The organism is Isoptericola luteus, assembly GCF_020297055.1.
GTDB lineage: Bacteria > Actinomycetota > Actinomycetes > Actinomycetales > Cellulomonadaceae > Isoptericola > Isoptericola luteus.
The window spans coordinates 1-56280 of record NZ_JAIXCQ010000013.1 but is presented as its reverse complement, the minus strand read 5'-3'; the positions used below and the strand labels follow the sequence as shown (position 1 = coordinate 56280).

At 73.4% G+C, this 56280-nt stretch carries 52 protein-coding genes (1 of these 52 only partly in view); 17 read left to right on the top strand and 35 right to left on the bottom strand.

The features are described from left to right. Positions 1-1138, top strand: partial view of a YeiH family protein gene (locus tag LEP48_RS15905; RefSeq protein ID WP_225566560.1) — the 3' portion only. It extends 14 nt beyond the left edge of the window; 1138 of the gene's 1152 nt are visible here — the last part of the coding sequence; its start codon lies beyond the left edge, outside the window; the stop codon is at positions 1136-1138. 78 nt (positions 1139-1216) lie between these two features. Here LEP48_RS15905 and LEP48_RS15900 read toward each other — a convergent pair whose 3' ends face one another. Both LEP48_RS15900 and gltX read right to left on the bottom strand, forming a co-directional pair. Then, positions 1217-1966, bottom strand: coding sequence for an HAD family hydrolase (locus LEP48_RS15900; protein ID WP_225566559.1), 750 nt, complete (start codon positions 1964-1966; stop codon positions 1217-1219). Next, complete coding sequence (gene gltX, locus LEP48_RS15895) at positions 1963-3384, bottom strand: glutamate--tRNA ligase (protein WP_225566558.1); 1422 nt, start codon at positions 3382-3384, stop codon at positions 1963-1965. Before gltX ends, LEP48_RS15900 begins: the two co-directional genes overlap by 4 nt. A gap of 105 nt (positions 3385-3489) precedes the next feature. Here gltX and LEP48_RS15890 point away from each other — a divergent pair, with 105 nt between their 5' ends. Then, on the top strand, positions 3490-4191 hold the full coding sequence (locus LEP48_RS15890; protein ID WP_225566557.1) for a flavin reductase family protein: 702 nt from the start codon (positions 3490-3492) through the stop codon (positions 4189-4191). A gap of 85 nt (positions 4192-4276) precedes the next feature. On the opposite strand, the gene LEP48_RS15885 is transcribed toward LEP48_RS15890, so the two are convergent. The 3 genes from LEP48_RS15885 to LEP48_RS15875 are packed head-to-tail and all read right to left on the bottom strand — an operon-like array spanning position 4277 to position 6524. Continuing rightward, positions 4277-4825 carry an NUDIX domain-containing protein gene (locus tag LEP48_RS15885; RefSeq protein WP_225566556.1) on the bottom strand — a complete coding sequence of 183 codons (549 nt, stop codon included), beginning with the start codon at positions 4823-4825 and terminating at the stop codon, positions 4277-4279. A gap of 1 nt (position 4826) precedes the next feature. Further along, positions 4827-5609, bottom strand: coding sequence for a fumarylacetoacetate hydrolase family protein (locus tag LEP48_RS15880; protein WP_225566555.1), 783 nt, complete (start codon positions 5607-5609; stop codon positions 4827-4829). Positions 5610-5618: 9 nt separating this feature from the next. Further along, on the bottom strand, positions 5619-6524 hold the full coding sequence (locus tag LEP48_RS15875; protein WP_225566554.1) for a class I SAM-dependent methyltransferase: 906 nt from the start codon (positions 6522-6524) through the stop codon (positions 5619-5621). A 105-nt stretch (positions 6525-6629) separates the two neighbouring features. Between LEP48_RS15875 and LEP48_RS15870 the strand changes: the two genes are divergently transcribed. After that, the gene (locus tag LEP48_RS15870) at positions 6630-7856 is read left to right on the top strand and encodes a heparan-alpha-glucosaminide N-acetyltransferase domain-containing protein (protein ID WP_225566553.1); all 1227 of its coding nucleotides are present in this window, start codon (positions 6630-6632) and stop codon (positions 7854-7856) included. Here the strand turns inward: LEP48_RS15870 and LEP48_RS15865 are convergent. Beyond that, positions 7853-8707: a PhzF family phenazine biosynthesis protein gene (locus tag LEP48_RS15865; protein ID WP_225566552.1), complete on the bottom strand. Its 855-nt coding sequence runs from the start codon at positions 8705-8707 to the stop codon at positions 7853-7855. The genes LEP48_RS15870 and LEP48_RS15865 overlap by 4 nt on opposite strands. 64 nt (positions 8708-8771) lie before the next feature. Between LEP48_RS15865 and LEP48_RS15860 the strand changes: the two genes are divergently transcribed. Beyond that, a complete protein-coding gene (locus LEP48_RS15860) occupies positions 8772-9710 on the top strand; it encodes a 3-methyladenine DNA glycosylase (RefSeq protein WP_422723848.1) in 939 nt (312 codons plus the stop codon). A 22-nt stretch (positions 9711-9732) separates the two neighbouring features. On the opposite strand, the gene LEP48_RS15855 is transcribed toward LEP48_RS15860, so the two are convergent. After that, the gene (locus LEP48_RS15855) at positions 9733-10290 is read right to left on the bottom strand and encodes a CGNR zinc finger domain-containing protein (RefSeq protein WP_225566551.1); all 558 of its coding nucleotides are present in this window, start codon (positions 10288-10290) and stop codon (positions 9733-9735) included. A 38-nt stretch (positions 10291-10328) separates the two neighbouring features. Between LEP48_RS15855 and LEP48_RS15850 the strand changes: the two genes are divergently transcribed. The 6 genes from LEP48_RS15850 to LEP48_RS15825 all read left to right on the top strand — a co-directional run bounded on the left by LEP48_RS15850 (position 10329) and on the right by LEP48_RS15825 (position 17441). Beyond that, positions 10329-11309 carry an EamA family transporter gene (locus tag LEP48_RS15850; protein WP_225566550.1) on the top strand — a complete coding sequence of 327 codons (981 nt, stop codon included), beginning with the start codon at positions 10329-10331 and terminating at the stop codon, positions 11307-11309. Positions 11310-11416: 107 nt separating this feature from the next. Further along, complete coding sequence (locus LEP48_RS15845; protein WP_225566549.1) at positions 11417-12160, top strand: aminoglycoside 3'-phosphotransferase; 744 nt, start codon at positions 11417-11419, stop codon at positions 12158-12160. Positions 12161-12479: 319 nt separating this feature from the next. Beyond that, complete coding sequence (locus LEP48_RS15840) at positions 12480-13208, top strand: lytic polysaccharide monooxygenase (RefSeq protein ID WP_225566548.1); 729 nt, start codon at positions 12480-12482, stop codon at positions 13206-13208. A 114-nt stretch (positions 13209-13322) separates the two neighbouring features. Beyond that, entirely contained in the window at positions 13323-14045 is a 723-nt protein-coding gene (locus LEP48_RS15835) for a lytic polysaccharide monooxygenase (RefSeq protein ID WP_225566547.1), read from the top strand. A 62-nt stretch (positions 14046-14107) separates the two neighbouring features. After that, the gene (locus tag LEP48_RS15830) at positions 14108-16843 is read left to right on the top strand and encodes a DEAD/DEAH box helicase (RefSeq protein WP_225566546.1); all 2736 of its coding nucleotides are present in this window, start codon (positions 14108-14110) and stop codon (positions 16841-16843) included. Between the two features lie 124 nt (positions 16844-16967). Further along, a complete protein-coding gene (locus LEP48_RS15825; protein ID WP_225566545.1) occupies positions 16968-17441 on the top strand; it encodes a hypothetical protein in 474 nt (157 codons plus the stop codon). Positions 17442-17463: 22 nt separating this feature from the next. On the opposite strand, the gene LEP48_RS15820 is transcribed toward LEP48_RS15825, so the two are convergent. Then, complete coding sequence (locus LEP48_RS15820) at positions 17464-18219, bottom strand: sulfite exporter TauE/SafE family protein (RefSeq protein ID WP_225566544.1); 756 nt, start codon at positions 18217-18219, stop codon at positions 17464-17466. Between the two features lie 55 nt (positions 18220-18274). On the opposite strand from LEP48_RS15820, the gene ybaK reads away from it, so the two are divergent. Then, a complete protein-coding gene (ybaK, locus tag LEP48_RS15815) occupies positions 18275-18775 on the top strand; it encodes a Cys-tRNA(Pro) deacylase (RefSeq protein ID WP_225566543.1) in 501 nt (166 codons plus the stop codon). Between the two features lie 46 nt (positions 18776-18821). On the opposite strand, the gene LEP48_RS15810 is transcribed toward ybaK, so the two are convergent. Continuing rightward, positions 18822-19241 carry a YccF domain-containing protein gene (locus LEP48_RS15810; RefSeq protein WP_225566542.1) on the bottom strand — a complete coding sequence of 140 codons (420 nt, stop codon included), beginning with the start codon at positions 19239-19241 and terminating at the stop codon, positions 18822-18824. A gap of 92 nt (positions 19242-19333) precedes the next feature. On the opposite strand from LEP48_RS15810, the gene LEP48_RS15805 reads away from it, so the two are divergent. After that, the gene (locus LEP48_RS15805; RefSeq protein WP_225566541.1) at positions 19334-20095 is read left to right on the top strand and encodes a YggS family pyridoxal phosphate-dependent enzyme; all 762 of its coding nucleotides are present in this window, start codon (positions 19334-19336) and stop codon (positions 20093-20095) included. 67 nt (positions 20096-20162) lie between these two features. Here LEP48_RS15805 and LEP48_RS15800 read toward each other — a convergent pair whose 3' ends face one another. The 6 genes from LEP48_RS15800 to LEP48_RS15775 all read right to left on the bottom strand — a co-directional run bounded on the left by LEP48_RS15800 (position 20163) and on the right by LEP48_RS15775 (position 27395). Then, positions 20163-21176: an N-acetylmuramic acid 6-phosphate etherase gene (locus LEP48_RS15800; RefSeq protein ID WP_225566540.1), complete on the bottom strand. Its 1014-nt coding sequence runs from the start codon at positions 21174-21176 to the stop codon at positions 20163-20165. Next, entirely contained in the window at positions 21173-22858 is a 1686-nt protein-coding gene (locus tag LEP48_RS15795; RefSeq protein ID WP_225566539.1) for a glycoside hydrolase family 3 N-terminal domain-containing protein, read from the bottom strand. Before LEP48_RS15795 ends, LEP48_RS15800 begins: the two co-directional genes overlap by 4 nt. 14 nt (positions 22859-22872) lie before the next feature. Further along, complete coding sequence (locus LEP48_RS15790; RefSeq protein ID WP_422723847.1) at positions 22873-23727, bottom strand: carbohydrate ABC transporter permease; 855 nt, start codon at positions 23725-23727, stop codon at positions 22873-22875. Further along, the gene (locus tag LEP48_RS15785; protein ID WP_422723846.1) at positions 23724-24695 is read right to left on the bottom strand and encodes a carbohydrate ABC transporter permease; all 972 of its coding nucleotides are present in this window, start codon (positions 24693-24695) and stop codon (positions 23724-23726) included. The genes LEP48_RS15790 and LEP48_RS15785 overlap by 4 nt, the downstream gene beginning before the upstream one ends. Positions 24696-24698: 3 nt before the next feature. Beyond that, positions 24699-25967, bottom strand: coding sequence for a sugar ABC transporter substrate-binding protein (locus tag LEP48_RS15780; RefSeq protein ID WP_225566538.1), 1269 nt, complete (start codon positions 25965-25967; stop codon positions 24699-24701). A 351-nt stretch (positions 25968-26318) separates the two neighbouring features. Then, complete coding sequence (locus tag LEP48_RS15775; protein ID WP_225566537.1) at positions 26319-27395, bottom strand: lipoate-protein ligase small subunit; 1077 nt, start codon at positions 27393-27395, stop codon at positions 26319-26321. A gap of 152 nt (positions 27396-27547) precedes the next feature. Between LEP48_RS15775 and LEP48_RS15770 the strand changes: the two genes are divergently transcribed. Next, positions 27548-28423: a MurR/RpiR family transcriptional regulator gene (locus tag LEP48_RS15770; RefSeq protein ID WP_225566536.1), complete on the top strand. Its 876-nt coding sequence runs from the start codon at positions 27548-27550 to the stop codon at positions 28421-28423. Between the two features lie 46 nt (positions 28424-28469). On the opposite strand, the gene cimA is transcribed toward LEP48_RS15770, so the two are convergent. Further along, the gene (cimA, locus tag LEP48_RS15765) at positions 28470-30116 is read right to left on the bottom strand and encodes a citramalate synthase (protein WP_225566535.1); all 1647 of its coding nucleotides are present in this window, start codon (positions 30114-30116) and stop codon (positions 28470-28472) included. A 319-nt stretch (positions 30117-30435) separates the two neighbouring features. On the opposite strand from cimA, the gene LEP48_RS15760 reads away from it, so the two are divergent. Continuing rightward, positions 30436-31017 carry a hypothetical protein gene (locus tag LEP48_RS15760; RefSeq protein ID WP_225566534.1) on the top strand — a complete coding sequence of 194 codons (582 nt, stop codon included), beginning with the start codon at positions 30436-30438 and terminating at the stop codon, positions 31015-31017. Here LEP48_RS15760 and LEP48_RS15755 read toward each other — a convergent pair. The 4 genes from LEP48_RS15755 to LEP48_RS15740 form a co-directional block, all read right to left on the bottom strand. Further along, positions 30998-32140 (bottom strand): winged helix DNA-binding domain-containing protein, encoded by a 1143-nt coding sequence (locus tag LEP48_RS15755; protein WP_225566533.1) that lies wholly within the window; start codon positions 32138-32140, stop codon positions 30998-31000. The two genes, LEP48_RS15760 and LEP48_RS15755, sit on opposite strands and share 20 nt — an antisense overlap. 275 nt (positions 32141-32415) lie before the next feature. Beyond that, the gene (locus LEP48_RS15750) at positions 32416-33558 is read right to left on the bottom strand and encodes a branched-chain amino acid aminotransferase (RefSeq protein ID WP_225566532.1); all 1143 of its coding nucleotides are present in this window, start codon (positions 33556-33558) and stop codon (positions 32416-32418) included. Positions 33559-33718: 160 nt separating this feature from the next. Next, positions 33719-34771: a 3-isopropylmalate dehydrogenase gene (locus LEP48_RS15745; protein ID WP_225566531.1), complete on the bottom strand. Its 1053-nt coding sequence runs from the start codon at positions 34769-34771 to the stop codon at positions 33719-33721. A 111-nt stretch (positions 34772-34882) separates the two neighbouring features. Further along, the gene (locus LEP48_RS15740) at positions 34883-35437 is read right to left on the bottom strand and encodes an ASCH domain-containing protein (protein WP_225566530.1); all 555 of its coding nucleotides are present in this window, start codon (positions 35435-35437) and stop codon (positions 34883-34885) included. On the opposite strand from LEP48_RS15740, the gene LEP48_RS15735 reads away from it, so the two are divergent. Continuing rightward, positions 35436-35654 carry a hypothetical protein gene (locus LEP48_RS15735; RefSeq protein WP_225566529.1) on the top strand — a complete coding sequence of 73 codons (219 nt, stop codon included), beginning with the start codon at positions 35436-35438 and terminating at the stop codon, positions 35652-35654. The two genes, LEP48_RS15740 and LEP48_RS15735, sit on opposite strands and share 2 nt — an antisense overlap. 88 nt (positions 35655-35742) lie before the next feature. Here the strand turns inward: LEP48_RS15735 and ilvC are convergent, their stop codons facing one another. The 8 genes from ilvC to ilvD (LEP48_RS15695) all read right to left on the bottom strand — a co-directional run bounded on the left by ilvC (position 35743) and on the right by ilvD (LEP48_RS15695) (position 45471). Next, the gene (ilvC, locus tag LEP48_RS15730) at positions 35743-36771 is read right to left on the bottom strand and encodes a ketol-acid reductoisomerase (RefSeq protein ID WP_225566528.1); all 1029 of its coding nucleotides are present in this window, start codon (positions 36769-36771) and stop codon (positions 35743-35745) included. Between the two features lie 72 nt (positions 36772-36843). Then, positions 36844-37365, bottom strand: coding sequence for an acetolactate synthase small subunit (gene ilvN, locus LEP48_RS15725; protein WP_225566527.1), 522 nt, complete (start codon positions 37363-37365; stop codon positions 36844-36846). Between the two features lie 124 nt (positions 37366-37489). Beyond that, a complete protein-coding gene (locus tag LEP48_RS15720; protein WP_225566526.1) occupies positions 37490-39313 on the bottom strand; it encodes an acetolactate synthase large subunit in 1824 nt (607 codons plus the stop codon). A 294-nt stretch (positions 39314-39607) separates the two neighbouring features. Beyond that, entirely contained in the window at positions 39608-40699 is a 1092-nt protein-coding gene (locus LEP48_RS15715; RefSeq protein WP_225566525.1) for an ABC transporter permease subunit, read from the bottom strand. Further along, the gene (locus LEP48_RS15710; RefSeq protein ID WP_225566524.1) at positions 40696-41748 is read right to left on the bottom strand and encodes an ABC transporter ATP-binding protein; all 1053 of its coding nucleotides are present in this window, start codon (positions 41746-41748) and stop codon (positions 40696-40698) included. Before LEP48_RS15710 ends, LEP48_RS15715 begins: the two co-directional genes overlap by 4 nt. A 149-nt stretch (positions 41749-41897) precedes the next feature. Beyond that, the gene (locus LEP48_RS15705; protein WP_225566523.1) at positions 41898-43244 is read right to left on the bottom strand and encodes a VOC family protein; all 1347 of its coding nucleotides are present in this window, start codon (positions 43242-43244) and stop codon (positions 41898-41900) included. A 147-nt stretch (positions 43245-43391) separates the two neighbouring features. Then, the gene (locus LEP48_RS15700; protein WP_225566522.1) at positions 43392-43703 is read right to left on the bottom strand and encodes a 4a-hydroxytetrahydrobiopterin dehydratase; all 312 of its coding nucleotides are present in this window, start codon (positions 43701-43703) and stop codon (positions 43392-43394) included. 64 nt (positions 43704-43767) lie between these two features. Continuing rightward, positions 43768-45471 carry a dihydroxy-acid dehydratase gene (ilvD, locus tag LEP48_RS15695; RefSeq protein ID WP_225566521.1) on the bottom strand — a complete coding sequence of 568 codons (1704 nt, stop codon included), beginning with the start codon at positions 45469-45471 and terminating at the stop codon, positions 43768-43770. 71 nt (positions 45472-45542) lie between these two features. On the opposite strand from ilvD (LEP48_RS15695), the gene LEP48_RS15690 reads away from it, so the two are divergent. Next, entirely contained in the window at positions 45543-46106 is a 564-nt protein-coding gene (locus LEP48_RS15690; protein ID WP_225566520.1) for a hypothetical protein, read from the top strand. Between the two features lie 43 nt (positions 46107-46149). Here the strand turns inward: LEP48_RS15690 and ilvD (LEP48_RS15685) are convergent, their stop codons facing one another. After that, entirely contained in the window at positions 46150-48012 is a 1863-nt protein-coding gene (gene ilvD, locus LEP48_RS15685; protein ID WP_225566519.1) for a dihydroxy-acid dehydratase, read from the bottom strand. A 244-nt stretch (positions 48013-48256) separates the two neighbouring features. Between ilvD (LEP48_RS15685) and LEP48_RS15680 the strand changes: the two genes are divergently transcribed. Further along, positions 48257-48832: a DoxX family protein gene (locus LEP48_RS15680; protein ID WP_225566518.1), complete on the top strand. Its 576-nt coding sequence runs from the start codon at positions 48257-48259 to the stop codon at positions 48830-48832. 74 nt (positions 48833-48906) lie between these two features. Here the strand turns inward: LEP48_RS15680 and LEP48_RS15675 are convergent, their stop codons facing one another. Genes LEP48_RS15675 through LEP48_RS15650 form a run of 6 tightly spaced genes read right to left on the bottom strand, consistent with a single transcriptional unit; the run spans position 48907 to position 55924 of the window. Then, positions 48907-50427: a peptide MFS transporter gene (locus tag LEP48_RS15675; protein ID WP_225566517.1), complete on the bottom strand. Its 1521-nt coding sequence runs from the start codon at positions 50425-50427 to the stop codon at positions 48907-48909. Positions 50428-50482: 55 nt separating this feature from the next. Beyond that, complete coding sequence (locus LEP48_RS15670) at positions 50483-51067, bottom strand: GNAT family N-acetyltransferase (protein ID WP_225566516.1); 585 nt, start codon at positions 51065-51067, stop codon at positions 50483-50485. Further along, entirely contained in the window at positions 51064-52593 is a 1530-nt protein-coding gene (gene gatB, locus LEP48_RS15665; protein WP_225566515.1) for an Asp-tRNA(Asn)/Glu-tRNA(Gln) amidotransferase subunit GatB, read from the bottom strand. Before gatB ends, LEP48_RS15670 begins: the two co-directional genes overlap by 4 nt. 23 nt (positions 52594-52616) lie before the next feature. Beyond that, positions 52617-54122, bottom strand: coding sequence for an Asp-tRNA(Asn)/Glu-tRNA(Gln) amidotransferase subunit GatA (gene gatA, locus LEP48_RS15660; protein WP_225566514.1), 1506 nt, complete (start codon positions 54120-54122; stop codon positions 52617-52619). Position 54123: 1 nt separating this feature from the next. Beyond that, entirely contained in the window at positions 54124-54420 is a 297-nt protein-coding gene (gatC, locus tag LEP48_RS15655) for an Asp-tRNA(Asn)/Glu-tRNA(Gln) amidotransferase subunit GatC (RefSeq protein ID WP_225566513.1), read from the bottom strand. Between the two features lie 52 nt (positions 54421-54472). Further along, on the bottom strand, positions 54473-55924 hold the full coding sequence (locus LEP48_RS15650) for an NAD-dependent malic enzyme (protein ID WP_225566512.1): 1452 nt from the start codon (positions 55922-55924) through the stop codon (positions 54473-54475). Positions 55925-56280 lie beyond the last annotated feature (356 nt).

Below are 56280 nucleotides of genomic sequence, written 5' to 3'. Positions count from 1 at the left end.
CGCCCCGCGGCCGACGGCGGCCGCGACCCGGGCACCGGCCCGCGCCCTGCCGGGCGTCGTGCTCGCCGGCACCGCGGCCGCCGCCCTCCTGCTCGGCGGCGCGTGGCTCTCGGCGGCGGGCGTCACCGTCGTCTCCCCGCTGGTCCTCGCGCTGCTGGCGGGAGCCGTGGCGGGGTCAGCGCTCGGCAGCTCGCGCCGGGCGGGAGCGCGGCGGTTCACCGACCGCACCGCGCCCGGCGTCGCCTGGGTGGCGCGCCACGTGCTGCGCGCCGGGGTGGTGCTGCTCGGGCTCCAGCTCTCCCTCCCGGACGTGCTGGACCTCGGCTGGCGGGGCATCGGCGTCGTCCTGGTGACCGTCGCGACGACGTTCGCCGCGACGCTCGCGCTCGGGCGAGTGCTGCGGGTGCCGCGCGCGACGTCGCTGCTCGTGGCCACCGGCTTCTCCGTCTGCGGCGCGGCCGCCGTGTCCGCGATGACGGGCGTGCTCGAGCGGACCCCCGTGACGCGGAACGGCGGCGCCCCGCCGCGCAGCGGCCTGCGGGACGACGTCGCGGCCGCGCTCGCGCTCGTCACCCTCTACGGGACGGCGGCCGTGTTCGTGCTGCCCTGGCTGGCCGAGCGGCTCGGCCTCGACGACCACCAGGCCGGCCTGTGGTTGGGCGCGAGCGTCCAGGAGGTCGCGCAGGTGGTCGCGGCAGCGGGGACGGTGTCCACCGCGGCCCTCGCCACCGCGACCGTGGCCAAGCTCGCGCGCGTGGTGCTGCTCGCCCCGCTGGTGGCGGGCACGAGCGCGGTGCTGGCGCGGCGGGCGGCGGCGGCGGCATCAGACGCCCGTGCCCAGGCGGGAGCCAGGGCTGGCGGCGGGCACCGCCGACGCACCCTGCCCGTGCCCGGGTTCGTCCTGGGCTTCCTCGCCGCCGTCATGGTGCGCAGCCTCGGCGTCGTGCCCGACCCGGCGCTCGACGTGGCGGCCCACGTCACGACCGCCCTGTTCGTCGCGGCGATGTTCGCGCTGGGCCTCGGCGTCGACGTGCCGCGGCTCGCCCGCACCGGACGGCGCCCGCTGCTGCTCGGGGCGGCGTCCGCCGTCGTCGTGACGGCGACGTCGCTGGTCGCCGTCCTCGTGCTCACCCCCTGAGCGCGCACCGCACGAGTTGTCAGGTCCACGTGCACCGGAACGTGCACGTGGACCTGACAGCTCGGAGGGTCTGACCGCTCAGAGGGCGAGGGCCGCCGGCAGGTCCGCCAGCCCGGGCACGACGGCGATCCCCGCGGAGCGCATGGCCGCGACGTCCACGTCGTGCTCGCTGCCGCGCCGCGCGCCCGGGCGGTCGAGCCACACCCCGACGAGGCCGGCGTCGTGCGCGGCGCGGGCGTCGACGGTCGGCTCGTCGCCCACGTACGCGGTGCGGGCCGGGTCGGTGCCCAGCTTCTCGGCTCCGGTGCGGAACACGTCCGGGTGCGGCTTGCCGTACCCGAGCGTGTCGACGCCCACGAGAACCGGCAGCCCCTCGAAGAGTCCCGCGGCACGCAGCTTGCGCTCCTGGAGCTCGGTCGCGGCGTTCGTCACGACCCCCACCGCGACACCGGCCGCACGCAGGGCGACCAGGGCCGGCAGCGCGTCGTCGAACGCCGACCACGAGCGCTCGAACGTGCCCCAGAAGAGCGTGTCCCAGGCCCCGAACGACGCCTCCGTGACCTCGCCGCCTCCGAACGTGCGGTGCAGCAGGTCCGCGCGCAGCCGCCGCTGCGTCAGGTGGTCCGTCTCCCCGCGCGTGTACCGCTGGTAGTGCCCGCCCGGGTCGGAGCGCCAGTGGTCGAGCAGCTCCGGGTACCGGTCGGCCGGCACGTGCGGCAGGTACTCCACCGCGACGGCGGTGAGCGCCTTGGCGAACGCGCCCTTGGTGTCGACGAGCGTGTCGTCGACGTCGAGCAGGACCCCGTCGACGGTTCCCCGGCCGCTCACAGCTTCGCGATCGCCGCGTCGACCCGGGCGAGGGTGCGCTCGCGGCCCAGCACCTCGAGGGACTCGAAGAGGGGCAGGCCGACGGTGCGGCCGGTGACGGCGACGCGGACCGGGGCCTGCGCCTTGCCGAGCTTGAGGCCGTGCTTCTCCCCCACCGCGGCGACGGTGTCCTTGAGCGGCTCGGCCGCCCACGGCTCGAGCGTCGCGAGCGCCGCCCGGACGTCCGTGAGCAGTTCCGCGGCCCCCTCCTTCATCGCCTTCGCCCAGGACCGCTCGTCGGTGGCGGGCTCGTCGAGGAACAGGAAGTCCACGTTGTCCGTGATGTCGCTGAGCAGCGCGACCCGGGACTGGGCCAGCGGCGCGACGGCGGCGAACGCGGCGGCATCGAACTGCTCCTCAGTCCAGGGCGCACGCGGGGCGTGCAGCCACGGGTCGACGGCCGCGCTGAACGCGGCGACGCTCATCTTGCGGATGTACTCGCCGTTGAACGACGCCAGCTTCTTGACGTCGAAGAACGCCGACGCGCTGTTGACGTCCTCCACGCGGAACCGCTCGACGAGCTCCTCGAAGGGCAGGATCTCCTCGTCGTTCCCCGGCGCCCAGCCGAGCAGCATGAGGTAGTTGACCATCGCGTCGGGCAGGTAGCCCTCGGCGAGGTAGTCCTCGAGCGCCACCTTGTCGCGGCGCTTGGACAGCTTCTGGCGCTTCTCGTTGACGATCACGGGCAGGTGCGCCCAGACCGGCGGCGTGGCCCCGAGCGCCTCCCACAGCAGCTGCTGCTTGGGCGTGTTCGACAGGTGCTCCTCGCCGCGGATGACGTGCGTGATGCCTTCGTCGAGGTCGTCGACGACGTTCGCGAGCAGGAAGACGGGCGAGCCGTCGCCACGCGCGACGATGAAGTCCTCGAGCGCCGAGTTCGGGAACGACGGGTTCCCGCGGATCAGGTCGACGACGTGCGTCTCGCCCTCGTCCGGGGTGCGGAAGCGCAGCGCGCGCCCGGCCTCGTACGTCAGGCCGCGGTCGCGACAGAAGCCGTCGTAGCCCGACTGGGGGTTGCCTGTGCGGGCGGCGACGTCGTCGCGGGTGCAGTCGCAGTAGTAGGCGCGGCCGGCGTCGAGCAGCGTCGCGGTCGCCTCGCGGTGCTTGGCGACGTTCTGCGACTGGAAGTACGGGCCCTCGAACGTGGGGTCCTCGGCGTGCATGCCGAGGGCCGCGAGCGCCGACAGGATGCCGTCGGTCCACTCCGGCTTGTTGCGCGCGGCGTCGGTGTCCTCGATGCGCAGCACGAACGTGCCGCCCTGGTTCTTGGCCACCGCCCAGTTGAACAGCGCCGAGCGGGCGCCGCCCACGTGGAACATGCCCGTCGGGGACGGGGCGAAGCGGACACGGACGTCGGAAGAGCCTGCAGCGGGGATCACGGCACCAGCGTAGTTGGCCCGCACCACCCGCCGTCGTCGGGGTGGACGACGCCGCGTCCGATTCCCGCCGGACGCCGCCCGCGCCCCCGTCCTAGCGTCGAGCGCATGACCAGCACCTCGAACGGCACCGAGCACGCGACCGAGCACGCGACGCAGCACCCGGCGGGGCACGTCGCCGTCGACCCCGCGATCCTCTACTTCGGCACACCCGTCGTGCTGCTCAGCTCCACCAACGACGACGGCTCGACGAACCTCATGCCGATGTCGTCCGTGTTCTGGCTCGGGCACCACGCCGTGCTCGGCATCGGCGCGCGCAGCCACACGGCGCACAACCTGCGCCGGCGACCGGAGCTCGTGCTCAACCTGGCGTCGCCGGCCGTCGTGACCCACGTCGACCGGCTTGCCCTGACCACCGGCCGGTCCGACGTCTCACCGTGGAAGGCCCGCGCGGGCTACGTCTTCACGCCCGACAAGTTCGCCGCCGCCAGCGTGACACCGCTGGAGTCGGCGACCGTCCGTCCGCAGCGCGTCGCCGAGTGCCAGGTGCACCTGGAGGCGGTGGTCCGCCAGGTGCGTCCGCTCGGCGCCCGCCCGGGGGACGACGTCGACGCCGCCCGCCAGCTCAACGTCGAGGCGGAGGTGACGCGCGTGTGGGTCGACCCCGCGATCCGGCTCGCGGGCCACCGGGACCGCATCGACCCGGACCGGTGGCGCCCACTGGTCATGAGCTTCCAGAAGTTCTACGGCCTGGGCGACCAGGTGCATCCCTCGCGCCTGGCGACGATCGACGAGGACCACTACCGCTGACCGCACGCCGAGAGTCGAGGGCCGCTCGGCGCGGGCCGTTCGACGCCGGGAACCGGCCCGGCGTCGGAAGACGAGTCCCCCGGCGTCAGCCCCGCACGCGCGCCACGGCGAGCGCGACCGGCTCCGTCAGGTCGGGGTTCGGCAGGGCGCCCGTCGGCCACCACCGCACGTCGAGGGACTCCTCGCTCACCGCGTGCTGCGCGCCCGGCGCGGCGACCGCGACGAACCGCACGTCCAGGTGGTGCGCCTCGCCGTCGGCGCCGCAGAACGGCACCGCGTGCTCGTCGAGGTGCACCGGGACCGGGTCGAGCGCCAGTTCGCGGGTGGCCAGCCCCGACTCCTCGGCGGCCTCGCGCAGCGCGGCGGCGGCCAGCGACGGGTCGCCGGGCTCGACGTGCCCGCCGAGCTGGAACCACTGCCGCGCCTTGGCGTGCAGGGTCAGCAGCACCTGCTCGCCGTCGGCGGACAGCACGACGGTCGACGCCGTGAGGTGGTCCGGCCGGCACGTGCGCAGCACGCCGTCGGGGTGGTCCGCCAGGTGGGCGACGAAACGGTCCCGCAGCGCGCGCTGGTACGGCGTCGCCGGTGAGGTCGCCCGCAGGACGGCGAGCGCGTCGTCGTGCAGCGGGGGCACCTCAGTCGCGGCGGAAGACGGGGTTGGCCAGCGTGCCGAGGCCCTCGACCTCGACCTCGACGCGGTCGCCGTGCTCGATGCGGCCGACGCCGGCGGGCGTGCCGGTGAGGATGACGTCGCCCGGCAGCAGGGTCATCGCCCGGCTGATGTAGGACACGAGGAACGGCACGTCGAAGACCATGTCGGCGGTGCGGCCGTCCTGCTTGAGCACGCCGTTGACGTAGCTACGGACGCCGACGTCCTCCGGGTCGAGGTCCGTGTCGATCCACGGGCCCAGCGGGCACGAGGTGTCGAAACCCTTGGCGCGCGCCCACTGCCCGTCCGTGCGCTGCGCGTCGCGCGCGGTGACGTCGTTGGCGACGGTGTAGCCCAGCACGTACGACCTCACGTGCTCCGGCTCGACGTCCTTGCACACCTTGGAGATGACGACGGCGAGCTCGGCCTCATAGCTCACCTCGCGGGTGAACTCCGGCAGGACGATCGGGTCATCCGGGCCGACGACGGCGGTGTTCGGCTTGAAGAACAGCAGCGGGTTGGCGGGGACCTCGCCGCCCATCTCCTTGGCGTGGTCGGCGTAGTTCTTGCCGACCGCCACGATCTTGGAGCGTGGGATCACCGGGGCGAGCAGCCGCACGCCGTCGCCGAGCTCGACCCGCTCGCCCGTCGGCATGGCCGGCATGGAGAGCGGGTCGCCGCCCAGCACGGCGAGGAAGGTGCGGTCGCCCTCCTGCTGGACCAGGGCGAAACGGGGGTCGTCTCCGGTGGTGAATCTCGCGATGCGCACGGGTTCAGGTTACGCGCGGGCGAGGACTTCGCCGTGCAGGATGGCGAACCAGCCGTCGGGCGCCTGCGCCCACGCCAGCCAGTCCTGGGCGAGCTGCTCGAGGGCGACGTCGTCGGCCAGGCCCGACTCCTGGGCCTGCACCGCGAAGTTCGACTCGACGCAGCGCTCCGCCCACACCTGGCCCCACCACTGCCGGTCGGTCGGGGTGGCGTAGCACCACGACGACGCCGACGGGACGATCCCGTCCAGGCCCGCCTCCATCGCCCACGACATGAGGCGCCGGCCGGCGTCCGGCTCGAACCCGTACGCGTGCGTCACCTCGTGGTACAGCGTGTTCCACTCCTGCAGGCCGGGTGACTCGGGGTACCAGGCCATGGCCGCGTAGTCCGCGTCGCGCAGGGCGACGAGACCGCCGGGCCGGGCGACGCGGCGCATCTCGCGCAGCGCCGCGACCGGGTCGCTCAGGTGCTGCAGGAGCTGGTGGGCGTACACGACGTCGAACGAGTCGTCGGCGAACGGGAGCTCGTAGACGTCGGCCTGCTCGAAGCGGACGTTGGTGTTGCCGAGCGCCTCCGCGTGCTGGCGCGCGGCGTCGAGCACCTTGGCCGACGCGTCTACGCCCACCACCTCGCCGCCGGCGAGGATGCGCGCCAGGTCCGCGGTCACGGTGCCGGGGCCGCAGCCGACGTCGAGCAGGGACATGTCGTCGCGCAGGTGCGGCAGCAGGAAGCCCGCGGAGTTCTGCGCGGTGCGGCTGCGGTGGGCGCGCAGCACGGACTCGTGGTGGCCGTGCGTGTACGACTCGGACTCCTTGCTGGGCACGGTGTGGTGCGTGCTCGGTGCCTCGATCGCATCGTTGAGGTCGGCGCCGGCCGGTTCGGCCGCGCCCTCGGAGTCCGTGCGCTGGTCGCTCATGGTGCCTACCGTAGTGACCCGCCCGCGCCGCCACCGGCCAGTTCTCACGGTGCGGGACGCCGAGCCTCACCCGTGGGGCGCCGTGCCGGTGGCATCATCGGCGCCATGGGTGCCGCCACCGCTGCCAGCGAGCCTGCGGGCCGCGCCACCGCACCGGCCGCGGACGGCGGGTGGGTACGGCGCCACGTCGACCGGCTGACCGGCGGGCCCGGCCGCGTGCCGGGCGTCGACGTGGCGCGCGGCATCGCGGTGCTCGGCATGTTCACGGCGCACGTCGGGGTCACCTCGGGCGACCCCGGCACGCTGGAGGGGTGGTTGTCCCTCGCGCACGGCCGGTCGTCGATCCTCTTCGCGCTGGTGGCAGGGGTGTCGATCGCCATCGTCAGCGGCGGGGAGCGCCCGCTCGACGGCGCGGCCCTCGTCCGCGCGCGGACGCGACTGCTCGTGCGGGCCGTGCTGCTGATGGCGCTGGTCGCGCTGCTCGACCTGCTCGGGACCCGGGTGGCCCTGATCCTCGGCTTCTACGCCGCCTACTTCGTGCTGGCACTGCCGTTCCTGCGCTGGCGGCCGCCACGGCTGGCCGCCCTCGCCGTCGTGGTCGCGGCCGTCGGCCCGGTGCTCGCGCACTGGGGTCCGGAGGTGCTCGCCCGCGCGGGCCTGCGGCTGCCCCACGACGGGTCGGGCGCGGCCACCGACTTCCTGCTCACCGGCCACTACCCGGCCGTGGTCTGGATGGCGTACGTGCTGGCGGGGATGGCGATCGGCCGGTGCGGCCTGGGCTCGCGCGGGCTGCGCAAGGGCCTGGTGCTCGGCGGGCTGACGGCGACCGCCGTCGGTGGGGTCCTGTCCGAGTGGCTCGTCGCTCGCGCCGGCGGGGTGACGGCGATCGAGGACCGGGTCACGATGACCTCCAGCGCCCTCGTCCCGGAGCCGTACGCCTGGTCGGACGCCTGGCCGACGTCGTCGTACCTGCTGCTCTCCGGCCCGCACCACGACACGACGTTCGAGGCGGTCGCGTCGGGCGGGTTCGCCGTCGCCGTGCTGGGCCTGTGCCTGTACGCGGGCGCGGTGGGCCGGTGGGTGCTCGCGCCGCTGGCCGCCGCCGGGTCCATGGCGCTGACCGTCTACTCCCTGCAGATCGTGGCGATCTGGCGCTGGGATTTGGTGGGGTCCGCGACGAACGGGCCGCTGGCCCTGATGGTGGTGGTCACGCTCGTCGCCGCGACCGCGTGGCGGTTCCTCGTGGGCCGCGGGCCGCTGGAACGGCTGCTGGCGTGGACGGCCGACGGCGCCGCACGACGTGTCACGCCGTCCCGGGGCTCACGCACCTAGAGAGCGACGGTGCCCTGGATCGTCGTCACCGCGGCGCCGCCCACCCACACCTCGCCGTCGGCGTCACGACGCACGTGGACGCGGCCACGCCGGCCCAGCGCGGTGCCCTGCGAGGCGACGTACGACGTGGGTAGGACGGACCCGGCGAGCCACTGGCCGAGCCCGGCGTTGAGGCTGCCGGTCACCGGGTCCTCGACGACGGCGCCACGCTCGCCGAAGAACGCGCGCACCTCGACGGCGGCGTCCTCGCCCGGCGCCGTGGGCCCGACGACGCCGAGCTTGAGGTCCCCGAGCGCGTCCGGGTCGGGGCGGACGGCGAGCACGGCGGCGGCGTCCCGCAGGCGCGCCCCGACCCAGCCCGGACCGTTGTCGATCCACGCCGCGTCGACGACGTCGGCTGCCGTCAGCCGCAGCGCCCGGGCGACGCGCGCCAGATCCTCGGGCCCGACCGAGCCGGACCGGATCAGCGGCGGCGCCGCGAAGGCGAGCCGGCCGCCGTCCTCGCGGCGCACGCTCACGAGGCCGACGCCGCACTCCTGCAGCACGTCGCCCTCCCCGTCGGCGCTCTGCGGCACGCCGCCCGCCTCGAGCCACGCGTGCGCGGACCCCAGCGTGGGGTGCCCCGCGAACGGCAGCTCGCCGCTCGGCGTCCAGATGCGCACGCGGTAGTCCGCCGCGGGGTCCGTGGGTGCCAGCAGGAACGTCGTCTCCGAGAGGTTCGTCCAGCGCGCGAACGCCGCCATCTGGTCGTCGGTGAGGTCGTCGGCGTCGTGCACCACCGCCAGCGGGTTGCCCGTGAGGGGCCCGGAGGCGAAGACGTCGACCTGGCGGAAGGGGCGGAGGTGCGGCACGTCTCACACGCTAGTGCTGCCCGGGCCGCGCGGCCGCCGGGCGCCCCGCTCGTACGCTGGTGGGGTGCGCGCCACGACCCTCGACGACCTTCAGACGCCCTCCGGGGCGCCGGCCGTCGTGCTGCCCCGCGACGCGTGGGAACCCCGCGCCGACGCGCACGCGGAGCGCGCAGACGCCCTCACCGCCGTCTGGCGCGCGGCCCGCGACCGTGGCGACAAGCACGCCGTCGAGGACTTCCTGTTCACCTACTACCCGACGCGGGTGAGCCACCTGCGGCGCTGGCACCCCGGTCCCGGCGTCGTCCTGGTGGGCGCCGCCGAGCACGCCGGACGGCGCTGGTACCGCGACGTGGCCCTGCCGGACGGCGGCACGGGCGCCGCGCTCGACACCGCGGCGTTCCTGGCCGACCGCGGCGACACCGTCCGCTTCGTGCGGGGGCTCGTGGCCGCCACGGCCGGGCGCCCCGGCACGTTCGGGTGCTTCGGACTGCACGAGTGGGCGATGGTCTACCGCGACCGCGCGGCCGGGCGCGACCAGCGCCACCCGCTCCCCCTGCGGCTGGGGCACGAGGGGACGGACGCCGTCGTCGAGTCGCACCGGGTGGGCTGCTCGCACTTCGACGCGTTCCGGTTCTTCACGCCCGAGGCCCGTGAGCGCAACCAGCTCCGGCCCACCCGCGAGCGCCAGCCCGCGATGGAGCAGCCGGGCTGCCTGCACGCCGGCATGGACCTGTACAAGTGGGCCTTGAAGCTGGGGCCCGCGGTGCCGGGCGACCTGCTGCTCGACGCGTTCGAGCTCGCCCGCGACATCAGGTACACCGACATGGCGGCCGCGCCGTACGACGTCTCGTCCTACGGCGTGGCGGCCGTGGCCATCGAGACGCCGGAGGGCAAGGCGGAGTACGTGCGCCGCCAGCGGGGCTTCGCGGAGCGGGGCCAGGTGCTGCGCGCCTGGCTGGTCGACGTCTGCGACGCCCTGCTGGGTGCTGTCCCCGCCGCCTGAGGCGGGCACCGCCCGCAGGGTCTCAGCCCGCAGGGTCTCGGCCCGCCCGCCCGGCGCGGCGCGCCCGCAGCGCGGCCTGGGCGTTGCGGTTGGTGCACGCGGTCGAGCAGTAGCGCCGCGAGCGGTTGCGGGAGAGGTCGAGGACGATCCCGTCGCAGTCCGCGTCGGCGCACCCGGACAGGCGGGAGAGCTCGTCGGCGCGCACGACGTCGATCATCGCCATCGCCGTCTCGACGAGGATCCGGGTGGCCAGCGGTGCGTCGTCGCCGACGGCGTGCACGTGCCAGTCCTCGTCCCCGTGGCGCACGAGCCGTGGGGTGGCCTCCGCCTCGGCGAGCATCGCGTTGACGAGCGGCGCCGCGTCGTCGCGGTCCGCGAGCAGCAGCTCGCGCAGGCGGGGGGCGAGCGCCCGGACCTGCGCGAGCTCCGCCGTGGTGCCGTCGTGACGGCCGGTGTAGCGGTGCCGGGCGTAGAACGCGTCCAGGTCCGCGACCGTGTCGAGCGTCTCGGGGGGCTCGACGGCGTTGACCACGTCGACGGCGGCGCGGAGCGACTGCTCGGTGTCATGAGCGAAAAGCATGTTGACACGTTACCTCGACCGCCCTAGCGTCATGACCCATGAGCATGATGGCCCATGACGCGCCGCGGCGGTCCGACGTCGGGGCCGGCCTCGCGCTGGCAGTCGCGTCGGCGGTGACCTTCAGCCTGTCCGGACCGTTGGCGGCCGGGCTCTTCGCGACCGGGTGGAGCCCGGGCGCGGTGGTCCTGGTGCGCGTCGCGCTCGGTGCGCTCGTGGTGGCGCCGTTCGGCGTCGTCGCCCTGCGCGGCGACTGGTCCCCGGTGCGCCGCAACGTGCGCCTCCTGCTCGCGTACGGCGCGCTGGCCGTCGCCGCGACCCAGTTCTGCTACTTCGCGGCCGTGCAGCACATGCAGGTCGGCCCGGCGCTGCTCATCGAGTACTCGTCCCCCGCCGCGGTGGTCACGTGGCTCTGGCTTCGGCACGGCCAGCGGCCCGGGCGGGCCACCGTGGGCGGGATCACGCTCGCCGCCGTGGGCCTGGTGCTCGTGCTCGACCTCACCGGTGCACGGCTCGACCCGGTCGGCGTGGCCTGGGCGCTCGGCGCGATGGTCGGGGTCTCCGCCTACTTCCTCATCAACGCCCGCGCCCACACGGGGCTGCCCCCGCTGAGCCTGGCGGCCGGCGGCATGGTCGTCGGGGCCGCGCTGCTGGGACTGCTCGCCGTGGCCGGCCTGATGCCGGTCACCGCCTCCGCCGAGCCCGTCGCCCTGGCCGGCGCCGTCGTGCCGGTGTGGGCCGTGCTCGCCGTGCTCGGGGTGGTGACGGCCGGCGTCGCCTACGTCACCGGCGTCGGCGCCGGGCGACGTCTGGGGGCGCGGCCGTCGTCGTTCGTCGGGCTGGTGGAGGTCGTGAGCGCGGTGGTCCTCGCCTGGCTGCTGCTCGGCGAGCTGCCGAGCCCCGTCCAGCTGATGGGCGGCGCGGTGCTGCTCGCCGGCGTCGTCGTGGTGCAGCAGGGCGACGCCGCGACCAGGCGAGCGACGCCGCGCACCACCGTCGAGCCCGTGGGCGCGCCCGACTGAGCGACGCGGACGACTGAGCGACGCGGACGACTGAGCGACGCGGACGACTGAGCGACGCGGACGACTGAGCGACGCGGACGGCGGCCGCGGGGTGCGACGATGCGTCCATGCCCCGCGTCCTCGCCGCCGCCCCCGAGGCCACCGTCGTCGTCCCGGACCCTGTCGTCGCACTGGCGGCCGGGGACGCCGTCCACCCCGTGTGGCGCAACGAGCTGGGCGGCCTGACGTTCCGCCTGACCGGGCCGTCGGGCGAGCGCTACGTCAAGTGGGTGGCGGCCGGCACGCCCGAGCTGGACCTGGATGCCGAGGCGGACCGTCTCGCGTGGGCCGGCCGGTACACCGCCGTCCCGCGTGTGCTGGAGCGCGGCGCGGACGCGACCGGCCGGTGGCTGGTCACCGCCGGGATCGCGGGCCGGTCCGCCGTCGACCCGCACTGGCTGGCACGGCCCGAGACGGCCGCCCGGGCCCTCGGGGCGGGGCTGCGCGCCCTGCACGAGTCGCTGCCGGTGGGCGAGTGCCCGTTCTCGTGGAGCGTCGGCGAGCGTGTCGCGCGCCTGTCCCCCGCCGCCCGTGCGCAGGTCGGCGAGGTGCCCGACGACGACCGCGTCGTCGTGTGCCACGGCGACCCCTGCGCACCCAACACCCTGCTCGACGACGACGGCCGCTGGACGGCGCACGTCGACCTCGACGCGCTGGGCGTGGCGGACCGGTGGGCCGACCTTGCCGTCGCGAGCTACAGCCTCGGGTGGAACTACGGGGACGGCCACGAGGCCGCGTTCTTCGACGCCTACGGCATCGCGCCGGACACGGAGCGGATCGGGTTCTACCGCCGCCTCTGGGACCTCGGCTGAGGCGGAGGTGCAGCGCAGGGTGGGGGCCGAGGCACGAGGCACCCGCCCGCAGCGCAACCGCAGCCCCCGCCGACAGACGACACAGCCTGAGGCGAAGGTGCAGCGCAGGGTGGGGGCCGAGGCACGAGGCACCCGCCCGCAGCGCAACCGCTGGCTGAGGCGAAGGTGCAAGCACCGGGGCGCTCTCCGCGTACGCGGAATCCCCTAGCCCGAGGCACCGGTCGGCAGGGCCGGGTTACGCAGTTCACCTGATGTGCGGGGGCGGACGACGACCTAGCGTCAAGTTTGTCAAGTTCCCTCACGAACGGGAGAGCAATAGATGCGATGGCGTTCAACTCTGGTCGCTGCGGCCGTCGGAGCCGCGGCCCTTCTCGCGCCGGTCCTCGTGGCACCCACGGCCTCCGCCCACGGATGGGTCACCAACCCGCCGAGCCGGCAGGACCACTGCTCGACCGGGGCGGTGTCGTTCGACTGCGGCGGCCTGCAGTACGAGCCGCAGAGCGTGGAGGCCCCGAAGGGCTCCATGCAGTGCTCCGGCGGCGGCGGCTTCACGGTGCTCGACGACGAGTCCCTGCCCTGGCCGCGCACCCAGATCGACAACAGCGTGACGATGCGCTGGCAGCTCAAGGCCCAGCACGCCACGAGCACGTGGGAGTACTTCGTCGACGGCGTGCTGCACCGCACGTTCGACGACCACGGCGCCAAGCCGGACGCCGTCGTCGAGCACACGGTCGACAACCTCCCGGCGGGCGACCACACGATCCTCGCCCGCTGGAACGTCGCCGACACGGTGAACGCGTTCTACGCGTGCGTCGACGTGACCGTGGGCGAGGGCGGCGGCACCACCGAGCCGCCCGTCGACCCGACCGACCCGCCCGTCGAGCCCGGCGACTGCGACGTCGCAGCCTGGGACCCGGCGGCCGTCTACGTACTCGGTGACCGGGCCACCGTCGGTGGCCACACGTACGAGGCCAGGTGGTGGACCCGGGGCGAGAACCCCACGACCACCGGCGAATGGGGAGCGTGGAGGGACCTGGGCGCCTGTTGACGTCCCGGACCTCGTCCTGACGCGGCGGGCGGACCCTCCCGCGGGCCGCCCGCCGTCGCCAGACGAAGCAAGCACCACACCGGTGCCCCAGAGCAACACGAGGGAGACGAGTCGATGAAGACCAAGCTTCGCTCCGCACTGCTCGCCGCCGCGGTCGGGCTCCTGACCGTCGCGGCCCCCGTCGTCGTCGCGCCGAGCGCGTCGGCACACGGCTGGATCACGTCGCCACCCAGCCGCCAGGACCACTGCGCGACGGGCACGACGTCCTTCGACTGCGGCCAGATCAAGTATGAGCCGCACAGCGTCGAGGCGCCCAAGGGTTCCATGCTGTGCTCCGGCGGCAGCCGGTTCTCGATCCTCGACGACACGTCGAAGCCGTGGCCGCGCACCACGGTCGGCAGCAGCACCACCTTCCGGTGGGAGCTCACCGCCCGGCACGCCACGAGCACGTGGGAGTACTTCGTCGACGGCGTGCTGCACCGCACGTTCGACGACGGCGGCGCCCAGCCGGGGTCCGTCGTCGAGCACAGGGTGGAGAACCTGCCGGCGGGGAACCACACGATCCTGGCGCGCTGGAACGTCGCGGACACCGCCAACGCCTTCTACGCGTGCGTCGACGTGAACGTGGATGGCACCGGCGAGCCCGACCCGGACCCCGACCCGACGGACCCGCCCGGTGACTGCGAGGCGGCCGCCTGGGACGCGAACGCCGTCTACCTCAACGGGGCCCAGGTCTCGCACGACGGCCGGACGTACCAGGCCAAGTGGTGGACCCGGGGCGAGAACCCGGCGAACAGCGGCGAGTGGGGCGTCTGGAAGGACCTCGGCGCCTGCTGACTCCGCCCCACGGTCGATCAGGGCGTGGACGGCGTGGGCCGGGCTGGGACAATGGCCGCACCATGACCTCCCTCGACACCGCCCCCGCCCCCCGCCCCGCCGGCACGCTGCTGCCGCACCTGCCCGCTCCGACGGGCGGCGCCCCGGACGCCGACGTCCTGTTCGAGAGCTTCGGCGAGTGGGCGGCGGGGACCGGTCGACCGCTCTACGCCCACCAGGAGGAGGCGCTGCTGGAGCTCATGACGGGCTCGCACGTCGTCCTGGCGACGCCCACCGGCTCCGGCAAGTCGATGGTCGCAATGGGCGCGCAGTTCGCGGCGCTGGCGGCCCGGCGCTCGGGCCTGGGCGGACGCACGTTCTACACGGCCCCGCTCAAGGCGCTGGTCAGCGAGAAGTTCTTCGACCTCGTGGCCGCGTTCGGCTCGCGCAACGTAGGCATGATGACGGGCGACTCCGCCGTCAACGCCGACGCCCCGATCATCTGCTGCACGGCGGAGATCCTCGCGAACCTGGCACTGCGCGGCTCGGGCACCGACGGCGACGCCGCCGCGGACGGCACCGAGGACGACGCGATCACCCAGGTGGTCATGGACGAGTTCCACTTCTACGGCGACCCGCAGCGCGGCTGGGCCTGGCAGGTGCCGCTGCTGGAGATGCCCAACACCCAGTTCCTGCTGATGTCGGCCACGCTCGGTGACACGACGCGGCTGCGCGAGGACCTGGCGGAGCGCACGGGCCGCCCCGTGGCCGAGGTCGCGGGGGCCGAGCGGCCCGTGCCGCTGACGTTCTCCTACGTCGTCGAGCCGCTGACGGAGGTGATCTCCGAGCTCGTCACCACGCACCGCGCCCCGGTGTACGTCGTGCACTTCACGCAGAAGGACGCCGTCGAGCGGGCGCAGGCGCTGCTGTCGACGCCGCTGGCCGGCAAGGACGAGAAGGCCCGGATCGCGGCCGAGATCGGCGCGTTCCGGTTCGGCACGGGCTTCGGCAAGACGCTGAGCAAGTTCCTGCGCGCCGGGGTGGGCGTGCACCACGCGGGCATGCTGCCCAAGTACCGCCGCCTGGTGGAGCGGCTCACCCAGAAGGGCCTGCTCAAGGTGGTGTGCGGCACCGACACGCTCGGCGTCGGCATCAACGTGCCCATCCGCACCGTGCTGCTGACGTCCCTGGTGAAGTTCGACGGCGAGCGCATGCGCCACCTGTCGGCGCGCGAGTTCCACCAGATCTCCGGCCGCGCGGGGCGCGCCGGGTTCGACACGATCGGCGAGGTGCTCGTGATGGCGCCGGACCACGTCATCGAGAACCGCAAGATGCTCGCCAAGGCGGGCGACGACCCGAAGAAGCTCAAGAAGATCGTCCGCAAGAAGGCCCCGTCGGGCTCCGTGAACTGGACGGACTCGACCTACGAGCGGTTGCGCGACGCCGACCCGGAGCCGCTGTCCAGCCAGTTCCGCGTCAACCACGCGATGGTCCTCAACGTGCTGGCGCGCACCCGGGACGACGGCGAGCACGCCGACCCGGTCGACGCGATGCGGCACCTGCTCAGCGCGAACCACGACACCGAGGCGCAGCAGGCCAAGCACGTGCGCCAGGCGTTCCGCATCTACCGCTCGCTGCGGCTGGCGGGCGTCGTCGAGAAGATCCGCGTCCCGGACGCGGCCCGGCCCACCGGGTACCGGCCGAGCGTCCGGCTGGTCGTCGACCTGCCCCGCGACTTCGCGCTCAACGCGCCGCTGTCCCCGTTCGCGCTCGCGGCCATGGACCTGCTGGACGTCGAGTCCCCGGCGCACGCCCTCGACGTCGTGTCCGTCATCGAGGCGACGCTCGACGACCCGCGCCAGATCCTCTACGGCCAGCAGAACAAGGCGAAGGGCGAGGCCGTCGCCGCGATGAAGGCCGAGGGCATGGAGTACGAGGAGCGCATGGAGGCGCTCGAGGAGGTCACCTGGCCGCGCCCGCTGGCCGACCTGCTCGAGCCTGCGTTCGAGCTGTACAAGAAGTCCAACCCGTGGGTGGCCGACGCCCAGCCGGCGCCCAAGTCCGTGGTGCGCGACATGCTCGAGCAGGCGATGACGTTCGCCGAGCTCGTCTCCGTCTACGGCCTCGAGCGCACGGAGGGCGTGGTGCTGCGCTACCTCGCCGACGCCTACCGGGCGGTGCGCCAGGTGGTGCCCGACGAGCACCGCACCGAGGAGGTCGCGGAGATCGTCGAGTGGCTCGGCGAGCTGGTGCGCGGTGTCGACTCCTCCCTGCTCGACGAGTGGGAGCGCCTGCAGAACCCGGTGGACGACGACGCCGACCTGGTCGTCGAGGGCGAGCTGGCCGAGGCGGGGGCGGAGGCGCCGGCGCGCCCGGTGACCGGCAACCCGCGCGCGTTCCGCCGCCTGGTGCGCAACGCCATGTTCCGCCGGGTGGAGCTCGCGGCCCGCGAGAGCTACGCCGGGCTGGGCGCCCTGGACGGCACGGGGGGCTGGGACGGCGACGCCTGGGCCGAGGCCCTCGACCCGCTGTTCGAGGCCCAGGGCGACGAGGCGATCGGCATCGGGCCGCAGGCTCGCTCCACGGCCCTGCTCACGATCCTCGAGCCGGGGGCCGAGCTGCCCGGTGGCGCGACGACGCGGGGCGTCGGCGGGGAGGGCGAGCACGGCGTCGTCCAGCCCGGCACGTGGTGGGTGCGGCAGGTGCTCGACGACGCCGACGGCGACGGCGACTGGGCCATCACCGGTGTCGTCGACCTGGCGGCGAGCGACGAGGCCGGCGCGGTCGTCCTCACCGTCGTGGACGTCGGGCAGTTCTGAGCCGGTCGCACGCGTCGCCCCCGGTCGCGCGACGTCGCACGTGGCACCGGTTGCAAGCAACGCCGAGGAGCCCTGTGATCGACACAGGGCGCCACCCGGGCGTCCCCGACGTCAGGAGTCCGCCATGGACACCACGACCATCGTCTGGATCGTCGTCGCCGTCGTCGTCGTGCTGCTGATCGTGCTGATCGCCATGGCGCTGGCACGTCGGTCGCGGGCCGCCCAGGAGCGGCGTCGCGACGAGCGTCGCGACGAGGCCGCCGAGCTGCGCCAGCAGGCGGCGCACGACCGCATCGCCGTGCAGGAGCGCGAGGCCGCCACCGCGAAGCTCGACGCGGAGGCCCGGCTGTCGCAGGCGGAGGCCGACCGGAAGGCTGCCGAGGCCGCGCGCCTGCAGGAGGAGGCGCGGAGCCGGGACGCGAGCCTCGGCGAGCGCAGGGCCGAGGTCGACGAGCGCCTGCGACGCGCCGACGAGCTGGACCCGGACCAGGGTCGCGCGCCGGAGCAGGGGCGTCCGCCCGGTCACGCTCCCGAGCACCGCGCCGACGGGCCGCCGGACGCGTCACGACCCGGGGAGCAGGGCGACCGGCCGGTCTGACGTCCGGCCGGGCTGCCGCCGCTCAGCCGAGGTGCAGCAGGCCCCGCACGAGCGTCGCGGCACCACCGAGGTACGCGAGCACGATGAGCCCGCGACGCATCGCGGTCGTGGACACGCGGGGCGCCAGCACGTCGCCGATGACGAGGCCGCCCACGACGGCGCCGAGCACGACGACCCACTGCCACCAGTCGAACGCCGGGAACGTCGCGTCGGCGAACACGACCTTGGACACGATCGCTGCGACGGCGTTCGTCGCGAAGTACGGCTGCGCCGTCGCGGCGAACCGGCGCGGGTCCCACCCGCTCAGCACGGAGTAGATCGCGACCGGCGGCCCGCCGATGCCGGCCGCGACGCTGCCGAACCCGCTCGCCGTGCCGGTGAGCACCAGCGGCCACCGGGCGTCGCGCCGCAGGGGGTGCCGCCCCTCGGTCCGCAGCCGGTTCGTGACCACGGCGAGCGTCATCGCCACGACGACGACGGCGCCCACGGTGATCTCGAGCGCCGCGGCGCTCGCCTCGCGCAGGAGCAGCGCTGCCGGCACGGTCACCAGCACCGACGTGGCGGCGAGCCAGGCGTACGTGCGCCACTCGACGTCGCGCACCACGCGGCCCAGGATGAGCAGCGAGGCGATCGCCCCCGCGAGGTTGACGAAGAGCACCCCATCGAGCGGCCCCACGAGGAGCACGATGAACGGCCCGGCGACGAGTCCGAAGCCCATCCCCGTGACCCGCTGGAGCGCTCCGCCGACGAGGATCGCGAGGACGAGGAGGGCGAGCACCGGGCCACAGTACGCGGTGCGGCGTCGCGGGCCCGCGCACGGCAGAATCGGCGCCGTGGCCAAGAAGGCGAAGCAGACGACGCACGGTACGCCCGCGGTGCTGGCCCTGGAGCGCGCGGGCGTGGCGTACACGCCGCACGCGTACGAGCACGACCCGGCCTCACCGCTCAGCTATGGCCTCGAGGCCGCGGCCGCTCTCGGCGCCGACCCCGCCGCGGTGCTCAAGACGCTCGTGGCGGACGTCGACGGGCGGCTCGTCGTCGGCATCGTGCCGGTCGACGCCTCCCTCGACCTCAAGGCGCTGGCCAGGGCGGTCGGCGGCAAGCGCGCGACGATGGCGGCGCCCGCCGCGGCCCAGCGCGCCACCGGCTACGTGGTGGGCGGGATCTCGCCGCTCGGGCAGAAGCAGCGTCACCCCACGGTGCTGGACGAGGCGGCCGGGTCCCGCGAGCGGGTCTACGTGTCCGGCGGACGGCGCGGGCTGGACGTCTCGCTGGCGCCGGCGGACCTGCTGCGGCTCACGGACGGCGTCCTGGCGCCGATCGCGCGGACCTGACGCCCGATCGCGCAGTCCTGACGCCCGGACGTGGCGGGCGTCACGGTCAGCGCGGCGGCTGCGCCGGGGCGTGCTGGTACGTCGGGAACCGGGCGTCGCTCGGCACGATGTCCTTGCCCAGCGGGAGCAGCGAGACCGGGATCATCTTGAGGTTCGCGATGGCGAGCGGGATGCCGATGATCGTGACGGCCTGCGCGACGGCGGTGGTGATGTGCCCGACGGTGAGCCAGATGCCCGCGAAGATGATCCAGATGATGTTGCCGAGCACGGACCAGCCGCCGGCTCCGGGCTTGTCGACGACGGTGCGGCCGAACGGCCACAGCGCGTACCCGGCGATCCGGAACGACGCGATGCCCCACGGGATGGCCACGATCGTGATGCAGCACAGGATGCCCGCCGCGGCGTAGCCGAGCGCGAGCCAGAACCCGCCGAACACGAGCCAGATGATGTTGAGCAGCGCCTTCATGCGGGCATTGTCCCGCGCGCGGGAGCGGCGCCACCACCCGGGATCCCCCTGAGACGCCCCCGAGTCGCCCTGCCGCTTCGTAGACTGGCGTCATGCCCACCGCACCTCCGGGGATCCCTGCACGCCTGGCCGCCATCCGTGCGCGGGTGGCCGACGCCGCCCGCGCGGCCGGTCGCGACCCGCGCGAGGTGCGGGTGCTGCTGGCCACCAAGACGCAGGATCCCGGCACGGTCGTCGAGGCCGTGACCGCCGCCCTGGAGCTCGCGGCCGAGGCCGGTGACGACCGGCCCGTCCTCGTCGGCGAGAACCGGGTGCAGGAGCTGGTCGCGAAGGCGCCCGCGCTGGCCGGGCTCGTGGCCGCGGGGCGTCTCGAGGCGCACATGATCGGCCACCTGCAGCGCAACAAGGTCAACCAGGTGCTGGCGTCGGCCACGGGCGTGCAGACCGTCGACACCCTGGCGCTCGCCGAGGCGCTGTCGGGCCGGTGCGTGCGTGACGGGCGCACCCTCGACGTCATGGTGCAGGTCAACGTCTCGGGCGAGGAGAGCAAGTCCGGCGTCGCCCCCGACGAGGCGGTCGCCCTCGCGACCGACGTCGCCGCGCTGCCGGGCCTGCGCCTGGTCGGCTTCATGACCATCGGCCTGCGGTCCGACGACGAGGCCGCCGTACGGGCGGGCTTCGCCCGGCTGCGCCGGGTCCGCGACGAGGTCGGCTCGAGCGGCGCACCGGGGACGGCGGCGGCCCGGGAGCTGTCCATGGGCATGACCGGTGATCTGGAGCTCGCCGTCGCGGAGGGCGCGACCGTCGTCCGGGTCGGTACCGCCGTCTTCGGCGAGCGCCCCGTCACGCGGTAGCCCGCGCCGTCGCGCCTGACGTCACCAGGGTGCCCGCCTCGGCGTGGAACCCACCTCGGCACGGCGCCTACTTCGGCGGGGCGCCCCCCAGCCGGGACAGCGCACCGCGCACTCCTCCGCTGCCGTCGAGCGCGCGGCGCGCGGTGGCGCCCTCGACGCCGGCGAGCAGCATGACGAGGGCCACCTGCACCTCTCCCCCGGCCTCGGCGAGGACGGCCGCACAGTCCTCGGGGTCCAGGCCGGTGGCCTGCGCGAGCAGGCGTACCAGCCGCGCCCGCAGCTTGGCGTTGGTGGCGCGGACGTCCACCATGAGGTTCGAGTAGGTCTTGCCGAGGCGGACCATCGTCGCGGTGGAGAACGTGTTGAGCACGATCTTCTGCGCGCTGGCGGCCTTCATCCGCGTGGACCCGGTCACGGCTTCGGGGCCGGTGTCGAGCAGGATCGCCACGTCGACCCCCACCGCGAGGGGCGCCCCGGGGTTCGCGCTGACGAGCGCGGTCCTGGCACCGCGCTCGCGCGCCAGGTCCAGCGCTCCCGCCACGTACGGCGTGCGTCCGCTCGCGGCCAGCCCCACCACGAGGTCGTGGGGCCCCACGTGGTCCAGGTCGCGCCGGCCCACCTCGGCGTCGTCCTCCGCGCCCTCGACGGACACCGTCATCGCGTCCGGCCCGCCGGCGAGGTGCGCGTCGAACCACTCCGCGCCCACGCCGTACGTGGGTGCGAGCTCCACGGCGTCGAGCACCCCGAGCCGTCCCGACGTCCCTGCCCCGGCGTAGTGCACCCGGCCCCCGGCGCGGATCGCCGTGACGGCGAGGTCCACCATCTGCGTCACGCGGAACCGCTCCGCGCGCACGACGCTCGCCACGCCCGCGTCCTCGTCGAGGATGACGCGCACGAGGTCGGCGGTGGACAGCAGGTCGATGTCGGTCGTGCGGGGGTTGCGTTCCTCCGTCGGCGAGGCGAGGCGCACCACGGACAACAGGTCCGGCTCGCCCGCCGGCCGGGGCGAGGCGTCGCGTGCGGCCTCGCTCCCGGGCGGGCGCCCGTCCGCGTCGGTGGTGGTGTCAGGCGTGCGACTCATCGCCCCGCCCCCTTCGGTGTCGTGTCGGCCTGGTCCGTTCCTCGGTCGTCCCCCGCAGGCGGGGAGGCCGACGGATCGAGGTCGTGCGCGTCCCACCCGGCCGCGAGCAGCTCGACGGCGGCCCGGGCGTTCGCCCGCCCGGTGCCGCACGCGAGCACGACGGCTGGCGGAGCGCCCCCGAGGGTCGTGAACCACCGGCGGCCCGCCGTCGGGACACCCGTGTGCACGACGACGAGGTCCGGCCGGACGGCGCGGAGGTCGGTGAGCCGGGCCCGTTCCTCCGAGCCCGGCACAGGCTCGCGCGTCACGACGACCAGCGGGCGCACCGGCTCGTCGCCGGCAGGGCGGCCGGACGGCTCGAGCGCGGCGAGGAGCTCGGCGAACGCGTCGTCGCCGAGCGGCGGGTGCACGACCGTCCCCGGCCAGCGCCCGGTCAGGGCGTGCTGCACGTGCAGTGCCGTGCGGCCCGCCGCGTGGTCGAGACGCACGCGCAGGTCGACCACCTCGGGCCGGGCGCCGTCGCCGAGCGGGGGCCACGCGGGCCCGGACCCGCGGACCGCCTCGCGGGCGACCCGCTCCCCGACGTCCGCGAGCGCCGCGCGGGCCCGCTGGGCCGCCTGCTCCCCCGGGACCACGCCGGCGTCCTCGCGCCGGGTGCGCACCCGTTCCCGCAGCGCCGCCGTCCGCGCGGCGGACGCCTCGAGCCGGTCGGTCGTGACCCTCCCGGCGGCCACGGCCGCGACGAGCGCGTCCACGGCGGTCCGGAACAGGGCCTCGTCGTCGCGGCCCCGCGTCGTGCCGAGGCACAGCAGGTCCGCCCCCGCCTCGACCGCGCGCACCGCGACCTCGCCCACGTCCGCGCCGTCGGACACCGCCCGCATGTCCAGGGCGTCGGTGACGACCGGGCCGGTGAAGCCCCGCTCCCGCGCCAGCGCGACGACGGCGGGCTCGAGCGACGCCGGCGCCGGGCCGAGGGCCTCGACGACGACGTGCGCCGTCATCAGCGCGTCCAGGCCGGGCCCGCCGTCCGCGTCGGCGGCGAGCGCGGCGACGAACGGCGCCAGGTCGCGCCGCTCCAGCACCTCCAGGTCGTCGGACACCACGGGAAGCGTCAGGTGGGAGTCCGTCGTCGTGGATCCGTGGCCGGGGAAGTGCTTCGCGCACGCCGCGACGCCCCCGCGGTGCAGCCCGCGCGCGAGGGCGACGCCGTGCCGGGCCACCAGCCACGGCGAGTCCCCGAAGGCCCGCACGCCGATCACCGGGTTGTCGGGGTGGTTGACGTCGAGCACGGGCGCCAGGTCGAGGTCGACGCCGGCCGACGCGAGCAGCCGCCCCAGCGCTTCGCCGACGTCGTGGGTGGCCCGCTCGTCGTCGAGGACCCCGAGGGCTGCCGCTCCCGGCAACGACGACCCCTCGGCCACCTCGAGCCGCGACACGTCGCCGCCCTCCTCGTCGGTCGCGACCACCAGGTCGGGCGACAGCTCGTGCAGGCGCCGCGTGAGGGCGACCGTCGTCGGCAGGTCCGGGGTGTTGTGCGCGAACAGCACGACGCCGGCCAGCCCGGTCCGCGCCGCGTGCTCCAGCCAGGCCGGCACCCGGGTCCCGGTGAACCCGGGCAGGAGCACGCCGTGCACCGCGCGCAGGACGGCGTCGCCCTCCCCCGCCACGTCCACCCCCGCCACGTCCGCCACCGCCGTCAGCCCTTCACCGCACCGGCGGTGAGCCCGCTGGCCAGGCGGCGCTGCACGACGATGAAGAAGACCATGACGGGCACCGTGATGATCGTCGAGGCGGCCATGATCGCGCCCCAGTCGTTCGAGTGCTGCCCGAAGAACGAGCGCAGCCCGATCGCGACCGTGTAGTTCTCCGTGGCGCCGCCGAGCAGCGTCATCGCGAACACGAACTCGTTCCACGCGGTGATGAAGCTGAAGATGCTCGTCGCCACGAGCCCGGGGGCCACGAGCGGGAACAGGATCGAACGGAACATCCGCCCCCAGCTCGCGCCGTCGAGGTAGGCGGCCTCCTCCAGCTCGACGGGCACCGCCGCGACGAAGCCGCGCAGCATCCAGATACCGAACGGCAACGCGAGCGCGATGTAGACGATGGTGATGCCGGTGAGCGTGCCCAGCAGGTTCAGGTCACGCACCTGGACGAACAGCGGGATGACGAGCGCCTCGAGCGGCACCATCTGCACCACGAGCACCATCATCAGCACCTGGGTGCGGAAGCGGAACCGGAACCGCGCCACCGCGACGGAGGCGAGCAGCGCCAGCAGGGACGAGGCCACCACCGTGGCGAGCGCGACGACCAGCGAGTTGCGCAGGAACACGTCGAACCCGCCGTCGGTGAGGACGAAGCGGAAGTGCTCCAGCGTCGGCTCCGCCGGCACGAACGACGTGCCGATCCCGGCCTTGGCGTCCAGGGCGCTGACGAGCATCCAGTACGTCGGGAACAGGGTGAAGGCGAGCAGCGCGGCGACGGCGACGCCCTTGCCGACCTGCACGCCCGGCTGCGGGCGGCGGCCGCCGCGCACGCGCGCACGCGCGCTCACAGCTCGTCCTCCTTGAGGATGGTGCGGACGTACACGACGGTGATGGCGAGCAGCAGCAGGGTGAGCAGCACCGCGATCGCCGCGCCGAAGCCGTACCGGTTCTGCCCGAACGACTCGGTGTACGACCACACGCCGAGGTTGAGCACCTCACGGTTGGTCCCCGACCCGCCCGGCATGAGATAGACCTGCGCGAACACCTTGAAGTCCCAGATCGTCGACAGGATGATCACGACGGCGAAGATCTGCCGCAGCTGCGGCACGATCACCGAGAAGAACCGGCGCCACGGCCCGGCACCGTCGATCTCGGCGGCCTCGAGCAGCTCGTTCGGCACGCTGAGCAGCCCGGCGAGCACCGTCACCGCCACGAACGGGAAGCCGTGGTGCACGACGTTGAGCAGCACGATGGCGTAGAACGACCAGCGTTCCGTGAACCAGTTGACGGGGGCGTCCTGCAGGCCCAGCGTCTGCGCGACGTGGTTGAACACGCCGCGGTCGGCGTCGAAGATCCACACCCACACGTAGGTGCCCGTCACCGCGGGCATCGCCCAGGCGGCCATGATCGCGCTCGAGACGACCGTGCGCCAGACCCGGCCGAGGGAGGCCAGGAGCACGGCGACCACCGTGCCGAACACCACGGTGCAGGCCACGGACAGGACGGCGAACACCACGGTGTTCGGCAGCACGACCTGCCACAGCTGCTCCGAGGTGAAGATCTCGACGAAGTTGTCCAGGCCGATCCAGTTCGACTCCTTGGAGACGATCTCCTTCAGCCCGTAGTCCTGCAGCGAGAAGAGCGCGACCCGGACGAGCGGCCACAGGAGCAGGACGGCGAGGACCAGCAGCGCGGGGGTGAGCAGCATCCACGGCCGCAGCCGGGAGATGAGGGAACGACCGAGCGGGCGACGCCCGCGGTACCCCGGCTCCGGGCCGGTTCCCGCGGGCGCCGCGACGGGCATCGTGCTCGACATGCGTCAGCTGCCGCCGTTCAGCAGGGACGTCATCTCCTCGGCAGCCTTGGCGCTCGCCGTCGCCACGTCCTCGGAGCCGGAGAGGATCGACTGCATCATCGTGCCGGTCGTGGCCTTGGCCTGGACGGCGCCGAAGTTCGGCGACACCGGGACGGACGCCCCGCCCTCGACGAACTGCTGCGCGAACGGTGCGACGAGCGGGTCGGTGCTCTGGAGGGTCTCGTCGAGCAGCGACGTCTGGCCCGGGAAGTACCCCGCCTGCTCGCCCCACGTGGTGGCGAACTCTCCCGTGGTCATGAGCTCGATGAACGCGAACGCGAGGTCCTGGTCGTCCGTCGTGTTGAACATGCTCAGGTGCGACCCGCCGAGGACCGACGGCGAGATGCCGCCGTCCTTGCCCGGGATCGGCACCGCGGCGAACTTGCCCTCCATGTCGGCGTTGGCCTCGACGATGGCGCCCGGCGTCCAGGAGCCCATGATCGCCATGCCCACGTTGCCCTGGGCGAACGCGTCGAGCACGTCCGTCTCCCGCCAGGTGGTGGCGCCGGCCGAGGAGTAGCCGTCGGCGGCCAGGCCCGTCCAGAAGCTCAGGCCCTCCTGCGACGCGGGGCTGTCGAGGCCCGACGTCCAGGTGTCGCCCTCGAGCGTCGCCACCTCGCCGCCCGCGCCCCAGACCCACGGGTACACGGTGAACTCCGCGTCGCCGGGGACCGCGACGGCGACCTTGTCCGGGAACTCCGCCTTGATCGCCTTGGCCGCCGACTCGATCTCGGCCCACGTGGTGGGCGGCTCGACCCCGGCCTGCTCGAAGATCTCCGTGTTGTACACGAGCGAGCGGACGCCGGCGTACCAGGGCATGCCGTAGAGCTGCTCCTCGTACGTGCCGGCCTCGACCAGCCCCGCCACGAGGTCGTCGCCCAGCCCGGCCTCCGCCACGAAGTCGTCGAGCGGCGCGAGCGCGCCGGCATCGGCGAACTCCGGGGTCCAGGTGGTGCCCGTCTCCGCCACGTCGGGGGTGGTGCCGCCCGCGATCGAGGTGACGAACCGGTCGTGCGCGTCGCCCCACTCCACGAACTCGACGTTGAGGTCCGCGCCCGTCTCCTCCTTGAAGGCCGTGGTGACCTCCTCGAAGAAGGCGTCCGCGCTCGGGTTCGTGCCCTGCATGATCCAGACGTCGAGGGTCTTGCCCTCGCCGTCCTCGCTGTCGCCGCTGTCGCCACCACCGCTGCAGGCGGCGGCGCCCAGCGCCACCAGCGCCGCGGTGGCCACCATCGGTGTCCTCCGGCTCCACATCTCTCGCCGCATCGTCGTCCTTCCTGGGCGGCCGCCGGCCGCCGTCCTCGCCCGGCGCCGGGGGCGCCGTCGTCGATGTCCGTGTCCCGTGTCGACGTCGTCGTCTCTGCGCGACGTCGTCGTCTCGCTGGCTCTGCTCGGTCGGTCGTGCGACGGCCGTCGGCTGAAAGGAACTTCCCGATCACCGTCGCATGATGAAGATTACTGCCGGAGCGTGGGCAGGGGAAGACCCCACGCGCGGGTCGTGACCCGACGGTGACCTGCGAGCGGCCGGGTCGGACGCGGGCGGGCCGCGGGCAGGCGGCCTGCAGGAGCGACGGGATCGGCCGGTCAGGGCACCCGGTTGATCCACGCCGGGTCGGCGAACTTGGTGCGCACCAGCTCGGCGGCACGCTCCAGCTCCTGGGGGCGCAGCTCGGAGTCCACGGTGGAGTGCAGGCCCCGGAAGTGCGCCTCGAACGCGTCGACGATCTGCTCGCGCGACAGGCCCGTCTGCGAGCGCAAGGGGTCGACGCGCTTCGCGGCGCTCCGGGTGCCCTTGTCGGACAGCTTCTCGCGCCCGATGCGCAGCACCTCGAGCATCTTCGCGCTGTCGATGTCGTAGGCCATCGTCATGTGGTGCAGCACCGCGCCGCCGGCCAGCCGCTTCTGGGCCGACCCGGCGAGCTTGCCTGCGGGCGAGGCCACGTCGTTGAGGCCCGAGAAGTACGCCTCGACGCCCACGTCCGCCAGGGCGCCCAGCACCCACTGGTCGAGGAACGCGTAGGACTGCTCGAAGGTCATGCCGTCCACGAGAGAGGCGGGCACCACGAGCGAGAAGGTCACGCAGTTGCCCGCCTCCATGAACATCGCCCCGCCCCCGGAGATCCGCCGCACGACGGTCACGTCGTGCTCGCGGACCCCGGCCGGGTCGACCTCGTTGGCGAGGGACTGGAAGGAGCCGATGAACACGGCCCGCTCGTTCCAGTCCCAGAACCGCAGCGTGGGACCGCGCCGTCCCGCCGCCAGCTCCTCGGTGAGCACCTGGTCGAGCGCCGCCAGCGTCGCGGGCGACAGCGGGCCCGGGCGCAGCACCTCGAAGGTGTGGTCCTCCCACGTCGTGGCCAGGCCCAGCGCCCGGCGGACCGCCACGGCGACGGCCCACTCGTCGAACCCGACCATCGCGACGGGCCCGACCACCTCGCCGGACGTCTCCGCCGCACGCAGCGCGGAGGAGACCGCGCGCGCCAGCTCCCCGGTGGCAGAGGCGGCCGGCACCCCGGTCAGCGCCGCGTCGATGACGCCGAGCGCGTCGTCGGGCTCCAGGAAGAAGTCCCCGCTGAGGCGGACGTCGGACAGCTGCTCGTCCCGCACCTCGAGGTCGACCGCGACGAGCTTTCCCCCGGGAACCTTGTACTCACCATGCACGGCACCACCGTATCCGCGGTTCGACGCGGCTGCGGGAGTACCGTTCGTCACACGCCGACCGGGCGGCAGGCCCGGGAGCAGGGACGACGGTCGCGGGTGAGATTTCCTCCGCAAATGCCCCGGTATCCGAAAACAAATGTCACACTGGGCGCGTGAACGGTGACGTGCTCGTCCGGCTCCGCCAGGCGCTCCCGACCTTGCGCCCCGCGGAGGCCCGCATCGCCCAGGTCGTGCTCGACGACGCCACCGGCGTCGTCGGCGCCACGATCACCGAGCTGGCCGCGCGGGCCGAGACCTCGCAGGCCACGGTGGTGCGATTCTGCCGTGCCGTCGGGTACGCCGGCTACCCCGAGTTCCGGATCGACCTGGCCCAGGCCACGAGCCGGCTCGAGCTCGAGCTCGAGCGGTCCGGGATCGCCGAGGGCGAGATCAACCAGACCGACACGACCACCGACGTCGTCTCCAAGATCGCGTTCCACGAGGCGCGCACCATCGAGGAGACGGCCCGCATGCTCGACCTCGAGGCCCTCGAGCGCGCCGTCGAGGCGGTCGCCGCGGCGCCCCGCACCGACGTCTACGGGGTGGGGTCCAGCGGCCTCACCGCGCAGGACCTCGCCCAGAAGCTGTCCCGGATCGGCCTGGTGTGCACCGCGCCCGTGGACCCGCACGGCCAGCTCACGTCCGCCGCCCTGCTCACGCCGGGATGCGTGGCCGTCGCCGTGTCCCACACGGGGCGCACCGTCGAGTCGAACCAGGCGCTGGGCCTCGCGAAGGAGGCCGGGGCCACCACGATCGCGGTGACCAACTTCCCGGCGTCACCGCTGGCGGAGCTCGCCGACATCGTCCTGACCACGACGGCGCGCGAGACGCAGTTCCGCTCCGGCGCCATGTCCAGCCGCATCGCGCAGCTCGCGGTCGTCGACTTCCTGTTCGTGCGGGTCGCCCAGCAGCGTTACGACGCGACGGCCGCCGCGCTCAAGGCGACGTACGACGCCGTGCAGCCGCACCGCCTGCTCCCGCGCCGCTGAGCCGCGCGCCGGCCCCGCACCCGGCCGCACCCGGCCGCTCCCGGAGTCACCCCGCGGTCTGCGGCTCGACCCCGGCATGCAGCAGCCCGAACACGTACGCGTCGATGAGCGACTCCCACGCCGCCTCGATGATGTTCGGCCCCACCCCGACCGTCGACCACGACCCCTGCCCGTCGCTCGTCTCGACGAGCACCCGCGTGGTCGCGTCCGTGCCGTGCTGCGCGTCGAGGATGCGCACCTTGAAGTCGATGAGCTCGAACCCCCCGATCTGCGGGTAGACCCGGGTCAGCGCGTGGCGCAGCGCCTGGTCGAGAGCGTTCACCGGGCCGTTGCCCTCCCCGGTGGCCACGACCCGCTCCCCGCCCGCGTGCAGCTTCACGGTCGCCTCCGCGACGGCCTCGGCGTCGTGCCGGTCCGCGCTGCCGCCGGCCACCGTCTCGACGATGGTGCGCCAGCTCTCCACCCGGAAGAACGCCGGCCGCTCCCCCAGCTCCTCGCGGAGCAGCAGCTCGAACGACGCGTCGGCCGCGTCGTACGTGTAGCCCTGCGCCTCGGCGTCCTTGACCCGCGCGGTGACGCGCGAGAGCAGCTCGCCCTGGCCGGACAGGTCGAAGCCGAGCTCGCGGCCCTTGAGCTCGATCGACGCCCGGCCCGCCATGTCGGAGACGAGCATGCGCATGTCGTTGCCGACCGCGGTCGGGTCGATGTGCTGGTACAGGTCCGGGTCGACCTTGATCGCGCTGGCGTGCAGACCCGCCTTGTGCGCGAACGCGCTCGCCCCGACGTAGGGCTGGCGCCCGTACGGGGAGATGTTCGTGATCTCGGCGACGGCGTGCGCGATGCGGGTGGACTCCGCGAGCCCGTCGCCCGCGAGGGTCCGCAGCCCGTCCTTGAGCTCGAGGTTCGCGACGACCGTCACGAGGTCCACGTTGCCCGTGCGCTCGCCGTAGCCGTTCACCGTGCCCTGGACGTGCCAGCAGCCCGCCTCGACGGCGGCGAGGGTGTTCGCGACGGCGCAGCCCGAGTCGTTGTGCGCGTGCATCCCGAGGATCGGGGCGCCCGCGGGCGCGTCCCGGCCGTGCTCCAGGGCCAGCGCCCCGCGCAGCTCGCCGACGACGTCGGTCACCCAGTGCGGCAGCATCCCGCCGTTCGTGTCGCACAGCGTGACGACCTCGGCCCCCGCGCCGAATGCGGCCTCGACCGCCGCGCGGGTGAACGCCGCGTCGTACCGGTAGCCGTCGAAGAAGTGCTCCGCGTCGACGACCACACGACGCCCCTCGCCCACCAGGAACGCCACGGTGTCCGCGATCATCGCGAGACCCTCGTCCGGCGTGGTCCGCAACGCACGCTCCACGTGACGCACGTCCGACTTGGCGACGAGCGTCACCACCGGGGTCTCGGCGTCCACCAGGGCCCGGACCTGCGGGTCGTCCCACGCCCGGGCACCGGCCCTGCGGGTCGCGCCGAACGCCGCCAGGACGGAGTGCTTGAGCTCGAGCTCCTTGGCCGCCCGGCGGAAGAACTCCGTGTCCTTGGGCACCGCGCCCGGCCAGCCGCCCTCGATGAAGCCGACGCCGAGCTCGTCGAGCAGCGGCGCGATCGCGAGCTTGTCCGCCACGGAGAGGTTCATCCCCTCCTGCTGCGCGCCGTCACGCAGGGTGGTGTCGTACACGTGGAATCCGGCGGTGGCCATGCGGGGCTCCCCATCTCGGGGACGTCCGGGGGCGGGACGTCGTGGTGCTTCGTGCTCTGGTCATGAAAAAAGACCCCCCGGGGTACGGAAGGTCTGCGCGTCCAGCGGTGGCCGGACGCGCTACGCAATGATCAGCGGACGCTGGTGCGCGAGGCGTGTCATGGCTCACATGGTGCCACACCCGCACCACGCCGGTCACCATCGTCCGCCCGCCGGGCGGGCGAGCCGGGCTCGCCGCCCGCCGCGAGCCTCGCGAGGCAGCGCCTCACCTGCTGTGATGTGATCGCAGTGACGGTCACGACGTCAGGAGGTCCGTCCGATGAACGCATCCATGCACGGCGGCGAGCCGTACGACCCCTCGCCGCGCCCACGGTCCTTCCCTCCGGGCGGGCCGACCCCCGTGCCCACCACCCCACCGGGGACGGTTCCCACCGACGAGCCCGTGGAGGCCTGCGACCTGCCTGCGTCCGCCTCAGACGAACGGCTCGGCCTCGACGTCCGCCGGTACTGGGCCGGCGCCGTCGTGACCGTCGTCGTGTGCGGGCTCATCGGCCTCGCGGCCTCCGTGATCTTCGACCAGGCCTTCGACGTGGGGCTCCTCGACGTGGTCGGAGGGTCGTCGAGCCTGGCCTGGGCGATGACCGGCGCCCTCTTCGGCCTGCTCGCCGCCGTCGTGCTGCAGGTGCTCGTGATGGTGGCACCGCGGCCCCGCATGTTCTTCGGCTGGCTCGTCGCCGTCGTGACCGTGATCCTCGCGGTCACCCCGTTCACGGGGAACCCGGACGCCGTGCCGGCCGTGGTCACCGCCCTCGTGTGGATCGTCCTGGGGCTCGCCACGTCGTCGATGCTCAGCGGCGTGCTCGGACGCACGCTCGTGCGCCCTACGGCTCCACCCACGTGACGGACACCTGCGGGGCGTCCGGCTCGAGGTAGCGCAGCAGCGCCAGCCCCTCGGCCTCCGCCTCCTGCCGGGCCCCCGCGGACGGCTCGACGAACGTCGTGATGCGCAGCGTCGCCGCGTCCTTGTCGCGTTCGGACGCCCACGTGCCGGCGACCCGGCCGTCCAGCAGCACCGTGGGCAGCACGTCGGCGTTGCGCCGGTACACGGCCGCGGCCTGCTCGGCGTCGAGCACCCGCTCCCGCACGTCGAACGCCACGAGCAGCTGGTCCCACCGAGGCAGGAACCGCACCGGCGTCGGCGTGTCGCCCGGCACGACCTCGCCGCCCGCGAGGTCGTACAGGACGCGCCCGTCACGGGCCTCGTACGTCCTCAGGTCGAGCCCCCCGAGGGCGGTCTTCATCGCCGTCGCGCCCCGGATTCCGAGCCCCCGCGCGATGTCGGCCAGCGACGCCGGACCGAACGCCGTCAGGTAGCCCGCGACCGCGAGCGACCGCGCCTCGTCCGGGGCGAGCTGCGGCAGCGGCAGCGGCAGCCGGTCCGCGAGCCACACCGTGCCGTCCTGGTACCGCGGTGCGGCGTGCGAGCCCCACATGCCGCTCGGCGGCACGTGCACGAGCCCGCCCGCCGCGCTCGCCAACCGCCACCATGCCCGGCTCACCCCGCCCGGGATCGCGCCGACGACGTCGGTGCCCGGGTAGAGCGACGCCGCGTGCTCCTCGATCTCGTCCACCGAACGCGGCGTGGCGCAGAACGCACGGACCGCGGCGTTGAGCTCCGCCAGGTCGACGCCGGCCCGGCGGGCGCTCGCCCGCCATGCCGCCGCCCGCTGTTCCCCGGACACCGCGTCCAGCAGCGGCCACCGCTCGCTCGGCACCACGTGCAGCGTCGAGCGCATCAGCGTCGCCTTGACCACGGACCTGCGGGTGAGCGCCGCCTCGAGGTCCGCGATCGTCTGGCCCGCGCGCCGCGACCACAGCGCGACGTACGGCATGTCCGCGTGCTGCGCCTGCAGGCCTCCCACCCGGCCGACCACGTCCTCCAGGGCGTCGTCGGACCGGGCGAGCAGGCCCTGGCGGGCCAGCGTCGTCCGGGTCAGCTCGTCGTCGCTGATGGGTACAGGCATCGGACCTCTCACACGGTGTCTCCTGACGCGCCACATTGCACGCCGGCTCCGGCGCATGCCGCGCCCCTCACGCGTGAACCTACGGTTCCGCTCCTGCTTGCGCCACACCTCCGCTCGCCTGCCTGCGGTTCCGCTCCGGGCGAGTGCCTCGTTCCTCGGCCCTCACCCTGCGCTGCACCTCCGGCTCACGCGGTCCTCATTCTCGCGCGAGCCTGCGGTTCCGCTCCGGGCGAGTGCCTCGTTCCTCGGCCCTCACCCTGCGCTGCACCTCCGGCTCACGCGAGGCGGCGCATCCACCCGTGCCGGTCCGCCGCACGCCCGTACTGGACGTCCGTGAGCTCGTGGCGGATGTCCATGGTCAGCTCGCCCGGCTCGCCCCCGGCCACGGCGTGGTCGAACGTGCTGCCCGCCAACCGGCCCACGGGCGTGACGACCGCCGCCGTGCCGCATGCGAAGATCTCGCGCACGGTGCCGTCCGCCAGGCCCTGCACGATCTCCGCGAGCGGGATGCGGCGCTCCACGACGTCCCGCCCGCGGTCGCCCACGAGCTGAAGGATCGACGAGCGCGTCACGCCCTCCAGGATCGAGCCGGTGAGCTCCGGGGTGTGCACGGAACCGTCCGCCATCACCACGAACACGTTCATGCCGCCGAGCTCTTCGAGGTGGGTGTTCGTCGTGGCGTCGAGGAAGCAGACCTGGTCGCAGCCCTTCTCCTGGGCCAGCAGCTGCGGCAGGAGGCTCGCCGCGTAGTTGCCGCCGCACTTGGCGTCACCGGTGCCGCCGGGCCCGGACCGGTGGTAGTCCTCGTCCACCCAGATCGACACGGGCCGCACCCCGCCCGCGAAGTACGGGCCGACGGGCGAGGCGATGACGAGGTACTCGACCTCGGCCGCCGGACGCACCCCGAGGAACGTCTCGGAGGCGAACATGAACGGGCGCAGGTACAGGCTGGAGTCCTCGCCCGAGGGCACCCAGTCGACGTCCGTGCGCACCAGTGCGGCGACGGAGCCGACGAAGTCGTCGATCGACAGCGCGGGCAGCGCCAGGCGGTGCGCGGAGCGCGCGAACCGGGCCGCGTTGGCCTCCGGCCGGAACGTCCACACCGACCCGTCGTCGTGCCGGTAGGCCTTCATCCCCTCGAAGATCTCCTGCGCGTAGTGCAGGACCGCGGCCGCGGGGTCGAGCTGGAGCGGACCGTACTTCTCGATGCGGCGGTCGAGCCAGCCGTCGGCCTGGCGCCACGTGATGCGCGCCATGTGGTCCGAGAACACGGTGCCGAACTTGGGCGCCTGCAGCGCCGCCTCGCGGTCCGCGTCAGGGGTGGGGTCGTCCGTGCCTCGGACGTCGAACAGTGCGACCAGGTCCTCGAGCTCGGACGGGAGGATGCTGGACGCGGTCGTGCTGGAGGTCGTGGTCATGATCGCAGGGCCTTTCACCTGGGTGATCCCTGTAGTTTTCCACGACAAGCCACCCCGTGGGGGACGTACCGTGCCGACCGCAGCGATCACCCTGGACCGAAGATGCAGGGCGGCTGGGGGAAGGACGGCCGGGAGGGGCAGGCGGCGGCGTCGAGGACGCTCAGCCGGCGACGCGGGCAGCGAGCTCGCGCCCCACCTCGGCCGTCGTGCGTACTCGGCCGTGCCCGGCGGACCGCTCGACGAGGTCGGCGGCGACCGCGGCCTCGACGCGCTGCGCGGCGTCGCTCAGGCCGAGGTGGTCGAGCAGCAGCGAGACCGACAGCACGGTCGCCGTCGGGTCGGCCTTGCCCTGGCCGGCGATGTCCGGCGCGGAGCCGTGCACCGGCTCGAACATCGACGGCGCCGTGCGGTCCGGGTTGATGTTCGCGGACGCGGCGAGGCCGATGCCGCCCGTGATCGCGGCGGCCTGGTCCGTGAGGATGTCGCCGAAGAGGTTGTCCGTGACGATGACGTCGAAGCGCGACGGGTTCGTCGTCAGGAAGATGGTGGCGGCGTCGACGTGCAGGTAGTCGGTCGTCACGTCCGGGAAGTCTGCGTTCACGGCCTCGACCGTGCGGCGCCACAGGTGGCCCGCGTGCACCAGGACATTGTGCTTGTGCACGAGCGTGAGGTGCTTGCGCGGCCGCTCCTGCGCGCGGGCGAACGCGTCGCGCACCACCCGCTCGACGCCGAACGCGGTGTTGACCGACACCTCGGTGGCGATCTCGTGCGGGGTACCGGTGCGCAGCGCGCCGCCGTTGCCCACGTACGGGCCCTCGGTGCCCTCGCGCACGACGACGAAGTCGATCTCGCCCGGGTCCGCCAGGGGGCTGGTCACGCCGGGGTAGAGCTTGCCCGGGCGCAGGTTGACGTAGTGGTCGAGCGCGAAGCGCAGCTTGAGGAGCAGGCCGCGCTCCAGCACGCCGGAGGGGACGCTGGGGTCGCCGATCGCGCCGAGCAGGATCGCGTCGTGGCCCTTGATCGCCTCGAGGTCGGTGTCGGTGAGCGTCTCGCCGGTCGCGTGCCAGCGGCGTGCGCCCAGGTCGAACTCCGTCGTCGAGACCTTGACGTCCGACCCGGCTACCGCGGCCTCGAGCACGGCGAGCCCCTGCTCCACCACCTCGGTGCCGATGCCGTCGCCAGCCACCACTGCCAGGTCGATGCTCCGCGTCATGAGGGGAGCCTAGGTCGCGGAGCGCGGCAATGAGACTCTGGTCTCACTGGTCGGACAGGCGCCGAGGCGGCGCTATCATCTCGCACCGGCTCGTCGTCGCCCCGACGTTCCTCACGCCCCGTAGAGGACCTTGAACCGCTCGCACACCACGGCCATGGACGGGTCGAACTCCCGGCCGAGCCCGCCGAGCGCCCGACGCCAGTACCGCTCGTGCTCCGTGCGCCACGACGCCAGCGTGCGGTCGTCCTCGCCCTCGAGGTAGGCGTGCTCCTCCGTGACCTCGTCGAACGGCACGGTGTCCACGCGGGTCGTCCGGATCAGGAGCCGCGGGTCCCCCGCGCCGTCGAGCACGATCGACAGGTCGCCCTTGGCGGGCGCGGGCTCGTTCGCCTCCTCGTACTCCACGACGAGCGACGCCGTGGCCGTCTTCGTGCCGTCCAGCACCAGCGCCAGGAGCCCGTCGGCGAGCTCCGGCGAGTCGCCGAACGCCCACGCGGGCGGCGGCACGATGTTCTCCGACCGCTCCCCCACCGCCCCGCCGTGGCTGGTGCGGCCCGCCTTGTGGCGCGCCACGTCCCAGAACTGCGTGATGCGCTCTGCCTGCTGGACGTCGTCGAGCATCGGGGCCCCCTCGGGGGCGCCGCCGGGGGTCGCGTCGTCGATCATGACCGCCATCCTGCCAGGCCATGCCCGGCCGCGGAGGGAAACGACGACCAATCTCGAAGCCGAGCCGGCACGATGCCCCGATGATCACGCGTGTCGCGGCCTGCGCCCTCGTCGTCCGGACGACCACATCCTGCTGCCCCACGATAAGGACGTCGACGCCCTCGACCGCGTCGAGCTGGTCGACGTCTGCCGCCGCTGGGCCGGCCTGCTGCCCTGAGCACCGGCGAAGGGTCCGGACGTACGTGCGGCCGCCGTCCGGGGGTCTCCCGGGCGGCGGCCGCGCGCGTCGCTGCTGACGGTGTGGGTCAGCGTGCGGCGCTGCCCTCCGTGTAGTCGGAGTCAGCGGGCTTGATCCACGAGAACATCTTGCGCAGCTCGCGGCCGGTGGTCTCGATCGGGTGCGCCTCGCCCTTGGTGCGCAGGGCGGTGAACTCCGGCGCGCCGGCGTCCTGGTCGGCGATGAAGCGCTCGGCGAAGGCACCGTTCTGGATGTCGGCGAGCACCGCCTTCATGTTCTCCTTGACGTGCGGGTCGATGACGCGCGGGCCGGAGACGTAGTCGCCGTACTCGGCCGTGTCGGACACCGACCAGCGCTGCTTGGCGATGCCGCCCTCGACCATGAGGTCGACGATGAGCTTGAGCTCGTGCAGCACCTCGAAGTACGCGACCTCCGGCTGGTAGCCGGCCTCGGTCAGGGTCTCGAACCCGTACTGGACGAGCTGCGAGGCGCCGCCGCACAGCACGGCCTGCTCACCGAACAGGTCCGTCTCGGTCTCCTCGGTGAAGGTGGTCTTGATGCCGCCGGCGCGCAGGCCGCCGATCGCCTTCGCGTAGGACAGCGCCAGGCCCCAGGCCTCGCCGGAGGCGTCCTGCTCGACGGCCACGATGACCGGCACGCCGCGGCCGTCGACGTACTCGCGACGCACGATGTGGCCCGGGCCCTTGGGGGCGACCATGAGCACGTCGTGGCCGGCCTCGGGCTTGATGTAGCCGAAGCGGATGTTGAAGCCGTGCCCGAAGACGAGCGCGGCGCCCTCGTTGAGGTTCGGCGCGATCTCGTCACGGTAGACGTGCCGCTGGACCTGGTCCGGCGCGAGGATGACGACGACGTCGGCCTCCTTGACCGCGTCGGCGACGGACAGGACGCGCAGCCCCTCGTCCTGGGCCTTGCTCGCGGACGCCGAGCCGTCGCGCAGGCCGATGCGGACGTCGGCGCCGGAGTCGCGCAGGTTCAGCGCGTGCGCGTGGCCCTGGCTGCCGTAGCCGATGACGGCGACCTTGCGCTCGGCGATGATGGACAGGTCGGCGTCGTCGTCGTAGAACAGCTCAGCCACGGTGATGCTCCTTGGTCTCGGTACTTGTCGAGTGCTGGGGGTGGTGCGGGGACGTGCGGGGGCGTGCGGGTCTCAGGCGCTGCGGACGCGGTCGAGGGCCCGGTCGGTGATGGAACGCGAGCCGCGCCCGACGGCGAGCGTCCCGGACTTGACGATCTCACGGACGCCGAAGGGCTCGAGGGCGGACAGCAGCGCCGTGAGCTTGGCCGAGGTGCCGGTGGCCTCGATGACCACGCTGTCCGGGACGACGTCGACGACGTGGGCCCGGAACAGGTCGACCACCTCGAGGACGCCGGACCGTGAGGCCCCGTCGGCGCGCACCTTGACGAGCAGCAGCTCGCGCTGCACCGACGACTCGGCGTCGAGCTCCACGATCTTGATGACGTGCACGAGCTTGTTGAGCTGCTTCGTCACCTGCTCGAGCGGGTGCTCGTCGACGTCGACGACGACCGTGATGCGCGAGATCTCCTCGTGCTCGGTCGGGCCCACGGCCAGCGAGTGGATGTTGAACGCGCGGCGGGCGAACAGGCCGGCGACGCGCGTGAGGACGCCGGGCTTGTTCTCGACCAGCACGGACAGGGTGTGTCGCGACATGGGTGGCTCCGTCTTCCCTCTGCGGCCGATCAGTCTTCGGTGTTCATGGGTCGGATCGAGACTGCGTTCCGCCGCAGCCGAGCGCCTGGCATCGCTGCGGCCCGCAACTTCCGCTTCATCGCGCTCAGTCCTCCCGGTCCCACGCCGGCGAGATGCCGCGGGCGTACTGGATGTCGTCGTTGCTCACGCCGGACGCGACCATCGGCCAGACCATCGCGTCGCGCGACACGTTGAAGTCGATCACCACGGGTCGGTCGTCGATCTCCTGCGCCCGCTTGATCGCGGCGTCCACGTCACGCTCGTGCTCCACCCGGATGCCCTCGCAGCCGTAGGCGTCCGCGAGCTTGACGAAGTCCGGGATCCGCCGGGTGCCCTGGCCGGTGTGCAGGTCGGTGTTGGAGTAGCGCTTGTCGTAGAAGAGCGTCTGCCACTGGCGCACCATGCCGAGCGAGCTGTTGTTGATCAGCGCCACCTTGATGGGGATGTCGTTGATCGCGCAGGTCGCGAGCTCCTGGTTGGTCATCTGGAAGCAGCCGTCCCCGTCGATCGCCCACACGGGGCGGTCGGGCTCGCCGACCTTGGCACCCATCGCGGCCGGGACCGCGAAGCCCATGGTGCCCAGGCCACCGGAGTTGAGCCACGTGTTCGGGCGTTCGTAGCGGATGAACTGCGCGGCCCACATCTGGTGCTGGCCGACGCCCGAGGCGAAGATCGCGTCTGGTCCCGCCAGCTCGCCGAGCCGCGCGATCACCTGCTGGGGCGCGAGCGCGCCGTCGCCCGTGGGTGCGAACCCGAGGGGGTACGTCTCGCGCCAGGTGTCGAGCTGGTGCCACCACGCCGCGAGGTCGGGCCTGCCCACCTTGGCGTGCTCGGCCTCGAGCGCCGGCACCAGGTCCCCGAGGACCTCGCGCAGGTCGCCGACGATCGGCACGTCGACGGCCCGGTTCTTGCCGATCTCGGCGGGGTCGATGTCCGCGTGCACGATCGCGGCGTGCGGGGCGAAGCTCGACAGCTTCCCCGTGACGCGGTCGTCGAAGCGGGCCCCCAGCGCGACCACCAGGTCGGCCTTCTGCAGCGCCGCCACGGCGGGCACCGTGCCGTGCATGCCCGGCATGCCGAGGTGCTGCGGGTGGCTGTCGGGGACGGCGCCGCGGGCCATCAGCGTGGTCACGACCGCGGCGCCGGACAGGTCGACCAGCCGGCGCAGCGCCGCCGAGGCGCCGGACCGGACCACGCCGCCGCCCACGTAGAGCACGGGGCGCCGGGCGACCGCGAGCAGCTTGGCCGCCTCGCGGATCTGCTTGGCGTGGGGCTTGGTCACCGGGTGGTAGCCCGGCAGGGCCAGCTCCTGGGGCCACGAGAACGTGGTGCTCGCCTGCATCGCCGACTTCGCGATGTCGACCAGCACGGGGCCCGGCCGCCCGGTCGACGCGATGTGGAACGCCTCGGCGATGGTGCGCGTGATCTCGTCCGGGTCGGTCACCAGGTAGCTGTGCTTGGTGACGGGCATCGTGATGCCGACGATGTCAGCCTCCTGGAAGCCGTCGGTGCCGATGAGCGCCTGCCCGACCTGGCCGGTGATCGCCACCAGCGGGATCGAGTCCATGTGGGCGTCGGCCAGCGGCGTCACCAGGTTGGTGGCCCCAGGCCCCGAGGTCGCCATCGTCACGCCGACCTTGCCCGTCGCGTGGGCGTAGCCCTGCGCAGCGTGGCCGCCGCCCTGCTCGTGCCGCACCAGGATGTGCCGGAGCTTGGCGGAGTCCATGAGCGGGTCGTACGCCGGGAGGATGGCGCCGCCGGGGATCCCGAAGACGACCTCGGCGCCGACGGACTCGAGCGAGCGGACGATCGCCTCGGCGCCGGTGACCTCCTCACCGGGCACGGCACGGTCGGCGGCACGCGTGGCGCGTGCCGCCACGTGAGCGGGGGTCGGGTTCGGCTGGACCATCGGTGTCTCCTGCCGGTCGAGAGGGGCGGGGCGAACGTGTCGGTGCAATGAAAAACCCCCCGGTCCCGGGACGTCGGGACGAGCGAGGGGTGAGCGCGCTGACGAAGCCTGGACGTGGCCTCAGCCGGCGCGCTCAGGAAGTACTACGAGAAGAATCGTCTGCACGTGTCGAACGTTACGCCCGCGCCCGGTGGATGTCACGTCGTGAGCCGGGCGTCCCGCATCGTGGGACGCCCGGCACGCCGACCGCTGAGACGGTGGGCCCGGGCCACCGGGAAGGAGCGGCCGCCGGTGTCAGTTCACGTCGCGGTACCGGAACACGATGACCGCGACGAACGTGAGCACCGCCGCCACGGCCGCCATGTACAGGCCGCCCTGCGCCGTGGTCACGACGTGGTCCACCGAGGTGCACGAGTACACGCCCCCCGCGTCGGGGACGCACCTGTCGACGGTGAAGACGGTGCCCTCGTGGAGCCAGGCGGTGAGGTTCGTGGTGGGCAGCCATCGCTGCAGCGCGCCCATCGGGTAGGCGAAGATCATCGAGCACCAGAGCAGGGCGGCCAGCCCGCCCACCACCGCGGCCGCGTGCCGCAGCAGGATGCCCAGTGCCACGCCGACGACGGCGACGAACACCCCGGCGGCCGCGAGACGAGCCGTGTACGTGCCCACCTCGGCCCAGAGCCGGGGCGTCATCTCCCCCACCGCGTCGAAGGAGGCGAAGGCCGCGTACGACGCCCCGAACACCAGGGCGAACCCGACCACGACGATCGGCAGCGTGCCCACGGCTGCCGCCGCGGCCTTCGACCAGTAGACCCGCTGACGACGTGGTTCGAACGTGAGCCACATGCCCATCGAGCCGCTGTTGATCTCCGCGGTCACGAAGCTCACGGCCACGACGAGCACGAGCATGAGCAGCAGGGGGGCGAAGTCGTCGACGGCGCCCAGCCCCGACCACCAGTTCCACACCGACGACTGGATCTCCCGGACCGCGGCAGCGTTCGGCGCCGGGTCAGCGCCCGGCACCTCGTCCATGCCGGTCATCATCTCGAGGTCCTCGGCCGCGGGCACGAACGTCTCCGACGGCGGCAGGTAGTGCTCCAGCCGCGGCTCCAGGTCGTCACAGCCCCACGCGGCCGCAGATTCCCCGGCGGCCTCGGCACCCTCGAGGCAGTCGGCGGTCATCTGCTCGCCGTCGGACTCCCAGCTCTCGAGCTCCTGCTCGTAGAACAGCCGGCCCTGGGTGATCTCCTGCTCCGACGGGGGCTCGGCCATCTCGTAGGCCGAGTACCCGCCCAGGACGACGACCAGGAGCACTCCCAGCCACGCCCACCGGGTGACCCGGCGCGCCCAGAGCCTCCTGAGCTCGACCCGCAGCAACCGCATCATGAGGCCACCTCCGTGGTCGGCTCCGGCCGGGCGGCGGGGGCGGCCGCGTGGCCAGGCTCGGGCGGTGGGCCGCCGCGCTTGCGCCGCTTGCCGCGGTGGGTGTGCCCGCCCGGCGTCTCGTGCTGCGTGAGACCGAGGAACACGGACTCGAGGTCGGCATGCAGCGGGGTGAGCTCCTGCACCCACACCCCGCGCTCGCCCAGGGTGCGGTTGACCTGCGCGGCGTCGCCGGCACCGTCGACGAGCAGCGCGTCGTGCTCACGCCGCACGAGCAGGCCGCCCGTCTCCAGCACGCTGGTCGCGATGGTCACGTCCTCCGGCGCCACCCGCACACGCACCGACCGGGTGCTCGCCCCCTCGCCGATGAGGTCGGCCACGCGACCCGCCGCGACCAGCCGGCCCCGCGCCACGATCGAGACGGTGTCGGCGATCTGCTCGACCTCCGCGAGGATGTGGCTGGACACGAGCACCGTCTTGCCCTGGTCCGCCAGCGAGCGCATCGTCTGCCGGACCTCCCGGATGCCCGCCGGGTCGAGCCCGTTCGTGGGCTCGTCGAAGATCAGCAGGTCGGGGTCCTTGAGCAGCGTCGCGGCGATCGCGAGCCGCTGCTTCATGCCGAGGGAGTAGGTGCGGTACTTGTCCTTCGCGCGCCCGGTGAGGCCGACCTCCTCGATCACGGCGTCCACCCGGGACCTCGGCGTGCCGATGCCGTCGGCCAGCAGGCTCAGGTTGCGGCGCGCGGAGAACGCCGGGAAGAACTTGGGGCTCTCGACGATGGCGCCGACGCGGCCCACGACGTCCGGCAGGTGCTTCGGTACCGGGTGGCCGAAGATCGCGGCCGTGCCGCGGTCGGGGCGGATCAGCCCCAGCAGCATGCGGATCGTCGTGGTCTTGCCCGAACCGTTCGGCCCCAGGAAGCCGTGCACTCCCCCGACCGGCACCCGCAGGTCGAGCCCCTCGACCCCCACGGAGGTACCGCGCACGCTCCGGTACGTCTTGCGCAGCCCGCGTGTCTCGATCGCGAGGTCACCGTCGTCGAGCAGGGTCACCGCCACCTCCCTCGAGGCCGCGGCGTCACCGGGCCCGGTCGTCGCACCGGCGTTCCGGCGCGTCCCGGAGCATAGCGGGTCGCCCGTCGCCGCGGGGGTGGCGACGCGACCTCACCTGGGCGTTCGCGGTCGGGCTTCCGGTCCTCCGGTCAGCCCCGCGCCTCCGCACGCCCGGGGACGACGACGAAGTCGACCTCGTTCCCCTCGGGGTCTGTGACCGTCCGCCAGAACGGCGCCTCGGCGTCGCGCACCACCCGCCCGCCCGCGGCGAGGGCGGCGGCCACCCGCGCGTCGGCGGCGTCGGCCGGGAGGAGGACGTCGACGTGGATCCGGTTGCGCTGCTCACGCGGTTCGTCCATCGGCTGGATGAAGACGGACGGCCCCCGGAGCAGCGGGTCGTACAGGTCCGTGTCCTCGCGCGGCAGGTAGCCGAGCGTCGCGGCCCAGAACCGCTGGACCGCCGGGACGTCGAGCGCGTCGAAAGTGAGCTGCACGTCGCGCAGCACGGACGGGTCGGCACGGATCCCGAGGGCGCGCGCCGCCGCCTGGACCCGCTGCGCCAGGAGCAGGCGGTCGGCGTCGATCCAGCCGTCCTCGGGCGGGCCCACCCGCAGCGTGACTCCCGCGTGGCGCAGGTCGGCGAACAACGGCGCGCCGACGTCCTCCGCGATCCGCGCGGCCTGGGCGACCAGCTCGACGCCCGGGTCGAAGCCGCCGGTGGCGTAATAGGCGCTCGCGCCCTGGAGCACCCGCCAGTCCTCGACGCCGTCGGCCGCGCGGAACGAGTCCGGCGCGACCAGGTGGTCGGGCAGGTCGTCGTCGAAGCCCTCCCACGCGTCCACGTCGGCCTCGTTGCCCTCCGGGTCGGCCAGCGTCCACCACCGGGGGACGAACTCCTCGGTCGTGACCCGGCCGCCGGCCGCGAGCGCGGCGTCGACCCGCGCCGGGCGGACGTCGTGCGGCACGAAGACGTCGACGTGCAGGCGGTTGCGCAGCGGGCGCGGGACGTCCTGCTGCGCGAACCTGATGCCGGGCCAGCGCCCGTGCGGGTCCACGAGGTCCCGGTCGGCACGGCGGTAGGCCAGGACGGCGCCCCAGAAGGGCATGACGCGCTCCCGGTCGGCGGCGTCGATGGTGAGCCGCACCTCTTGCACTCCGCCCGGGTCGGCGGCGAGCCCCAGCTCGGCAGCTGTCGCGGAGATCTCGCGGGCGAGGGCGACGTCGCGCTCGCTGAGCCCTTCGACGTCGTGCGAGACCACACGGACCACCACCGCTTCGGGCCGCAGGTCGACGTCGGGGTGGTGGTCGGCACCGTCGGCGAGCACACGCACCCGCTCGAGGAGCACCGCCCCCTCGCCGAGGGAGCTGGTGCGGAAGAGCGCGCTCGCACCCCGGCCCAGGGCGCGCCAGTCACCGGTCCCGGGCGCGTCCTCGAACTGCCGGGGCGTGAGCGCGCCGGGGCCTCCGGCGCGACCGCCGGTGGTGTCGTCGGCCATGGTGCCTCCCGTCGGGTCGTGGGCTTCCGGTCCACCATGGCGCGCTCGCGGACGCCACGCCCGCCGGACGACGCGGCGCCCGGTCATCGCTTCGAGCCGCGTTCGGTACCGTCGTCGGCGCCGTGCGGGACGCCTCGGCGGACGCGGTCAGCGCGACGGCGCGGCCGGGATCTCCAGCTCGCGGGCGGCGTCGCTGATCCGCCGCGCCAGGTCGACGTCACGCTCCGACAGCCCGTCGACGTCGTGCGACGACGTACGGACGGTCACGGTCGCGTAGCGCAGGTCCACGTCCGGGTGGTGGTCGACCCCGTCCGCGATCTCCCCGATCGCGTCGACGAACCGCACGCCCGCCGCGAACGAGCCGGTGCGGAACTCGGCGGCCGCGGACCCCTCCTCGGCCTGCCAGTCGGCGACCCCCTCGGAGGCGGAGAACTGGTCGGGGCTGATCGTGTCGCTCATGGGCCCAGCATCGCCCGGGAGCGGACCGCTCGCGTGCCCGACCCGCCGACGACCATGCGGGGCCTCATCCCAGGACCGCGCCGCGGGAGGCCGACTGCACCAGCTTCGTGTACTTCGCCAGGACCCCGCGCGTGTACCCGTGCGACAGCGGGGCCCAGCCGTCCCGGCGTGCCGCCAGCTCGGCGTCGTCCACGAGCAGGTCGAGGGTCTTGCTCGCCACGTCGAGGCGGATGCGGTCGCCGTCACGCACGAACGCGATCGGTCCGGCATCCACGGCCTCCGGCGCGATGTGGCCCACGCACAGCCCCGTGGTGCCTCCGGAGAACCGTCCGTCGGTGACCAGCAGCACGTCCTTGCCCAACCCCGCTCCCTTGATCGCGCCGGTGATCGCCAGCATCTCCCGCATGCCCGGCCCGCCCTTGGGGCCCTCGTAGCGGATGACGACGACGTCGCCCGCGACGATGGTGCCGTCCTCCAGCGCGTCGAGCGCACCACGCTCCCGCTCGAAGACGCGGGCGGTGCCCTCGAAGACGTCGGAGTCGAAGCCGGCCGACTTCACCACCGCCCCTTCGGGGGCGAGCGAGCCGTGCAGGATCGTGATGCCGCCGGTCGGGTGGATGGGCCGGTCGAGGGCGCGCAGGATCTTCCCGTCCGGGTCCGGGGGGTCGATCTCGGCGAGGTTCTCCGCGACGGTCCGTCCCGTGACGGTCAGGCAGTCGCCGTGCAGCAGCCCGGCGTCGAGCAGCGCCTTCATCACCACCGGCACGCCGCCGATCCGGTCGACGTCGTTCATCACGTAGCGGCCGAACGGCTTGAGGTCGCCCAGGTGCGGCACGCGGTCGGCGACGCGGGAGAAGTCGTCGAGGGTGAGCTCCACCTCCGCCTCGTGCGCGATCGCGAGCAGGTGCAGCACGGCGTTCGTGGACCCTCCGAAGGCCATCACGACCGCGATGGCGTTCTCGAACGCCTCCTTCGTCATGATCTGCCGGGCGGTGATGCCGCGCCGCAGCAGCCCCACCACCGCCTCCCCCGACGCGTGGGCGAAGCCGTCGCGGCGACGGTCCGCCGACGGCGGCGCCGCGGAGCCCGGCAACGACATGCCCATCGCCTCCGCGACCGACGCCATGGTGTTCGCCGTGTACATGCCGCCGCACGCGCCCTCGCCGGGGCAGATGGCGCGCTCGATCCGGTCCACGTCCTCGCGGCTCATGAGCCCGCGCGCGCACGCGCCGACGGCCTCGAAGGCGTCGATGAGGGTGACGTCCTTCTCCGTACCGTCGGAGAGCTTCACCCAGCCGGGCATGATCGAGCCGGCGTAGAGGAACACGCTTGCGAGGTCGAGCCGCGCCGCGGCCATCAGCATGCCGGGCAGCGACTTGTCGCAGCCCGCGAGCAGCACGGAGCCGTCCAGCCGCTCGGCCTGCATCACCGTCTCCACGGAGTCGGCGATGACGTCGCGCGACACGAGCGAGAAGTGCATCCCCTCGTGCCCCATGGAGATGCCGTCCGAGACGGAGATGGTGCCGAACTCCAGCGGGTAGCCCCCGCCCGCGTGCACGCCTTCCTTGACGGCCTTCGCCAGCCGGTCGAGGGACAGGTTGCACGGTGTGATCTCGTTCCAGGAGCTCGCGACGCCGATCTGCGGCTTGTCCCAGTCGCCGTCGGTCATGCCGACGGCGCGCAGCATGCCGCGCGAGGCCGTGGCCTCCAGCCCGTCCGTGACCTGGCGGGAGCGGGGCTTGAGGTCGATGCCGGCGTCGTCGCTCATGACCCCCACTGTAGGAACCACCGCCGCCCAGGGCGCGGCGGAACCATGTGCGGTACGGCAGGATGTGCGCCGTGAACCCCCGCACCCGCCTGACCGGCCTGCTCGCCGCCGGTACCCTCGCCCTCACGGGCGCCTGCTCCGCCGCCGACCCGCCCGCACCGGTCGCCGGCTCCCCGGCCGCCGCGACGGACTCCCCGGACGCCGCGGCCGAGCCGACCGAGTCGGCGGGGACCGCGGAGCCGACCGAGACCGCGCCGCGCACGGATCCGGCCGGCGCGGAGGGCGACGTCAGCACCCCGGAGGGCTCGTTCCGCGCCTGGCTCGCCGCGAGCCGCGAGCCCGACGTCGACACGGCGTGCGGCTACCTGACCCCGGCGCTCGTCGACCGGATGGTTGCGGAGATGATCGCCGACGGCTGGCCCGGCATCACGGACTGCGCGTCGATGACCACGGCCACCGCCGAGCTCTACGCCGCCTTCGACCAGTCCGCCGAGGTGCGCGTCGAGGTCCGCGAGGAGGGACCGGACCTTGCCGAGCTGTCCATCGTCTACGCGACCGGTACCTGTGGCTCCGTGGTCATGGAGCCGGAAGGCGGCCGGTGGGTGATCAACGAGCAGAGCGAGGAGGAGTGTTGACGGGGCCCGCCCGGCCCGTGGCCGGACGCCGGACGGGGTCCCCTCAGCGGCGGGTGATGAGGGAGACGTCGCGCACGGCGCCGCGGTCGGCAGACGTCGCCATCGCGGCGTACGCCCGCAGCGCCGGGGAGACGTAGCGGTCGCGGTCGACGGGCTGCCACGGGTTCTCCCGGGACTCCATCTTGGCGCGCCGCTCCGCGAGGACCTCGTCCGGCACGTTGAGGCGGATGAGACGGTCCTCGACGTCGATCTCGATCTCGTCGCCGTCCTCCACCAGGCCGATGGTGCCGCCGGCGGCCGCCTCGGGCGACACATGCCCCACCGAGATGCCGCTCGACCCGCCGGAGAACCGGCCGTCGGTGATGAGCGCGCACACCTTGCCCAGGCCGCGGCCCTTGATGAACGACGTCGGGTAGAGCATCTCCTGCATGCCCGGCCCGCCCGCGGGCCCCTCGTAGCGCACGACCACGACGTGGCCCGGCTCGACCTGCTTGGTGAGGATCTTCTCGACGGCCTCGTCCTGGGACTCGCACACGAGCGCCCTGCCCACGAAGTGGAAGACGTCCGGGTCCACACCCGCCGTCTTGAAGACGGCGCCGTCGGCAGCGAGGTTGCCGCGCAGGACGGCGAGCCCGCCCTCGACGGTGTAGGCGTGCTCGAGGTCGCGGATGCACCCCTCGGCGGCGTCCGTGTCGAGGCTCTCCCACACGTTCGACGTGGAGAACGCCTGCGTGGTGCGCACACCACCCGGCGCGGCGTGGAACAGCTCGACCGCGCGCTCGGTGGCCTTGCCGCCACGCACGTCCCAGTCGTCGAGCCAGGCCCGCAGGGTCGGGGTGTGCACGGACGTGACGTCGTGGTCGAGCAGGCCGGCGCGGTCCAGCTCGCCCAGCAGGGCAGGGATGCCGCCGGCGCGGTGCACGTCCTCCATGTGGAACCGCGGGTGGTTCGGGGCCACCTTGCTCAGGCACGGCACCTGGCGGCTGATCGTCTCGATGTCGGTCAGGTCGAAGTCGACCTCGCCCTCCTGCGCCGCGGCGAGGATGTGCAGCACAGTGTTCGTGGACCCGCCCATCGCGACGTCGAGCGTCATCGCGTTGGCGAACGCCGCCTTGGTGGCGATCGAGCGCGGCGCGGCCGAGTCGTCCTCGTCCTCGTAGTAGCGCCGGGCCAGGTCGACGATGGTTCGCCCGGCGTCGAGGAACAGCTCCTTGCGCGCCGCGTGCGTGGCGAGCGTGGACCCGTTGCCGGGCAGCGAGAGTCCGAGCGCCTCCGTGAGGCAGTTCATCGAGTTCGCGGTGAACATCCCGGAGCACGAGCCGCACGTGGGGCACGCGTTCTCCTCGACCGCGGCGAGGGCCTCGTCGGAGACGTCGTCGTCGGCCGCGTAGTTGATCGCGTTGACGAGGTTCAGCGGGGTCTTGGCGACGCCGTCCGCGACGACGGCCTTGCCCGCCTCCATCGGCCCGCCGGACACGAAGATCACCGGGATGTTGAGCCGCAGCGCGGCGTTGAGCATGCCCGGCGTGATCTTGTCGCAGTTGGAGATGCACACCAGCGCGTCCGCACAGTGCGCGTTCACCATGTACTCGACCGAGTCGGCGATGAGGTCGCGGCTGGGCAGCGAGTAGAGCATGCCGGCGTGGCCCATCGCGATGCCGTCGTCGACGGCGATCGTGTTGAACTCCTTGGAGACGCCGCCCGCCTCGCGGATCGCCGAGGCCACCAGGTCGCCCATGTCCTTGAGGTGGACGTGGCCCGGGACGAACTGCGTGTACGAGTTCGCGATCGCGACGATCGGCTTGCCGAAGTCCTCCGAGCCCATGCCGGTCGCGCGCCAGAGCGCACGGGCGCCGGACATGTTCCGGCCGTGGGTGGACGTCCGAGAGCGCAGGGGGCGGCTCATGTCTGCTCCTTCGACGAGTACGGCGGTGCGACGTCGCGGACGACGACGCAGGGGAACGTTACGCCCGCCGTCCCAGATCGCGGGCATTCGTCCGCCCAGTGAGCCGTTTTCGTACTGAAACGATCCGGACGTCTCGGGACACTTGCGCTCCCCGGGCAACGCTGCGCATGTTGTGCCGGGTCCGCACGGCGCGGAGTCACCGACCACAGCACCACGCAGCGCACCACGATCAGGGAGCAACCTCATGACCGCGACCGCCGCAGGCAGCACGATCGGCACGACCACCCTCGACAGCCCACCCTCCACGGACCACGTCGCGCCCGTCGTGACCCGGCTCGGCGCGCGACGCGCCCTGGCCCTGTGTCGCCTGCTCCTCGCAGCGGTCTTCCTCTGGCCCGTGGCCGACAAGTCCTTCGGCCTGGGCTACGCGACGCCCGCCGCGAAGGCCTGGGTCTCCGGCGCCTCGCCCACCACCGGCTACCTCGGGTCGATCGAGAGCCCGCTCGCGGACACGTTCGGCTCCCTCGCGAGCCCGGCGACCGACTGGCTCTTCATGCTGGGGATGCTCGGCACCGGGGTCGCCCTGCTGCTCGGCATCGGCCTGCGGGTCGCCGCCGTCGCCGGCGGGCTGCTCATGACGACCCTGTGGCTCTCGGTGTGGCCGTTCGCGGCGGGCTCGCAGAACCCCGTCGTCGACCAGCACGTGGTCTACGTCGCGCTGCTCGCCGCGCTCGCGCTCACCCGGGCCGGCGACACGTGGGGGCTCGGACGCGCCTGGGCGTCCTCGCGCCTGCCCGGCACCGCCACCTGGCTGCGCTGAGGACTCCACGGCCCGCCGAGCCCGCACCGCGCCCCGCGCCGATTCCGAGCCGGGGGCGCCCGGAGCGCCGGCGCTCACGCGCCGGCGCTGTGGGTGCCCTCGAGCTCGTCGGCGTGCCGGATGTGCCGGGTCACCCACGGCGCGAGCAGGAGCAGGAGCCCCGCGAAGACGAGCGCGACCACGCCGATCCCACCGAAGTACCGGGTGTCGGACACCCCCTCGGTCGCCTCGATGGTCTGCGCCGTGATCGCCTGCCCGGCCGCCGACGACAAGAACCACAGGGCCATCGCCTGCCCCCGGAACGCTCGCGGCGCCAGCAACGTCGTCGCGGCGATGCCCACCGGCGACAGGCACAGCTCACCGAGCGTCTGGATCACGAAGACGCCGATGAGCACCCACGGCGGGGCGAGCTCACCCTCGAAGACGGCGGACATCGCCGACAGGAAGAGGAACGAGAGCGCGGCCAGGGTCAGGCCCATGACGAACTTGTACGCCGTCGGCGGGCGGTCGCCCGTCCTGGTCCAGATCCAGGCGAACACCGGGGCCAGGATGATGATCGACGCCGGGTTGACCGACTGGAAGAACGCCGGCGACAGGCCGATGCCGAAGAGCTCCAGCTCGGTGCGGTCCGCGGCGAACGCCGCGAGCGTCGTCGCCGCCTGCTCGAAAATCATCCAGAACAGCATGGCCCCGACGAACAGGGGGATGTACGCGACGATGCGGGGGCGCTCGGCGGCGGTCACCCGCTTCGAGCGGTACATCACCGTGAGCAGCACGATCGGCGTCGCCAGGGCGAGGTAGGAGACGGCGTCGATGAAGGTCTCGACCGCCCAGCCGCCCGCGACCACGGCGGCGACCACGGCCGCGACCACGATCGCAGCGACGACGATCAGCCCGAGCCGGACCACCGCGGGCCGGTCCTCCGGGGTGATCGGGTTCGGGATGTCCGTCCCCGCCTCGCCGAGATGGCGGTACCCGCCCACGAAGAACACCAGCGCGATGCCCATCCCGATCGCCGCCACGGAGAAGCCGGCGTGGTACCCCCACGTCTGCTCCACCACGCCGACGACCAGCGGCGAGAGAAACGAGCCCAGGTTGATCCCCATGTAGAAGATCGAGAACGCCGGGTCGCGACGCTCGTCGTTGCGGGCGTACAGCTCCCCCACCATCGACGACACGTTCGGCTTGAGCAGCCCGGTACCGAACGCCACGAGCCCGATGCCCAGCATCGAGAAGCCGTAGCCGGGCACGGTGAGCGCCACGTGCCCGGCGGCGATGACGATCCCGCCGTAGAGGACGGAGCGCCGCGCCCCGATCACCCGGTCGGCGAGCCAGCCGCCCACCACCGAGAGCAGGTACACCGAGGTGCCGTAGATGGACACGAAGGCCGCACCGGTGGTCGGGTCCATCCCGAGGCCGCCGTCGGCCACCGTGTCCGTGAGGTAGTACAGCAGGATGGCGCGCATCCCGTAGTAGCTGAACCGCTCCCACAGCTCCGTGGTCGCCAGCGTCATCAGTCCGCGGGGATGGCCGAAGAAGGCGCGGTCGTCGTCGTGCTCCGGCCGCGTCGCAGGCCCTTCCGGCTGCTCGCTCATCCCCAAACTGTGGCACCGCCGTGCGGCACCGGCGACCGCACCAGGGGCGCCGCCCTCAGCCGGCGCTCGCCCCCGCGCGGAACTCGTCCTCGAGGATGCTCATGACGACGGAGTCCGTCCAGCCGTCGCCGTCACGCAGGGCGTCACGCAGCCGACCCTCCTCGCGGAAGCCGAGCGAGTCGTACAGCATCCGCGCGCGCGGGTTGAGGCTCGGCACCGACAAGCCCACCCTGTGCAGGCGCGGGCCTTCGGAAGCCTCGAACGCGAAACGCAGCACCTCGACGATCGCCTCGCGCCCGTACCCGCGCCCCCGGTAGTCCGGCAGCATCCGCAGGCGCAGGCTCGCCGAGCCCAGCGCGCGGCTCACCTGGTCCAGCGAGATCTCGCCCAGCAGGTCGTCGCTCACCAGCTCCCCGTCCCGCACGGCGGCGGAGGTGATCGCCCAGTCGTACCGACCGGGCCGGTCGGCCGCCGTCGCGGCCCACTCGGCCACCTCGGCACGGGTCGAGGAACCGTTCGTCCCCATGCCCGTGATGCGGGCGCTGTCGGGGTCGCGGAGAGACACCCACAGCCGGTCCGCGTCCTTCGCCTCCAGGGGACGCAGCCGCACCAGCTCGCCGTGCAGGGCGGGCGACCTCACCCGCCGATCCTCTCCAGGACGAGCTCGCGCACGCGCTTGGCGTCCGCCTGGCCACGCGTCGTCTTCATCACCGCACCGATGATCGCGCCGACCGGGCCCTGGTTGCCGGCACGGACCTTGGCCACGATGTCGGGCTGGGCCGCCAGCGCCTCGTCGATCGCCGCGAGCAACGGGCCGTCGTCGGACACGATCTCCAGGCCCCGGGCGACCACGACCTGCTCCGGGTCGCCCTCGCCCGCGAGCACGCCGTCGAGCACCTGGCGCGCGATCTTGTCGTTGATACGACCGGCGTCGACGAGCTGCTGGAGCTCGCCGATCTGCCCCGGGGTGATCGCGAGCTCGGCGAGCTCGACCTCGTCCTGCTTGGCACGGCGGGCCAGCTCGCCCATCCACCACTTGCGCGCCGCGGCGGCCGTGGCCCCCGCCGCGACCGTGGACTCGATGAGGTCGAGCGCGCCCGCGTTGACGACGTCACGCATCTCGGCGTCGGCGAAGCCCCACTCGTCGTGCAGCCGGCGGCGGCGTGCCTGCGGCAGCTCCGGGAGCGTCGCGCGGATCTCCTCGACCCACTCGCGGCTCGGCGCCACCGGCACCAGGTCCGGCTCCGGGAAGTAGCGGTAGTCCTCGGCGTCCGACTTCACGCGGCCGGGCGACGTGCTGCCGTCCTCCTCATGGAAGTGCCGCGTCTCCTGGATCACGGTCTGGCCGGCGTCGAGGATCGCGGCCTGTCGCGAGACCTCGTACCGCACCGCACGCTCGACGGAGCGGAACGAGTTGACGTTCTTCGTCTCCGTGCGGGTGCCGAGCGGGGACTCGGGCGTCGGGCGCAGCGACAGGTTGACGTCGGCGCGCACGTTGCCCCGCTCCATGCGGGCCTCGGAGACGTCCAGCACGCGGAAGATGTCGCGCAGCGCCTGCACGTAGGCCCGGGCGACCTCGGGCGCACGCTCCCCCGCGCCCTCGATCGGCCTGGTCACGATCTCCACGAGCGGGATGCCCGCCCGGTTGTAGTCCACCAGCGAGTACTCCGCGCCGTGGATGCGCCCGGCGGAGCCGCCGACGTGCGTGTTCTTGCCGGCGTCCTCCTCCATGTGCGCGCGCTCGATCTCGACGCGGTGCACCGTGCCGTCCTCGAGCTCGACGTCGAGCCAGCCGTCGAAGGCGATCGGCTCGTCGTACTGCGACGTCTGGAAGTTCTTCGGCACGTCCGGGTAGAAGTAGTTCTTCCGGGCGAACCGGCAGCTCTCCGCGATCTGGCAGTTCAGCGCCAGGCCGATGCGGATCGCATACTCCACCGCGGTGCCGTTGACGACGGGCAGCGCGCCCGGCAGCCCGAGCGAGACCGGCGTGGTCTGCGTGTTCGGGTCGGCGCCGAAGGACACCTCGGCGGCGCAGAACATCTTGGTGCGGGTGCCGAGCTCGACGTGCACCTCGATCCCGAGCACCGGGTCGTAGCGGCGGACGGCGTCGTCGTAGGGGACGAGCCGGGGGGTGCTGGCAGTGGTGGTGGTCGACTGCGTGGTCACAGCGTTGGTCTCCGTCTCTTCCGTCAGCCGAGCTCGGGCGCGCGGTCCAGCAGCGGGCCGCCCCAGGTGGACTCGAGCGCCGCCTCGAGGGCCGCGCCCACCCGGTACAGGCGGTCGTCGGCCTTGGCGGGCGCGAGGATCTGGAACCCGACCGGCAGGCCGTCGTCGGACAGCCCGTTCGGCACCGAGATGCCGGGCACGCCCGCGAGGTTGGCGGGGATGGTCGCGACGTCGTTGAGGTACATCGCCAGCGGGTCGTCGAGCTTCTCGCCCAGCCTGAACGCCGTGGTGGGGGCGGTGGGCGACACGAGCACGTCCGCCTGGCCGAAGGCCGCGGCGAAGTCGCGCTGGATCAGCGTGCGGACCTTCTGCGCGCTGCCGTAGTAGGCGTCGTAGTAGCCGGCGCTCAGCGCGTAGGTGCCGAGGATGACGCGCCGCTTGACCTCGTCGCCGAAGCCGGCGCCGCGGGTGGCCGCCATGACGCGCTCCGCCGTGATCGGGCCGTCCTCGGGCTCGACGCGCAGGCCGAAGCGCATGCCGTCGAACTTCGCGAGGTTGCTGGACGCCTCCGCGGGCATGATCAGGTAGTACGCGGCCAAGGCCGACTCGAAGCTGGGGCAGGAGACCTCGACGACCTCGGCGCCCGCCGTGGTCAGCAGCTCGAGCGACTCCTGGAACCGGGCGAGGACGCCGGGCTGGTACCCGTCGCCCTGGAGCTGCGTGACCACGCCGACCCGAAGGCCGGACAGGTCGCCGAGCGCGCCCTGCCGGGCGGCCGCCACCAGGGCCGGCAGCGGCTCGGGGATCGACGTCGAGTCGCGCGGGTCGTGCCCGCCGATGAGCTCGTGCAGCAGTGCCGAGTCCAGCACCGTGCGCGTGACCGGCCCGGCCTGGTCGAGCGAGGACGCCATCGCGATGAGCCCGTAGCGGGAGACCCCGCCGTAGGTGGGCTTGACGCCGACCGTGCCGGTGACCGCCCCGGGCTGCCGGATCGAGCCGCCTGTGTCCGTACCGATCGCCAGCGGGGCCTCGAACGCGGCCACCGCGGCCGCGGAGCCACCGCCGGAGCCGCCCGGGGTGCGCTCCAGGTCCCACGGGTTGTGGGAGTTTCCGTAGGCCGAGTGCTCGGTGGAGGAGCCCATGGCGAACTCGTCCATGTTCGTCTTGCCGAGGATCGGCAGGCCCGCGGCCCGGATCTTCTCGACGAGGGTCGCGTCGTACGGCGGGATCCAGCCCTCGAGGATCTTCGACCCGGCGGTGGACGGCATGCCCTGGGTGACGACGACGTCCTTGACGGCGATCGGCACCCCGGCCAGCGGGTGCAGCTCCTCACCGGCGGCACGACGCGCGTCGACGTCGGCGGCGGTCGCCAGGGCGTCCTCGGAGCTCACGTGCAGGAACGCGTGCACGTCGCCCTCGACGGCGGCGATGCGGTCCAGGTGCGCGCGGGTGGCCTCCACGCTCGACGCCTCACCGGCGGCGAGCGTCTCGGCGAGGCGGGCGGCGCTGAGTCGGGTCAGGTCGGTCATCTCACTCCTCCCCGAGGATCTGCGGCACGGCGAAGCGGCCGTCCTGGGCGTCCGGCGCCGCGGCGAGAACGTCCGCGACGGGCAGCGCCGGGACAGGCACGTCCTCGCGGAACACGTTCGTCATGGGCAGCGGGTGGCTCGTCGCGGGCACGTCAGGGGTCGCGACCTCGTTCACACGGGCGATGGAGTCAACGATGACGTCGAGCTCGCCGGCAAGCCTGTCGACCTCGTCTTCGCGCAGGTCGATGCGGGCCAGTGCGGCGACGCGCGCGACCTCGTCTCGGGAGATGGTGGACATGGCCGTCAGTCTAGTCGTCGCGGCGCCCCCGCCGGTCGAAGGTCGCGCCCGACTACAGCCCCCGGCCGACGTCCTGGGCGAGCTGCTCGGCGTCCTGGGCGCGGACGGCCTCGACCTCGGTCTGCTTGAGGCCCTCCGTGCGCACGGCGTCGGCCACCGCCTCGGCCACCCGGTGGTCGAAGACGCCCGGGATGATGAACGTCGGGTTCAGCTCCTCGTCGCTGACCACGGAGGAGATCGCGACCGCCGCGACGCGCAGCATCTCGTCCGTGATCTGCGCGGCGCCGGCATCGAGCAGCCCGCGGAAGAGGCCGGGGAACGCGAGCACGTTGTTGATCTGGTTGGGGTAGTCGCTGCGGCCCGTGGCGACGACGGCGGCCGTCTCCCCCGCCGCGATCGGGTCGACCTCCGGCGTGGGGTTGGCGAGCGCGAAGACGATGGCCTGGTCGTTCATCCGAGCCACGTCGGCACCCTTGAGGATGTTGCCCGCGGACACGCCGACGAACACGTCGGCCCCCACGAGACCTTCCCGCAGCGTGCCGGTGAAACCCGTCGGGTTGGTGTTCTCCACGATCCACTGCCGGCTGACGTCCTGGCCCGCCGACTCGGTGGTGAGCGCCCCGTTGCGGTCGAAGCCGATGATGTCACGTGCCCCCTGCGCCAGCAGCAGCCGGATGATCGCCGAACCCGCCGCCCCCACTCCGGAGACCGCGATCCGGACGTCCCCGATCTTCTTGCCCGTGACCTTGAGCGCGTTGATGAGCGCGGCGAGCACGACGATCGCCGTGCCGTGCTGGTCGTCGTGGAAGACCGGGATGTCGAGCTCCTCGCGCAGCCGTGCCTCGATCTCGAAGCACCGGGGCGCCGAGATGTCCTCAAGGTTGACTCCCCCGAAGCCCGGCGCGATCGCCTTGACCGTCCGGATGATCTCCTCCGTGTCGGTCGTGTCCAGGGCGATGGGCCAGGCGTCGACGTCGGCGAACTGCTTGAACAGGGCGGCCTTGCCCTCCATCACCGGCATCGCCGCCTCGGGGCCGATGTTCCCGAGACCGAGCACCGCCGTGCCGTCGGTGACGACGGCGACCGTGTTCCGCTTGATCGTGAGGCGCCGCGCATCCTCTTTGCGCTTCGCGATGGCCAGGCACACCCGCGCGACGCCCGGCGTGTACGCCCGCGACAGGTCGCGGCGGGTCTTGAGCGGCACCTTGGGAGTGACCTCGATCTTCCCGCCCAGGTGCATGAGGAACGTCGAGTCGGACATCTTGAGCACCCGGACCCCGTCGAGGACGTCGAGCGCCGCCACGATCCGCTCGCCGTGCTCCGCGTCCACGGTGTCGCAGGTGACGTCGACGACGATGGTGTCGGCGTGGGACTGTGCGATGTCTACACCCATGACCGAGCCGCCGGCGGCCGCCACCTCGTGCACGAGCTCGCTCGTGGCACGCTGTGTGGCCGGCGCCTCGATGCGCAGCGTGATCGTGTAGCTCGGGCTCGGCATCGCCATGGTGCTGGTGTCCTCTCGACCCTCTGATGACGGCCAGTGGCGATGGCGCTTCGTGCCGCAGGCCCCGTCGCCGGACAACCCTCAGGCTCAGGCTTCCTTGCCACGGAACCGCGTGTACGTGCGTCGAAGCCTCGCGCGCGAGGCAGGACATGTCAAGCACCGGCTATCCGGCCCGCCGTCCTCGGACGGTCGCCTGAAGGGAGAGCGCCAAGGTGGGCGCACGGACGTTGGGTGCATGAAGGCTGGAAATGCATGAAGGCCCACCCCGGGGTGGGGTGGGCCTTCATGTGAATGGTGTCCGGCGGCGTCCTACTCTCCCACCCCCTCTCGAGGGCAGTACCATCGGCGCTTAAGGG

What these genes read in the sequence shown, in the direction of transcription:
- LEP48_RS15650 (WP_225566512.1), bottom strand. Translation starts at nt 55,924, where the DNA reads ATGGCGATGCCGAGCCCGAGCTACACGATCACGCTGCGCATCGAGGCG.
- gatA (WP_225566514.1), bottom strand. Translation starts at nt 54,122, where the DNA reads ATGACCGACCTGACCCGACTCAGCGCCGCCCGCCTCGCCGAGACGCTC.
- LEP48_RS15720 (WP_225566526.1), bottom strand. Translation starts at nt 39,313, where the DNA reads ATGGTCCAGCCGAACCCGACCCCCGCTCACGTGGCGGCACGCGCCACG.
- cimA (WP_225566535.1), bottom strand. Translation starts at nt 30,116, where the DNA reads ATGGCCACCGCCGGATTCCACGTGTACGACACCACCCTGCGTGACGGC.
- LEP48_RS15760 (WP_225566534.1), top strand. Translation starts at nt 30,436, where the DNA reads ATGAACGCATCCATGCACGGCGGCGAGCCGTACGACCCCTCGCCGCGC.
- ilvD (WP_225566521.1), bottom strand. Translation starts at nt 45,471, where the DNA reads ATGAGCGACGACGCCGGCATCGACCTCAAGCCCCGCTCCCGCCAGGTC.
- LEP48_RS15705 (WP_225566523.1), bottom strand. Translation starts at nt 43,244, where the DNA reads ATGGCCGACGACACCACCGGCGGTCGCGCCGGAGGCCCCGGCGCGCTC.
- LEP48_RS15855 (WP_225566551.1), bottom strand. Translation starts at nt 10,290, where the DNA reads ATGCTTTTCGCTCATGACACCGAGCAGTCGCTCCGCGCCGCCGTCGAC.
- LEP48_RS15740 (WP_225566530.1), bottom strand. Translation starts at nt 35,437, where the DNA reads ATGATCGACGACGCGACCCCCGGCGGCGCCCCCGAGGGGGCCCCGATG.
- LEP48_RS15715 (WP_225566525.1), bottom strand. Translation starts at nt 40,699, where the DNA reads ATGATGCGGTTGCTGCGGGTCGAGCTCAGGAGGCTCTGGGCGCGCCGG.
- LEP48_RS15845 (WP_225566549.1), top strand. Translation starts at nt 11,417, where the DNA reads ATGCCCCGCGTCCTCGCCGCCGCCCCCGAGGCCACCGTCGTCGTCCCG.
- LEP48_RS15890 (WP_225566557.1), top strand. Translation starts at nt 3,490, where the DNA reads ATGACCAGCACCTCGAACGGCACCGAGCACGCGACCGAGCACGCGACG.
- gatC (WP_225566513.1), bottom strand. Translation starts at nt 54,420, where the DNA reads ATGTCCACCATCTCCCGAGACGAGGTCGCGCGCGTCGCCGCACTGGCC.
- ilvN (WP_225566527.1), bottom strand. Translation starts at nt 37,365, where the DNA reads ATGTCGCGACACACCCTGTCCGTGCTGGTCGAGAACAAGCCCGGCGTC.
- LEP48_RS15870 (WP_225566553.1), top strand. Translation starts at nt 6,630, where the DNA reads ATGGGTGCCGCCACCGCTGCCAGCGAGCCTGCGGGCCGCGCCACCGCA.
- LEP48_RS15875 (WP_225566554.1), bottom strand. Translation starts at nt 6,524, where the DNA reads ATGAGCGACCAGCGCACGGACTCCGAGGGCGCGGCCGAACCGGCCGGC.
- LEP48_RS15755 (WP_225566533.1), bottom strand. Translation starts at nt 32,140, where the DNA reads ATGCCTGTACCCATCAGCGACGACGAGCTGACCCGGACGACGCTGGCC.
- LEP48_RS15805 (WP_225566541.1), top strand. Translation starts at nt 19,334, where the DNA reads ATGCCCACCGCACCTCCGGGGATCCCTGCACGCCTGGCCGCCATCCGT.
- LEP48_RS15675 (WP_225566517.1), bottom strand. Translation starts at nt 50,427, where the DNA reads ATGAGCGAGCAGCCGGAAGGGCCTGCGACGCGGCCGGAGCACGACGAC.
- LEP48_RS15830 (WP_225566546.1), top strand. Translation starts at nt 14,108, where the DNA reads ATGACCTCCCTCGACACCGCCCCCGCCCCCCGCCCCGCCGGCACGCTG.
- LEP48_RS15735 (WP_225566529.1), top strand. Translation starts at nt 35,436, where the DNA reads ATGACCGCCATCCTGCCAGGCCATGCCCGGCCGCGGAGGGAAACGACG.
- LEP48_RS15785 (WP_422723846.1), bottom strand. Translation starts at nt 24,695, where the DNA reads ATGTCGAGCACGATGCCCGTCGCGGCGCCCGCGGGAACCGGCCCGGAG.
- LEP48_RS15780 (WP_225566538.1), bottom strand. Translation starts at nt 25,967, where the DNA reads ATGGTGGCCACCGCGGCGCTGGTGGCGCTGGGCGCCGCCGCCTGCAGC.
- LEP48_RS15800 (WP_225566540.1), bottom strand. Translation starts at nt 21,176, where the DNA reads ATGAGTCGCACGCCTGACACCACCACCGACGCGGACGGGCGCCCGCCC.
- LEP48_RS15745 (WP_225566531.1), bottom strand. Translation starts at nt 34,771, where the DNA reads ATGACGCGGAGCATCGACCTGGCAGTGGTGGCTGGCGACGGCATCGGC.
- LEP48_RS15680 (WP_225566518.1), top strand. Translation starts at nt 48,257, where the DNA reads ATGACCGCGACCGCCGCAGGCAGCACGATCGGCACGACCACCCTCGAC.
- LEP48_RS15850 (WP_225566550.1), top strand. Translation starts at nt 10,329, where the DNA reads ATGAGCATGATGGCCCATGACGCGCCGCGGCGGTCCGACGTCGGGGCC.
- LEP48_RS15810 (WP_225566542.1), bottom strand. Translation starts at nt 19,241, where the DNA reads ATGAAGGCGCTGCTCAACATCATCTGGCTCGTGTTCGGCGGGTTCTGG.
- LEP48_RS15700 (WP_225566522.1), bottom strand. Translation starts at nt 43,703, where the DNA reads ATGAGCGACACGATCAGCCCCGACCAGTTCTCCGCCTCCGAGGGGGTC.
- LEP48_RS15750 (WP_225566532.1), bottom strand. Translation starts at nt 33,558, where the DNA reads ATGACCACGACCTCCAGCACGACCGCGTCCAGCATCCTCCCGTCCGAG.
- LEP48_RS15825 (WP_225566545.1), top strand. Translation starts at nt 16,968, where the DNA reads ATGGACACCACGACCATCGTCTGGATCGTCGTCGCCGTCGTCGTCGTG.
- LEP48_RS15835 (WP_225566547.1), top strand. Translation starts at nt 13,323, where the DNA reads ATGAAGACCAAGCTTCGCTCCGCACTGCTCGCCGCCGCGGTCGGGCTC.
- ilvD (WP_225566519.1), bottom strand. Translation starts at nt 48,012, where the DNA reads ATGAGCCGCCCCCTGCGCTCTCGGACGTCCACCCACGGCCGGAACATG.
- LEP48_RS15840 (WP_225566548.1), top strand. Translation starts at nt 12,480, where the DNA reads ATGCGATGGCGTTCAACTCTGGTCGCTGCGGCCGTCGGAGCCGCGGCC.